This is a genomic window from Lysinibacillus sp. ZYM-1 (genome assembly GCF_001308875.1).
Taxonomy (GTDB): domain Bacteria; phylum Bacillota; class Bacilli; order Bacillales_A; family Planococcaceae; genus Lysinibacillus.
This window is the reverse complement of record NZ_KQ465132.1, coordinates 1-54,946: the sequence shown is the minus strand read 5'-3', so window position 1 is coordinate 54,946 and position 54,946 is coordinate 1. Positions and strand designations below refer to the sequence as shown.

The 54,946-nt window shown below is 37.6% G+C and carries 56 protein-coding genes, 3 tRNA genes and 1 rRNA gene; 5 read left to right on the top strand and 55 right to left on the bottom strand.

Annotated features, from left to right (window positions below):
- Positions 1-653: 653 nt before the first annotated feature.
- The 18 genes from AO843_RS18525 to AO843_RS18440 form a co-directional block, all read right to left on the bottom strand.
- Entirely contained in the window at positions 654-935 is a 282-nt protein-coding gene (locus AO843_RS18525; RefSeq protein WP_054612567.1) for a hypothetical protein, read from the bottom strand.
- Between the two features lie 198 nt (positions 936-1,133).
- On the bottom strand, positions 1,134-2,636 hold the full coding sequence (lysS, locus tag AO843_RS18520; protein ID WP_197278957.1) for a lysine--tRNA ligase: 1,503 nt from the start codon (positions 2,634-2,636) through the stop codon (positions 1,134-1,136).
- Positions 2,637-2,810: 174 nt separating this feature from the next.
- Entirely contained in the window at positions 2,811-3,851 is a 1,041-nt protein-coding gene (gene dusB, locus AO843_RS18515; RefSeq protein WP_054612565.1) for a tRNA dihydrouridine synthase DusB, read from the bottom strand.
- Between the two features lie 87 nt (positions 3,852-3,938).
- Complete coding sequence (folK, locus tag AO843_RS18510; protein WP_054612564.1) at positions 3,939-4,451, bottom strand: 2-amino-4-hydroxy-6-hydroxymethyldihydropteridine diphosphokinase; 513 nt, start codon at positions 4,449-4,451, stop codon at positions 3,939-3,941.
- Entirely contained in the window at positions 4,451-4,816 is a 366-nt protein-coding gene (gene folB / locus AO843_RS18505) for a dihydroneopterin aldolase (protein ID WP_054612563.1), read from the bottom strand. The genes folK and folB overlap by 1 nt, the downstream gene beginning before the upstream one ends.
- Positions 4,816-5,670 (bottom strand): dihydropteroate synthase, encoded by an 855-nt coding sequence (gene folP / locus AO843_RS18500; RefSeq protein ID WP_054612562.1) that lies wholly within the window; start codon positions 5,668-5,670, stop codon positions 4,816-4,818. The genes folB and folP overlap by 1 nt, the downstream gene beginning before the upstream one ends.
- Before the next feature lie 13 nt (positions 5,671-5,683).
- A complete protein-coding gene (gene pabC, locus AO843_RS18495) occupies positions 5,684-6,523 on the bottom strand; it encodes an aminodeoxychorismate lyase (RefSeq protein ID WP_054612561.1) in 840 nt (279 codons plus the stop codon).
- Positions 6,524-7,105, bottom strand: a complete 582-nt coding sequence (gene pabA / locus AO843_RS18490) for an aminodeoxychorismate/anthranilate synthase component II (protein ID WP_054612560.1) — start codon at positions 7,103-7,105, stop codon at positions 6,524-6,526.
- Complete coding sequence (pabB, locus tag AO843_RS18485) at positions 7,102-8,511, bottom strand: aminodeoxychorismate synthase, component I (RefSeq protein WP_054612559.1); 1,410 nt, start codon at positions 8,509-8,511, stop codon at positions 7,102-7,104. Before pabB ends, pabA begins: the two co-directional genes overlap by 4 nt.
- 147 nt (positions 8,512-8,658) lie before the next feature.
- Positions 8,659-9,588 (bottom strand): cysteine synthase A, encoded by a 930-nt coding sequence (gene cysK / locus AO843_RS18480; protein ID WP_054612558.1) that lies wholly within the window; start codon positions 9,586-9,588, stop codon positions 8,659-8,661.
- Between the two features lie 271 nt (positions 9,589-9,859).
- On the bottom strand, positions 9,860-10,831 hold the full coding sequence (locus tag AO843_RS18475) for a peptidyl-prolyl cis-trans isomerase (RefSeq protein WP_054612557.1): 972 nt from the start codon (positions 10,829-10,831) through the stop codon (positions 9,860-9,862).
- Positions 10,815-11,696 carry an Hsp33 family molecular chaperone HslO gene (hslO, locus tag AO843_RS18470; RefSeq protein ID WP_054612556.1) on the bottom strand — a complete coding sequence of 294 codons (882 nt, stop codon included), beginning with the start codon at positions 11,694-11,696 and terminating at the stop codon, positions 10,815-10,817. The genes AO843_RS18475 and hslO overlap by 17 nt, the downstream gene beginning before the upstream one ends.
- Before the next feature lie 21 nt (positions 11,697-11,717).
- Positions 11,718-12,485 carry a type III pantothenate kinase gene (locus tag AO843_RS18465; RefSeq protein ID WP_054612555.1) on the bottom strand — a complete coding sequence of 256 codons (768 nt, stop codon included), beginning with the start codon at positions 12,483-12,485 and terminating at the stop codon, positions 11,718-11,720.
- Positions 12,486-12,662: 177 nt separating this feature from the next.
- Positions 12,663-13,496, bottom strand: a complete 834-nt coding sequence (locus tag AO843_RS18460) for an aldo/keto reductase (protein ID WP_054612554.1) — start codon at positions 13,494-13,496, stop codon at positions 12,663-12,665.
- A gap of 164 nt (positions 13,497-13,660) precedes the next feature.
- A complete protein-coding gene (gene ftsH / locus AO843_RS18455; RefSeq protein WP_054612553.1) occupies positions 13,661-15,688 on the bottom strand; it encodes an ATP-dependent zinc metalloprotease FtsH in 2,028 nt (675 codons plus the stop codon).
- A 281-nt stretch (positions 15,689-15,969) separates the two neighbouring features.
- Positions 15,970-16,512 carry a hypoxanthine phosphoribosyltransferase gene (gene hpt, locus AO843_RS18450; protein WP_054612552.1) on the bottom strand — a complete coding sequence of 181 codons (543 nt, stop codon included), beginning with the start codon at positions 16,510-16,512 and terminating at the stop codon, positions 15,970-15,972.
- A 67-nt stretch (positions 16,513-16,579) separates the two neighbouring features.
- Entirely contained in the window at positions 16,580-17,986 is a 1,407-nt protein-coding gene (tilS, locus tag AO843_RS18445; protein WP_054612551.1) for a tRNA lysidine(34) synthetase TilS, read from the bottom strand.
- A gap of 37 nt (positions 17,987-18,023) precedes the next feature.
- Complete coding sequence (locus AO843_RS18440; RefSeq protein ID WP_054612550.1) at positions 18,024-20,408, bottom strand: SpoIIE family protein phosphatase; 2,385 nt, start codon at positions 20,406-20,408, stop codon at positions 18,024-18,026.
- Between the two features lie 448 nt (positions 20,409-20,856).
- On the opposite strand from AO843_RS18440, the gene AO843_RS18435 reads away from it, so the two are divergent.
- From AO843_RS18435 to AO843_RS18420, 4 genes are all read left to right on the top strand, one after another.
- Positions 20,857-20,931: transfer RNA gene (locus tag AO843_RS18435), tRNA-Gly, on the top strand.
- A 10-nt stretch (positions 20,932-20,941) separates the two neighbouring features.
- Positions 20,942-21,018, top strand: a tRNA-Met gene (locus tag AO843_RS18430).
- A gap of 5 nt (positions 21,019-21,023) precedes the next feature.
- Positions 21,024-21,095, top strand: a tRNA-Glu gene (locus AO843_RS18425).
- Between the two features lie 154 nt (positions 21,096-21,249).
- The gene (locus tag AO843_RS18420) at positions 21,250-21,501 is read left to right on the top strand and encodes a hypothetical protein (RefSeq protein WP_054612549.1); all 252 of its coding nucleotides are present in this window, start codon (positions 21,250-21,252) and stop codon (positions 21,499-21,501) included.
- A gap of 88 nt (positions 21,502-21,589) precedes the next feature.
- Here the strand turns inward: AO843_RS18420 and AO843_RS18415 are convergent, their stop codons facing one another.
- The 25 genes from AO843_RS18415 to metG form a co-directional block, all read right to left on the bottom strand.
- On the bottom strand, positions 21,590-22,036 hold the full coding sequence (locus tag AO843_RS18415) for a S1 domain-containing RNA-binding protein (protein ID WP_054612548.1): 447 nt from the start codon (positions 22,034-22,036) through the stop codon (positions 21,590-21,592).
- Positions 22,037-22,169: 133 nt separating this feature from the next.
- Entirely contained in the window at positions 22,170-22,574 is a 405-nt protein-coding gene (locus tag AO843_RS18410) for an FtsB family cell division protein (protein ID WP_054612547.1), read from the bottom strand.
- Positions 22,575-22,593: 19 nt separating this feature from the next.
- Entirely contained in the window at positions 22,594-23,085 is a 492-nt protein-coding gene (yabQ, locus tag AO843_RS18405) for a spore cortex biosynthesis protein YabQ (protein ID WP_054612546.1), read from the bottom strand.
- On the bottom strand, positions 23,082-23,381 hold the full coding sequence (yabP, locus tag AO843_RS18400; protein WP_004229167.1) for a sporulation protein YabP: 300 nt from the start codon (positions 23,379-23,381) through the stop codon (positions 23,082-23,084). The genes yabQ and yabP overlap by 4 nt, the downstream gene beginning before the upstream one ends.
- A gap of 140 nt (positions 23,382-23,521) precedes the next feature.
- Positions 23,522-23,812, bottom strand: coding sequence for an RNA-binding S4 domain-containing protein (locus AO843_RS18395; RefSeq protein WP_054612545.1), 291 nt, complete (start codon positions 23,810-23,812; stop codon positions 23,522-23,524).
- Positions 23,809-25,278 carry a bifunctional methyltransferase/pyrophosphohydrolase YabN gene (mazG, locus tag AO843_RS18390; RefSeq protein WP_054612544.1) on the bottom strand — a complete coding sequence of 490 codons (1,470 nt, stop codon included), beginning with the start codon at positions 25,276-25,278 and terminating at the stop codon, positions 23,809-23,811. The genes AO843_RS18395 and mazG overlap by 4 nt, the downstream gene beginning before the upstream one ends.
- 9 nt (positions 25,279-25,287) lie before the next feature.
- Positions 25,288-26,910: a putative polysaccharide biosynthesis protein gene (locus AO843_RS18385; protein WP_054612543.1), complete on the bottom strand. Its 1,623-nt coding sequence runs from the start codon at positions 26,908-26,910 to the stop codon at positions 25,288-25,290.
- Positions 26,911-27,069: 159 nt separating this feature from the next.
- Positions 27,070-27,606, bottom strand: a complete 537-nt coding sequence (gene spoVT, locus AO843_RS18380; RefSeq protein WP_054612542.1) for a stage V sporulation protein T — start codon at positions 27,604-27,606, stop codon at positions 27,070-27,072.
- Positions 27,607-27,864: 258 nt separating this feature from the next.
- A complete protein-coding gene (gene mfd, locus AO843_RS18375; RefSeq protein WP_054612541.1) occupies positions 27,865-31,374 on the bottom strand; it encodes a transcription-repair coupling factor in 3,510 nt (1,169 codons plus the stop codon).
- Positions 31,375-31,512: 138 nt separating this feature from the next.
- Positions 31,513-31,740, bottom strand: a complete 228-nt coding sequence (locus tag AO843_RS18370) for an anti-sigma-F factor Fin (protein ID WP_008180264.1) — start codon at positions 31,738-31,740, stop codon at positions 31,513-31,515.
- A 194-nt stretch (positions 31,741-31,934) separates the two neighbouring features.
- Positions 31,935-32,495 (bottom strand): aminoacyl-tRNA hydrolase, encoded by a 561-nt coding sequence (pth, locus tag AO843_RS18365; protein ID WP_054612540.1) that lies wholly within the window; start codon positions 32,493-32,495, stop codon positions 31,935-31,937.
- Between the two features lie 159 nt (positions 32,496-32,654).
- Positions 32,655-33,242 (bottom strand): 50S ribosomal protein L25/general stress protein Ctc, encoded by a 588-nt coding sequence (locus tag AO843_RS18360; RefSeq protein ID WP_054612539.1) that lies wholly within the window; start codon positions 33,240-33,242, stop codon positions 32,655-32,657.
- 266 nt (positions 33,243-33,508) lie between these two features.
- Entirely contained in the window at positions 33,509-34,468 is a 960-nt protein-coding gene (locus AO843_RS18355) for a ribose-phosphate diphosphokinase (protein ID WP_054612538.1), read from the bottom strand.
- Positions 34,469-34,492: 24 nt separating this feature from the next.
- Positions 34,493-35,863, bottom strand: a complete 1,371-nt coding sequence (gene glmU, locus AO843_RS18350) for a bifunctional UDP-N-acetylglucosamine diphosphorylase/glucosamine-1-phosphate N-acetyltransferase GlmU (RefSeq protein WP_054612537.1) — start codon at positions 35,861-35,863, stop codon at positions 34,493-34,495.
- Positions 35,864-36,133: 270 nt separating this feature from the next.
- A complete protein-coding gene (gene spoVG / locus AO843_RS18345; RefSeq protein WP_054612536.1) occupies positions 36,134-36,436 on the bottom strand; it encodes a septation regulator SpoVG in 303 nt (100 codons plus the stop codon).
- Positions 36,437-36,657: 221 nt separating this feature from the next.
- Complete coding sequence (locus AO843_RS18340) at positions 36,658-37,032, bottom strand: RidA family protein (RefSeq protein WP_054612535.1); 375 nt, start codon at positions 37,030-37,032, stop codon at positions 36,658-36,660.
- Complete coding sequence (gene purR, locus AO843_RS18335; RefSeq protein WP_054612534.1) at positions 37,029-37,862, bottom strand: pur operon repressor; 834 nt, start codon at positions 37,860-37,862, stop codon at positions 37,029-37,031. Before purR ends, AO843_RS18340 begins: the two co-directional genes overlap by 4 nt.
- A gap of 56 nt (positions 37,863-37,918) precedes the next feature.
- Positions 37,919-38,785 (bottom strand): 4-(cytidine 5'-diphospho)-2-C-methyl-D-erythritol kinase, encoded by an 867-nt coding sequence (gene ispE, locus AO843_RS18330; protein ID WP_054612533.1) that lies wholly within the window; start codon positions 38,783-38,785, stop codon positions 37,919-37,921.
- 220 nt (positions 38,786-39,005) lie between these two features.
- The gene (locus AO843_RS18325) at positions 39,006-39,185 is read right to left on the bottom strand and encodes a small, acid-soluble spore protein, alpha/beta type (RefSeq protein ID WP_004229193.1); all 180 of its coding nucleotides are present in this window, start codon (positions 39,183-39,185) and stop codon (positions 39,006-39,008) included.
- A 114-nt stretch (positions 39,186-39,299) separates the two neighbouring features.
- A complete protein-coding gene (gene veg, locus AO843_RS18320; protein ID WP_004229199.1) occupies positions 39,300-39,560 on the bottom strand; it encodes a biofilm formation stimulator Veg in 261 nt (86 codons plus the stop codon).
- 156 nt (positions 39,561-39,716) lie between these two features.
- Positions 39,717-40,598 carry a 16S rRNA (adenine(1518)-N(6)/adenine(1519)-N(6))-dimethyltransferase RsmA gene (rsmA, locus tag AO843_RS18315; RefSeq protein ID WP_054612532.1) on the bottom strand — a complete coding sequence of 294 codons (882 nt, stop codon included), beginning with the start codon at positions 40,596-40,598 and terminating at the stop codon, positions 39,717-39,719.
- Complete coding sequence (rnmV, locus tag AO843_RS18310) at positions 40,591-41,157, bottom strand: ribonuclease M5 (protein ID WP_054612531.1); 567 nt, start codon at positions 41,155-41,157, stop codon at positions 40,591-40,593. The genes rsmA and rnmV overlap by 8 nt, the downstream gene beginning before the upstream one ends.
- A 215-nt stretch (positions 41,158-41,372) precedes the next feature.
- Complete coding sequence (locus tag AO843_RS18305) at positions 41,373-42,584, bottom strand: G5 and 3D domain-containing protein (protein WP_054612530.1); 1,212 nt, start codon at positions 42,582-42,584, stop codon at positions 41,373-41,375.
- Positions 42,585-42,719: 135 nt separating this feature from the next.
- On the bottom strand, positions 42,720-43,490 hold the full coding sequence (locus AO843_RS18300) for a TatD family hydrolase (protein WP_054612529.1): 771 nt from the start codon (positions 43,488-43,490) through the stop codon (positions 42,720-42,722).
- 253 nt (positions 43,491-43,743) lie between these two features.
- Positions 43,744-45,720: a methionine--tRNA ligase gene (gene metG, locus AO843_RS18295; RefSeq protein WP_054612528.1), complete on the bottom strand. Its 1,977-nt coding sequence runs from the start codon at positions 45,718-45,720 to the stop codon at positions 43,744-43,746.
- Positions 45,721-46,069: 349 nt separating this feature from the next.
- Between metG and AO843_RS18290 the strand changes: the two genes are divergently transcribed.
- Entirely contained in the window at positions 46,070-46,348 is a 279-nt protein-coding gene (locus AO843_RS18290) for an AbrB/MazE/SpoVT family DNA-binding domain-containing protein (RefSeq protein WP_004229214.1), read from the top strand.
- Positions 46,349-46,532: 184 nt separating this feature from the next.
- On the opposite strand, the gene rsmI is transcribed toward AO843_RS18290, so the two are convergent.
- From rsmI to rrf, 12 genes are all read right to left on the bottom strand, one after another.
- A complete protein-coding gene (gene rsmI, locus AO843_RS18285) occupies positions 46,533-47,408 on the bottom strand; it encodes a 16S rRNA (cytidine(1402)-2'-O)-methyltransferase (protein ID WP_054612527.1) in 876 nt (291 codons plus the stop codon).
- Positions 47,405-47,668, bottom strand: a complete 264-nt coding sequence (locus AO843_RS18280; protein WP_054612526.1) for a GIY-YIG nuclease family protein — start codon at positions 47,666-47,668, stop codon at positions 47,405-47,407. The genes rsmI and AO843_RS18280 overlap by 4 nt, the downstream gene beginning before the upstream one ends.
- Positions 47,652-48,401, bottom strand: a complete 750-nt coding sequence (locus AO843_RS18275; protein ID WP_054612525.1) for a tRNA1(Val) (adenine(37)-N6)-methyltransferase — start codon at positions 48,399-48,401, stop codon at positions 47,652-47,654. The genes AO843_RS18280 and AO843_RS18275 overlap by 17 nt, the downstream gene beginning before the upstream one ends.
- Positions 48,402-48,464: 63 nt before the next feature.
- Positions 48,465-48,821 carry a DNA replication initiation control protein YabA gene (yabA, locus tag AO843_RS18270; protein ID WP_054612524.1) on the bottom strand — a complete coding sequence of 119 codons (357 nt, stop codon included), beginning with the start codon at positions 48,819-48,821 and terminating at the stop codon, positions 48,465-48,467.
- Between the two features lie 27 nt (positions 48,822-48,848).
- Positions 48,849-49,664: a PSP1 domain-containing protein gene (locus AO843_RS18265; RefSeq protein ID WP_054612523.1), complete on the bottom strand. Its 816-nt coding sequence runs from the start codon at positions 49,662-49,664 to the stop codon at positions 48,849-48,851.
- A complete protein-coding gene (gene holB, locus AO843_RS18260) occupies positions 49,657-50,661 on the bottom strand; it encodes a DNA polymerase III subunit delta' (protein WP_054612522.1) in 1,005 nt (334 codons plus the stop codon). The genes AO843_RS18265 and holB overlap by 8 nt, the downstream gene beginning before the upstream one ends.
- A 303-nt stretch (positions 50,662-50,964) precedes the next feature.
- Entirely contained in the window at positions 50,965-51,405 is a 441-nt protein-coding gene (locus AO843_RS18255; protein ID WP_054612521.1) for a YaaR family protein, read from the bottom strand.
- Positions 51,406-51,538: 133 nt separating this feature from the next.
- Positions 51,539-51,868 (bottom strand): cyclic-di-AMP receptor, encoded by a 330-nt coding sequence (locus AO843_RS18250; protein ID WP_004229230.1) that lies wholly within the window; start codon positions 51,866-51,868, stop codon positions 51,539-51,541.
- Between the two features lie 162 nt (positions 51,869-52,030).
- The gene (gene tmk, locus AO843_RS18245; protein ID WP_054612520.1) at positions 52,031-52,660 is read right to left on the bottom strand and encodes a dTMP kinase; all 630 of its coding nucleotides are present in this window, start codon (positions 52,658-52,660) and stop codon (positions 52,031-52,033) included.
- Positions 52,661-52,677: 17 nt separating this feature from the next.
- Positions 52,678-54,111, bottom strand: coding sequence for an aminotransferase class I/II-fold pyridoxal phosphate-dependent enzyme (locus AO843_RS18240; protein WP_054612519.1), 1,434 nt, complete (start codon positions 54,109-54,111; stop codon positions 52,678-52,680).
- A 186-nt stretch (positions 54,112-54,297) separates the two neighbouring features.
- Positions 54,298-54,738 carry a hypothetical protein gene (locus AO843_RS18235; RefSeq protein ID WP_054612518.1) on the bottom strand — a complete coding sequence of 147 codons (441 nt, stop codon included), beginning with the start codon at positions 54,736-54,738 and terminating at the stop codon, positions 54,298-54,300.
- A gap of 113 nt (positions 54,739-54,851) precedes the next feature.
- Positions 54,852-54,946: ribosomal RNA gene (gene rrf, locus AO843_RS18230) — 5S ribosomal RNA — on the bottom strand; the annotation flags it as partial.

Below are 54,946 nucleotides of genomic sequence, written 5' to 3'. Positions count from 1 at the left end.
AGCCAGGATCAAACTCTCCATAAAAGAAATTTGATAAGCTCAAATTGTTTTGCTGGCATCAATTTTGATGTCCAAAATTTTGTTTCGTTCACTAGCAAGACTAGTTACTAAAAACTATATTGATTACGTTTTGCTTGTTCAGTTTTCAAGGTTCATTTAGTTAACTGTTTTTTTAACAGCAACTCTTAAATTATAACACAATCAATTTTCGTTGTCAACAACTTTTTTGAAAAGTTTTTTAATTTACAAGAGACAACTTTTAAATTCTATCATAATCAATTTTCAATGTCAACATCTTTTTTAGATTATCTAATCATTACTGAGATGTTGTTTCTTGCGTCGTCTTAACGACAAGTAATAATTTATCATGTTCATAGAAACTTCGCAAGGTTTTTTTAAATAAAAATCGGTTTTATTTAAAAATCACGTATCAGTAAGCTAATTTATACATTTACGAGAATGCAGATTTAACATTATTCTCTTTCCTAACTGAATGATTTGTTTTACTATACATCGCTTTCTTTTAAATCTCAACTATTTTTAGAACTAAAATCAGTAAAACATATAAGCAGGAGTTAAAGTGCCTCTGCTGCATTCTTCTCCTGCTTATTCAAGCAAAGTCCCTCATCATTCTTTACTCAAGTTTTACGCTACTATTTTAAACCGTCATCTTGAGGATCAACTATACTTAAGCACCATAAGAAATTATCCCAAGCAGAATACCAACCACTGAAAATTTCAGAAGAATCATCCCAACGAACATCGAACTTCTTATGCCCATCTATTTCTACTAAATATAAAGTAAGGTTCTCGTCTTTTTTAGCAACCACTAATTTCATTCCATGCTCAAGTTCTTCTTCTGTAAATGGAACATCCGATACAGAACGTAATTGCGCCTGTTCAAATACTTGTTTGTTAATAATTTTGTAATTCATTTTATGCCCCCAATAAAAATACTTCTTTAATATCTACTATATTTGTAAAACATAGAACTATAAAAGTATAACCCAAATATAATCAACGTTTAAACAACTTAATTTTTTTAGTACAAAAAAGAGGAGAATTGCCTTATCCTGCGAATTCTCCTCTTTATTCATTCTATTCTTTTATTGCTACTTAAAAAGAGGCTACTACTATTTTGTAATATGACGCATTGTCGGGAATAATAATACATCACGAATGGATGGTGAATTTGTTAATAGCATGATTAATCGGTCAATACCGATACCTAGTCCACCTGTTGGAGGCATACCATATTCTAATGCTTCAATGAAGTCATTGTCCATTTCATGTGCCTCATCGTTACCAGCTGCTTTCTCGGCTAATTGTGCTTCAAAGCGTTGACGCTGATCAATTGGGTCATTTAATTCTGTAAAGGCATTAGCATGCTCACGACGAACGATAAATAGCTCAAAGCGATCTGTGAAACGCTCGTCCTCTGGATTTTTCTTCGCAAGAGGCGAGATTTCTACTGGGTGTCCGTACACAAATGTAGGCTGTACAAGTGTCTCTTCTATTTTTTGTTCAAAGAATTCATTGATAATATGACCTACTTCATGAACATCTTTAACTTCTACACCATGTTCTTTAGCAAGGGCTTGAGCTTGTTCTTTTGTCATTGGCTGCCAGAAGTCTACACCAGTTGCTTCTTTTACGGCATCCACCATGTGAACTCGCTTCCAACCTACAGCAAGGTTAATTTCATCTTCTCCATACTGAACTGTAGTTGTGCCAAGAACTTCTTGAGCAACATGCGCTATAAGATTTTCAGTTAGAGACATGATATCTTGATAGTCAGCGTAAGCTTCATATAGCTCGATCATTGTAAATTCAGGGTTGTGACGTGTAGAGATCCCTTCGTTACGGAATACACGACCGATTTCATAAACTTTTTCTAAACCACCTACAATTAAGCGTTTTAAATGCAATTCAATTGCGATTCGCATATATAATTCCATATCAAGCGCATTGTGATGTGTAATAAATGGACGAGCAGCTGCACCACCTGCAATTGTATGAAGCATTGGTGTTTCTACTTCTAAATAACCAGCGTTATCAAGATAGTTGCGGATAGCACGGATAATTTTAGAACGTGCTATAAATGTTAATTTGCTATCTTCATTCGTCATTAGATCTAAATAGCGTTGACGATAGCGTTGCTCAACATCCTGTAATCCATGGAATTTCTCTGGCATAGGACGTAGCGCTTTTGTAAGGAATGAAAATTCCTCAGCCTTTACTGAGAGCTCCCCAACTTGTGTACGGAATACATTTCCTCGGACACCTACGATATCTCCTAAATCTGCTTGCTTAAATAATTCATACGCTTCTTCACCTACATGGTCTTGACGAACGTAGATTTGAATTTGGCCACCTAAATCTTGAATATGAGCAAAGCCAGCTTTTCCTTTACCGCGTTTTGTCATAATACGACCCGCAATAATAACCTCTTGAAGATTCTCTTCTAGCTGCTCTTTTGTTTGTTCTGCAAATTGTTCACGTACTTCTGTTGACAAATGTGTACGCTCAAAACGGCTTCCAAATGGATCTTGCCCGTTCTCTAATATAGTCGTCATTTTTTGGCGTCTCACCAAAAGCTGATCATTTAATTCTTCTATGTTTGACACTTGTTTCACTCCTTAAGTAAATTGCGTTTACGTCCATAATATTTCTATTGTACACAATTTTAAAGCTGTAATCATCTGTTTCAGTTTAATTTCAATACAAGATAAGATAATTAATAATTCTAAAAATTAAAGCTTATAAAAAGCGTCTCTGGCTAAACTAGAGACGCCCTTAACTTCTTTGTCCTATATAATTAACTCTTTTGCCTCCGGAATAATAAGGTTGGACTCACACTCTTCATATTCCTGTACAAGGCCATTTAATAGCGCACGGAGCTCTGCAGCAGTTTCCGTTTGGTTAATAGCATTACGTGCTTTACCATTACCACGAATTCCCTTCAAATACCATGATGCATGTTTACGCATTTCACGCACCGCAATACCTTCCCCTTTTAATTGGAGAAGACGTTCAAAGTGAAGTAGACATACATCCATTTTCTCGCGCACACTTGGTTCTTCTTTTAACTCACCAGTTTCTAAATATTGAACTGTACGATAAATCATCCATGGGTTACCCAATGCAGCACGACCAATCATCACTGCATCTACACCTGTAGTTTCGAGCATACGTTTAGCGTCCTGTGGTGTTTCTACATCACCATTACCAAGAACAGGGATCTTTACATTTTCCTTTACCTGACGAATGATATCCCAATTCGCTTTACCTTCGTACATTTGTACACGAGTACGTCCATGAACCGCTACTGCTGATGCTCCTGCACGCTCAACAGCTTGGGCATTTTCAATAGCAAAGATATGCTCATCATCCCAACCAATACGCATTTTAACGCTGATAGGTTTTTTCACAGCATCGACAACAGCTGCCACCATTTCATATACTTTATTTGGATCTAATAACAAACGCGCTCCCGCTTCACATTTAATAATTTTATTAACAGGGCAACCCATGTTGATATCGATAATATCAGCGGTTGTATTTTCATCCACATACTTAGCCGCTTCTACTAATGTTTCTTTATCTCCACCAAAAATTTGCAATGATAGGGGATTTTCACGTTCATCAATATAAAGCATACCTAATGTTTTTTCATTTTTTTGGACAATGCCCTTATCACTAATCATTTCAGCATATACAAGTCCTGCTCCGAACTCCTTAACCGTTAATCGGAAAGCAGAGTTACAAATTCCTGCCATTGGAGCTAATACAACACGGTTGTCCATGACAATATCGCCAATTTGAAAGGGCTTCTCTGTTGTTTGACTCAACGTTGTCTTCCTCCTATATAGGCATTCACCTATTTATCCATATCTATTGTTAATGCAATACATTTAAAATTATTATAAAAGGCCTACCTAACTCACTGTAAGAGGTTCGTTAAACAGCTTCCACAAGCTTACACCTTCACTCTCACAATCCATCTGTTTCAATAAGTTATGAGCTTGTTGTAGCTGATCTCCGAATGGTGTTGGTGTAATCTCAACTAGTGGTACTAAGACGAATGCTCGCTCATACATTCTTGGATGAGGTACAATTAGGTTATCTGTTTCAATATTTTCATGATTGTATACCAAAATGTCAAGGTCAATGATTCGCGGACCCCAGCGAAATTCTCGTACACGCCCTAATTCCTGTTCAACCGATTGGCAAATCTCCAACATATTAGCAGATGAGGCATCTGTTTTTAGATGAACAGCAATATTCAAAAAATCTGCCTGGTCTGTATACCCTACTGCCGCTGTTTCATAAACAGATGAAATACGAACAACTTCAATGTTCTCCTCTTCTTTTAAAAGAGCAACAGCTTGTTGAAGGTTCTCATATCGCTCCCCCATATTTGTACCTATAGATAAGTAGACATCCTTCATTAGAAATCACCTCTCGTTACTTCAACAGAAACCTCTTTGTAATAGCCATGAATTGGTGGGTCTGGTTTAATCAGTTCTACACGAACACCTTTTACTTTTTCAGGGTAGGTTGTTAATATGACGTTTGCTATTTTCACAACAAGGGCCTCAATAAGCTTAAAAGGTTCTCCTTCCACAATGTCACGACATAACGCATATACCTCAGCATAATTCACTGTATAAGTTAGATCATCTGTTTCTCCAGCCATTGTCATATCTACAGCAAGCGAAACATTTGCTCGAAAACGTTGACCAAGAGTTGTTTCTGCAGCTAGTACCCCATGGTAACCGTAAAACTGCATGTCCTTTAAATGAATATAATCCATTATGCCTCCTCCTTATACAATCGTTTCCCTACCAACACATCAGCCATATGCGTTGCACGTGCCATTTCTTTTACATCATGAACGCGTATCATATGACAGCCCTTTTCGATTCCATAAACTACTGTTGCCCCCGTCCCTTCAAGACGTTCCTCAACAGGTAGATTCAAAACATTACCAATCATGGATTTACGCGATGTTGCTAAAAGCACAGGGTAGCCCATACCCACTAAATCCTTTAAGTGCTGCATCATAGCAATATTGTGCTCGGTATTTTTGGCAAAGCCGATACCAGGATCTAGGATAATATGATTATCAGGGACCCCAGCTTGATGTGCGATAGCAATACTTTTTTCTAAATCTGTCTTTGCTGTCGTCCAAAAATCAACACCATAATCCTTATTTTCACGATTGTGCATTAAAATAATAGGAACATGTAAATCAGCAGCAACCTGTGCAATCTCCGGTTCCGCTTTCGCTCCCCAAATATCATTTATGATATGCGCCCCTGCCTCGACGGCTGCTCGCGCTACATTTGCTTTATACGTATCAACGGAAATAATGGCATTTACTTCTTTCAATATTGCTTTAATAACAGGTACAATACGCGCAATTTCATCTTCATCTGAAATACGCTCGTAACCAGGACGTGTAGATTCTCCGCCTACATCAATTATTTTAGCCCCATCTGCCACCATTTTTTTTGCTTGAACTACTGCAGCTTCAACATTGTTGAATTTTCCTCCATCTGAGAAGGAGTCGGGTGTAACATTTAGAATACCCATTACAAAGGTTTCTTTTGTAAAGTCTAATGTAATACCATTAATCGTTAATGGTTTCTTATATTTTTTAAGCATACAAACGCTCCTTCTATCCTTGCTCCACTTCTTGAACAAATGCATCATGTAAACACGAATAAACAGGCCCTTTATTACCCAATAATTGCTGGTTCTCTAAATTAATGATTGGTACAAGCTCCTGCACAGAATTGGTAATAAAGCATTCCGTACTTTGTCGTAAGTCTTCCTTCGTATAAAAGCCTTCTCTTACTTCAATACCAAGAGCAACAGCTTTCTTAATAACCCAAGCTCGAATAACTCCTGGTAAAATACCTGTTTCCAAAGAAGGCGTATATAGTATATCATTTTTTACCCAAAAAACATTTGAGGTCACACCTTCTGCAACATAGCCAGTTTCCGTTAAAAAGAAACCTTCTTGCTGTGCCAATGATGGCAACTCGAAGCGACCAAGCACATTGTTGCCATAATGATGTGATTTAACCCTCAATCCTTGTTCAGGTGAATTCCGTGGTGTAGTAAGCCATTGAGCTGTCTTTTCAGTACCACGAGGTGTGTCCTGTAATTCTTTACGAAAGATAATGACATTGGGTTGTGCATATTCTGTCGGTTGCAAACCAATATTATGTTCTCCTGCTGAAACATTAAGACGGAAATAGCCATCCTGACCACCCGCCTGTTCATTTAATTGTTGCACAATCTCAAGTAAAACATTTTCGGGATAAGTGAAATGAATGCGATATTGTGATAAAGCTTGCTGTAACCTTTCCATATGCGCGTTCCATTCAAATACCTGACCTTCATATGTTCGGAACGTTTCAAAGAAACCCAAACCATATAAAAAACCATGGTCAAAGGGGGAAATCCGTAAATCCTGTGCGGCAGTATAGCTTCCGTTCATCCAGCACTGCATTTATTTCACTCCTTCTACGTACATTTCTATAAATTGACGTAGGAGTTTTTTACCTTGCTCAGTCATAATAGATTCTGGATGATATTGTACGCCCTCTATTGGATAATCTTTGTGACGAAGCCCCATAATTTCTTCCTCTTCTGTCCAAGCGGTTACTTCTAGGCACGTCGGTAGTGTCTCTTTTTCTACAATAAGAGAGTGATAGCGAGTAGCTTGGAACGGATTTGGCATAGCTTGATGTAAACCAACTTCAGCATGGAACACAGGTGATGTCTTTCCATGCATAAGGCGCTCCGCTCGTACTACCTGGCCACCAAATACTTGTGCAATAGCCTGATGTCCAAGACACACACCCAAAATCGGAATATTTCCCGCGAAATATCGGATAATGTTCAGACTTTCACCCGCCTCATTTGGACTACACGGCCCCGGAGAAATAACAATCATATCAGGTGCTAGTTGCTCTATTTCTTCTACTGTTAATACATCATTTCGCTTTACTACCACTTCATGACCAAATTCACCCAAATATTGTACGATGTTATAAATAAACGAATCATAGTTATCGATCATTAAAATCATTTTGCTCGCTCCTCCGCCATTGCCTTTGCCTGCCACATTGCCTTCGCTTTATTTAAAGATTCCTGATATTCTCTTTCTGGAACAGAGTCAATGACAATACCTGCTCCTGCCTGAATATGTGCAACCCCATCTTTTATAAATGCTGTACGAATCACAATATTGAACTCCATGTCTCCGGTATAGCCGAGCCAGCCAATGGAACCCGTGTATAAACCTCGTCGTACAGGCTCTAATTCTTCAATAATCTCCATCGTACGTATCTTCGGTGCACCAGTAATAGTACCTCCTGGGAACATGGCACGGATAACGTCTGCATTTGTTTTGCCTTCCGCTATTTCTCCCCGCACATTAGAAACAATATGCATGACATGTGAATAGCGTTCAATGACCATAAACTCATCCACTTCTACTGTTCCATAAGTTGATACTCGACCTAAATCATTACGTTCTAAATCTACTAACATCACATGCTCTGCACGTTCTTTCTCATTATCAATTAATTCTTGAGCTAACGCTAAATCTTCCGCTTCAGATTTCCCTCTTGGTCGAGTTCCTGCAATTGGTCTCGTCGATAACTCTTGACCTTGACGTTTGACTAAAAGCTCAGGTGATCCAGAAACAACAGCAAAATCGGGCGCTTCAATATAAGCCATGTAAGGTGACGGATTAAAGGCTCGTAATGCCTCATATACATCCATCGCTGTCGCATTTAATTTTTTGGATTGACGAACAGACAAATTCACCTGAAACACATCACCTTGTGCAATATAAGTTTGAATTTTTCTCACTGCCGCCTCAAAATCAGTTCCTGCAAATGAAACAAGCAATTCATTCTCATCATTGACAACTTCTATAGCATTTGTTTTTTCAAATTTGCGCATAGCTAGCGCATCCTGGGCTGCAACCTGCCAATTGGTAGCCCACTCTTCTAAGTCAACAGCACAATCTTCTAACTTCATTAGCGTGACTGTATTGTTTTTTACATCGTGTACTGCCCAGCAATCAAACAGATAAAAATAAATATCTGGTACTTGTAGATCATCCTTAGCTATATTGGGAAGTACTTCAATTTTACGCGCATAATCATATGTCACAAATCCAACAGCGCCTCCCTGAAAAACCGGAAGTTCCACATTATAAGAAATTTGATATTCTGCCACGAGTTCTTCCAGTAATGTAAGAGATTCACCAGGTAAAACTTCACTCCTGCCGTTTCTCCAATTTACTAAAAGTCCATCTTCTACTGATTGTGCAGTTGCTAATGGATTCCAAGCAGCTATTGTAAAATGACCTCCACGTCCACTTTCTAAAAAGACATGCGAATGTTGTGTCTCTGTTTGCTTTTTATAACTATAAAAAAATGAATCTGCATCCATCGTTACTGTTTTCGTAAGAATTGTCTTCAAGTTAGTTTTCCCCTTTAAATCATATGATGTGATTCCATCTTAACTTGAATATTACATAGATGCGAATATTTTTATAAGGCCTATGAGTTTCTAAGCGCACTAAAAAAGACCCCTTAACATGAAGGAGTCTTTTTTTATAAACTTAAATTAATCTTCAAATTGATATAGAGGTGTTGATAGGTAACGTTCACCATTTGAAGGCACAATCGCAAGGACATTTGAACCCTTACCTAAACGTTTTGCGGCTTCAATCGCAGCGTAGATTGCAGCGCCAGATGAAATACCACATAAAATCCCTTCTTCACGCGCTACTTTACGAGCTACCTCAAAAGCTACCTCGTTTTCAACAGGGAATACAGAAGAATAGATATCCGTATCTAAAACAGTTGGCACAAATCCAGCTCCTATTCCTTGAATTTTATGTGGACCTGGTTGACCACCAGAAAGAACTGGAGAATCTTTTGGCTCTACAGCGATAATTTCTATATTTGGATATTTTTCTTTTAATACGGCACCTGCACCTGTAATAGTACCTCCTGTACCAACTCCAGCTACAAATGCATCTAGTGTTAAGCCATCAAAAGCTTCAACAATTTCAGGGCCTGTTGTTAGACGGTGAATAACAGCGTTTGCTGGGTTCGTGAATTGTTGTGGCAAGAAATAGCCATGCTCTGCAGATAGTTCTTCTGCTTTAGCAATAGCCCCCTTCATCCCAGCTGGACCAGGAGTTAACACAAGCTCTGCACCATAAGCACGAAGTAGGTTACGACGCTCTAAGCTCATTGTTTCTGGCATAACTAAAATGGCTTTATAGCCTTTAGCTGCTGCAATCATCGCAAGACCAATACCTGTATTACCAGATGTTGGCTCGATAATCGTACCACCTGGTAGTAACGTTCCATCTTTTTCAGCTGCTTCAATCATCGCTAAAGCTAATCGGTCTTTCACAGAGCTCCCCGGATTAAAATACTCTAATTTTACATAAACAGTACCTTCATTTTCACTTGTTGCATGATTTAATTTTACGATTGGTGTTTTACCAACTAATTCAGCTATAGAGTTCGCTAATCTACTCATTTAATAATCCACTCCCAATCCCTACTATTTTTATAGGTTTTACTTATTTTGTATTTTATCAATTTTACCATTCGATTGTCAATAAATAAAACTTGTATTTTCAGAATATTTATCTTCTGTAAATGGATATTTTACTAGTCAATCAAACATCGCACAAAGAGTAAAAAGAATCTGCATCATTTGGCGGGTAAGTCCATTCTGATGACATCAAATGCCTGCAAGTTTTTTAGACTCCTACTACCCGCAAAAATCTTGCAGACTCTTTCATTTATCACTTCTCTTTTTTAGACTCTCCATAATACCATGTAGCATTAAATTCAGACCAAAATGCTTCCGGTGTAACAGATTGTGGCAATTGCTCTAAAGCCAATTCTCGCTCGATATGTTCTTTCACATCGTCATATGTAAAGGATTGCCCCTCCAAAACCTCTTGCACCTGAACAATCCCATAATGACCATTATCTAACTTAAAGGCTTTACTTACTTCATTTGCCTTTATAGATTTCACAGCATTGATAATGGCAGGATCCACATTTTCCTGATTTTCAATAAGGAAACCAACATCTCCTCCTAAGCTTGCAGAAGCACTGTCTAAGGAAATTTCACGGGCCAGCACTGAAAAATCAGAGCCATTTTTTAATTCACCCAATGCCTCATCAGCAGCTTTCTTGGAGTCCACCTCAATAAAATTGGTACGATAGCTTGTTTTTGTATTGTAAAGTCCCTGATTTTCCTCATAGTACTTTTCAATACTTTCTTCACTTATCACTACGTCTTTTGTAAGTACCTTATCTAAGATAAGTTGTGAACGAATTTTTTGGCGTAGTTGCTCTGCTGAGAGATTTTGCATAGCTGTATCAAATTTATCTTGAGCAGAACGCATTAAGGCTAATTCTAGATCAATTTCTTGATCAGTAACTTTAATTTTATATGTCTTTGCCGCCTTTTCCATTACAGATTCATTAACTAAATTTTGCAATGTTTCTTTGCCATATCGTTCTTCCATTGCAATCATCCACTCTTGTCGCGTGATAACATCCCCGTCAATGGCAGCGACTTGTTCGTCGCTACCAATTTCCTGACCTTTATTTGGGATTAACCAAGCAATAAACCATAAAATATTGCTTAATAATAATACTGTAATGACAGCCAAAGCTGGTTTTGTCTTTAAACGACGTTGTAATAAAGGGGTTTGGTTTGGTGTTGAAGTGGCAGAAGGTCGTCTATTACGATTGGAGCTCATCAATAAACCCTTCTAACTCTTCTTTTGAAAAATGGTATCTCTCTAGGCAGAAATGACATTGTGCTTCTGCACTACCATCCTCTTTAATCATTTCTTTAATTTCTGCTATTCCTAGACCTAAAATTGCTGCACCAAACCGCTCTTTTGAACATTGACATTTAAATTCAACTGGCATGGAATCTAGAATTTTCAGATGACCATTTCCTAATACAGCCTCTAAAATTTGCTCAGGTGTATAACCTTTTTCAATCATTTTTGAAACGGGCTCTATTGTAGCAAGATGTTGTTCGATTTCATTGATTGTCTCTTCATCACAGCCTGGCATTAATTGCAGAATGAATCCTCCAGCTGCAAGAATTGTGTTGTCCGGGTTTACCAAAACACCTAAACCAACTGATGAAGGCACTTGCTCAGATGTAGCAAAATAATAAGTAAAATCTTCAGCAATTTCACCTGAGACAATCGGTGTTTGACCAGAGAACATATCTCTTAAACCAATGTCCTTGACGATTGTTAACGCTCCTTCTGTTCCAACCCCCGCTCGCACATCTAGCTTACCATGCTCGTTTAAGTCGAAATGAACATGAGGATTTGTGACAAATCCTCGTACTTCTCCATACGCATTACTATCGATCACCATTGGACCGATTGGACCATTACCCTCAATTTTAATGGTGATTTTCTCCTCACCTTTTAACATAGCTCCCATCATTACAGCGGCTGTCATTGAACGTCCTAAAGCTGCTGATACAACCGGCCATGTATCGTGACGACGTTGCGCTTCTGCAACTGTGGCTGTGGTACGTGCTGCAAACACACGAACCTGCCCATTAAATCCTAAACCTCTAACTAAATAATCCTTCATAAACGAAATGTCCCTCATTTCCTATTGGTTACGTTTATATAACTTATATAAACCCTTTAAAGTTAAATACGGATCCACAACATCAATAATTTGCGTTTCCCCTGCAATTAGATTTGCTAATCCTCCAGTAGCAATAACTAATGGCTCCTCTTTACTTTGTGCCTTCATTCGATTAACAATGCCTTCAACTTGTCCAACAAAGCCATAAAAAATTCCGGCCTGCATGGCAGAAACAGTTGTTTTCCCTACAATATGTGTAGGTCTCAATATTTCAATACGTGGCAATCTTGCAGCCTGTGTATAAAGTGCCTCTGTAGAAATCGTTATACCTGGCGCAATAGCACCACCCATGTAATCGCCTTTTTCGTTTAAATAGCAATAGGTTGTCGCTGTACCAAAATCAACTATAATGCAAGGTGCCTTATATAAGTCTAAAGCTGCTATAGCGTTGACAATACGGTCAGAACCAACTTCACGAGGATTTTCGTATTTAATATTTAAACCTGTTTTCACACCTGGACCCACTACTAGCGGTTTTTTTCGAAAATACTTCTGACACATTGCCTCTAATGAAAACATAATTGGTGGCACAACCGAGGATATAATAATGCCCGTAATTTGTTCAAATGAAATGCCTGCGTGATTAAAAAACGAAAGAACTTGCATAGCATATTCATCTTCGGTTTTATAAAGGTCTGTCACCATACGCCAATGGAAGGCTAACTGATCGTTGTCATCATAGACACCTAACACAATATTAGAATTCCCTGCATCTAAAACTAAAATCAAGGTTGACACCTCCCATATCGTCATTGTAACTTTCTCAAACGTACTGTTACAACTTACACCATCAATCTCAATTGAATTTAAAACACTTTAGAAAATGATACCATACTTTTTATACTAGGAAATAGTATTCAAACCTTCATAAAAAAAGAGCCTCCAAAATTAGGAAGCCCTTAAAAATTATTTAAAATTAAACTTTTCAGGATCTGGACCACAACGTAATCCATCATTTAAAGCATCCAATTGAGTCATTTCATCATCTGATAATACAAAGTCAAAAACATCAAGATTCTCAACCATACGTGTTGCTGTCATCGTTTTTGGAATAGTTACAACATTGTGCTGTACATCATAGCGTAACACGATCTGTGCGGGTGTTTTACCATATTTAGAAGCTAGCTCTTGAATCAATACTTCCTCCAATAATGCACCGTTCATTAAAGGAGACCACGCCTCCACCTGTATACCCTTATCATTACAATAGGCACGAACTTCCTCTTGTGTTAAATGTGGATGGAATTCAATTTGATTAATAACAGGAACAACTGTAGCTTCTTTCATAAGACTTTCTAAATGATGTACGTGGAAGTTACTAACACCAATTGAACGCACACGACCATCTTGATAAATTTTTTCAAGTGCTTTATAAACACCCAAATAATTTTGGTCAGTACCTGGCCAATGCACTAAATACAAATCCAAATAATCTAATCCTATTTTCTCTAAACTGCTATCATAAGCGGCAAGTGTTTCTTCATAGGAAAGTCCATCGTTCCATACTTTAGATGTTATAAATAGTTCTTCACGAGTTACCAAACCTTCCTCAATGGCTGCTCGTATCCCTCGTCCAACACTTTCTTCATTACGATATACTTGCGCTGTATCAATGCTACGATAACCTTTAGCGATAGCTGTTTTTACCGCTTCAGCTAGATCTTCTCCTTCTGGAACACGAAATACACCGTAACCAACCAAAGGCATTTTAAGTCCATTATTCAAAGTTACATTTCCCATGTTAAACACTCCAATCTGTTTTTACTAACACATACAACTTCTCCGCATCTAAGCTCAGAGTTGTATGCAGCTGACTTACCTAAATATATCCTAATGCTTATTAGCAAGAAAAGGCAAAGAAAAAGACTGTTTACCAAACATCTAGTAAACAGTCTTTCCAAGTTTTAATCACGCTTTTCATCGATACCCTTAGGAGCATCATTTGGTTCTTTACTTTCTTTTGCCAGATCCAAAGTTGTTGGGTTTGGCTCTTTACTAAGTAGCTCTTTCTCAACAACGGGTTCACCAATAGTATCTAATGTTGGCTTCGCTTCAATCTTCGGAGTAATCTCCTCAGCTTTCTCTACAGCCTCTGGTTCTGGTAAAACACCATGATCACGTAAATGCTCGATTTCCTGTGCATTTAATGTTTCTTTTTCCATTAAAGTACCGGCAATCAAATCAAGCAGATGACGTTTTTCCGTAAGGATACGCTTCGTACGCTCATATTGTGTATCAATAATTTTTTGCATTTCTTTATCAATTTCATAGGCTACTGAGTCAGAATAGTTTTGATCAGAATTAAAATCACGACCAAGGAATACATTACCACCCTGACTTGAACCGAATTGCATAGCACCAAGGTTTTCACTCATTCCGTATTCGGTAACCATAGCACGCGCAATACTTGTAACCTTTTGGAAGTCGTTATGTGCCCCAGTAGAAACTTCACCAAGAACAATTTCTTCAGCTACACGACCACCAAGAAGACCTGCAATACGATCTAAAAGCTCTTGCTTTGTTGTAAAGAAGCGTTCTTCCTTCGGTAACATAATCGCATATCCACCCGCTTGACCACGTGGAACAATTGTAACTTTGTGTACTGTATCCGCTTCATCAAGCTCAAGACCTACTACTACGTGACCAGCTTCATGGAAGGAAACAAGTTTTTTCTCTTTAGCTGAATATACTCGACTTGCTTTTGCTGGCCCAGCAATTACTCGGTCAGAGGCTTCATCGATATCCACCATATTGATTGTGCGTTTACTTTTACGAGCTGCAACAAGTGCTGCTTCGTTTAGTAAGTTTTCTAGATCTGCACCTGAGAAACCTGGTGTACGTTGAGCAACTGCTGCTAAATCAACTGTATCTGCTAAAGGCTTATTGCGTGCGTGTACTTTAAGAATAGCTTCACGCCCTTTTACATCAGGATGACCTACTGTAATTTGACGGTCAAAACGACCTGGACGTAATAACGCTTTATCTAAAATATCTGGGCGGTTTGTTGCAGCGATGATAATAATACCTTCGTTTGCTCCGAAACCATCCATTTCAACTAACAATTGGTTGAGTGTTTGTTCACGCTCATCATGTCCACCGCCAAGACCTGCGCCACGTTGACGACCAACCGCATCAATTTCATCAATAAAGATAATACATGGTGCGTTTTTCTTAGCATTTTCAAATAAATCTCGGACACGTGATGCACCGACACCGACAAACATTTCTACGAAGTCAGAACCTGAAATAGAGAAGAATGGAACGCCTGCTTCACCTGCTACTGCACGTGCAAGTAATGTTTTACCAGTACCTGGAGGACCGACAAGCAAGATACCTTTTGGAATACGTGCACCAATTTCAGTAAATTTGCGATGGTCTTTTAAGAAATCTACGACCTCGACAAGCTCTGCCTTTTCTTCATCAGCACCTGCAACATCTGTAAAACGTACTTTTTTCTTTTGGTCATCATAAAGTTTAGCTTTACTTTTACCAAAGCTCATCACTTTATTACCGCCACCTTGAGATTGGCTCATTAGGAAGAAGAATAAGAAAATGATGATAATGAAAGGAATAATTCCTGTAAAGAATTGAATCCATCCACTTGTCTCTGGTGCTGCTAAATAACTAATATTACTATTTTTATCCTTAGCAGCCTCATCGATACGGTCCATTAAAGATTGGTTATCACGAGGGATATTCGTTGTAAAGCTTTGACCCTTTTCATAACCTTTCAGTGTACCTTCAACGACGTAAACTGATTTATCAGGTTGAATTGTAGCACTTGTTATTTCTTTTTTATCTAGAGCTTGTTGAAACTCATGATAAGATAATTCTTTCGTTGGTGAATTACCACTATTGAAAGTACCAAAAATACCGATAATCACTAGGAAAATCAGTAGATAGAATATGGTATATCGAAATATTCGATTCATCTCCAGCCTCCTCATTACAAACAGAAAAATTATAAGTAAAATCTTAACATATCATGATTTCATCATACAACGAAAAGCCCTACTTAAAAAATGTTTCGTTCATTTTTTCTATTATCAAAACAGTTTTTAGGCCATCTTTATACATCCCAGCGTAATTGTACCTGTTCCTTGGGCTCGAAATAGCTGAACATTGTGTCAAGATTTTGAATTATGTTAAACATAACAAAAAATACGTGACTTGCGCTGGAGGCCAAAACTTTTAAAGCTGGTGGTGTTGTATCTTAGAATGAATAAACTTCAGGTTTCAAGATACCAATATAAGGTAAGTTACGATATTTTTCAGCGTAATCTAAACCATATCCAACCACAAAGCCGTCTGGAACTTCAAAACCAACATAATCTGCAGATAGGTTAACTTTTCGACCTGATGGTTTATCAAGCAGTGTAACGATTTTAATGGATTTTGCTTTACGATATTTAAATAAATCTACTAGATAGCTTAACGTTAAACCGCTATCAATAATATCCTCGATAATTAATACGTCACGCCCCTCAACGCTTGTATTTAAATCCTTTAAAATTTTTACTTCTCCTGATGAAACAGTCGCATTACCATAGCTAGAAACATCCATGAAATCTAACTCAATGAAAGAATCAAAACGTTTCATGAGGTCTGTCATAAATGGCATTGCTCCTTTAAGAACACCAACAGCTAATGGGAATGCATCTTTGTATTCCGCTGTTAATTGTGCACCTAGATCTGCAATTCTTTCTTGCAATTGTTCTTCTGTAATCATAACTTTTTCGATGTCTTTTTGTAACATATCGATTCCTCCTCGTGATGTATCAACAAATCTTCAACCTATTACGGTGAATTTTTTTACAAAGACCTTAGTCTACGATGAGCACTGTATCATCGTTTGGTTGAGGAGTGGTTGAAAAAAATATTCCCACACGCACACCAATTACCGCTACCACCTCATCAGACTGAGAAATCAGTAGCGGCCAGCTATTCCGCTCATTCAAAGGAATCTTTTCATCTATAAAAAGGCGAGATAAGCGTTTTGGCTGATCCATTCCTTTTAACAGCATTCTGTCTCCATCCTTGCGTGCTCGAATATAGAGCGGTAGGTGGAGTTTGCTAGCGTTAAAATAAAAAAGTTGTGCAGTATCCGTCATCAATTCTGACGATAAATCGTGCAACTTGACTACGCATAAGCGTTCACCATTTGTCAGTGTTGTCCACCCATTAGCAGTTGAAAGAATCATTTTCTCAGAAGAAGCGCATCCTTCTGTTGAACCATTCTTCTGAATCGTTAATTTTCCGTAACGGCGAACTGCAAGGAATTCCTCAGGCAAGTGAATTTCAGCATACCCTGCTGTCGTATCACAAAGCTTTAAAATTGAAGTCAATAAAGCATAACTTTGTATCGTATTTGAATCTTTGTAAAGATAGTTTAATAGTATTAAAATGAGCCTCCTTTGTAAAGCAAGTGGTACCAATTGAAAAGCCTCAATTTCCATGCTATATGTATTTTCGTTACTTCTTGTTATGGTTTTGGAAAATACATCTTGAGCTAATGACATTAAAAAGGTATTGTCTTCTTGCAATTGCGATGTAAAATGGGTCACTTGTTCGGTCACTCGCGGGTTTTCTGCCTCCAGTAAAGGCACCACATGATGTCTAAATCGATTTCGTACATAGCTATCTTTCGAATTGCTGGCATCCTCTCGATAATTTAAACCTTTTCTAAGTAAATATTCCCCTATTTCAGTCTTTGTAACCGTTAAAAACGGACGAATTAATGATTTTCCTTCAAAATGTCGCTGAGGGCGTATGCCTTGCATGCTATTCATTGTTGCATTTTTTGTCAGGGCCATTAATACTGACTCCAGTTGGTCATCCGCATGATGTGCAGTTACAAGCTTTTTAGCATTAGTTTTGTGCAAAACTTCTTTAAAATACCGATACCTTTCTCTACGACAAATTAGCTGTGTATTCCCATTTTCCTGTGCCATAATGGTTGGAATCGGAATCGCTGTGGCATGTAAGTTAACGCCATTTTCATCACAATACTTTTGTACAAATGCTCTATCTTCAGCAGAAGCCTCTCCTCTTAGCATATGGTCGACATGTACTGCCTCCACCCGAATGTTCCATTGCTCTTGTGTTTGAACAAAATAATGGAGTAAAGCCATAGAATCTACTCCACCCGAAACGGCGATGAGAAGATGGTCGTCTTGCTGTAATAATTGCTCTTTTTCAATAAATGCTTTGACCTTTAATTCAAATGACAAACGCTTCTCCTCCCCTTTTCGTTGATATGAAAGATGTTTAGCTCACAGAATATTGAGCTGGTCTAAATACAGCCCACGTCGGTACAACATGCGTCACCTCTAACATTAGTACAGTACAGTCATCTTCTATTTCAAAATAATCTTGGAATGACTGCATAATTGTTGTTAGCTTTTCTTGAATAGTATTATTTGTACTTGCTACTTGCTGTGCATAAGCTAAAAATGTCTCCTCCTGCTCATCCCAATCAGCAACACTAGAAAACAGGCCATCTGAATGCATTAAAATGACATCCCCTGCTTTCAGCTTTCTTTTTTCAGCTTCGACCCCTGAAATAGATAAGAACCCTACAGGTGCTGCATTACTTTCAACCTTTATTATTTCCTTCCCTCGTAAAATATAGGTCGACATTCCTCCAGCCTTCCATGACCATAAATCACCATGTTGTAAATCAACAAGTGCAAAATCAAGGGTTGCATACATGTCATCCTGTTGCTTTAATGACATAACATAATGCAACGTATGCATCGCTGTTTCAGGATTCATATTGTAATTGAGGCACTCTCGCATTAAATGTATTAATTTTCTACTTTCATGTTGCGCTTCTTTACTTTGCCCCATACCATCAGATAACAAAATGGCAAAAAGACCTGGATGCAATTGGAAAAGGGCGTGTGAATCGCCAGAGTACAATGTCGCATCTTTAGACATACTATATATATCATACTCTACTTCAAAGCTAATAGCTGATCTAAAGCATATTTGAATATGACGAAACGGTATTTCACAAGCCACAACTTTTTCAATTTCAAATGGCTCATTAAAAATTTCATAAAGAATCGGCAAAATCATACGTTCAGCTAATGTTGTATCTTTCTCCCAATCGACACGCGCTGGCGCTAAAGCACAAACAATCTTTCTTGCCCCTGGCTTATTGCTAAGCACATCAAGCTGAAAACATTCAATATGAGCATCCTTTAAGCGTTCAATGATGTCCTTTTCTACACTTACAAATGAAATTGTGTCCTCCTTCATCTCAGCAATTAATTGGTTTAAGTGATTACTCATATCACGAAGTTGCAATGCAATCATTTTTTTGCCATGGAAATATTGCCCGTTAATGCGTTCCCTATATAATTCCGTATCTAACTCCTCGAAAATCTTCGTAGATTTCACGCATTTATAGCGTATTTGTTCTTCTACACGATGCATAGCTGATTCCTTACCTACCCCCTTCACATGAAACCAATCTGTCATCAACTTGTCCATGCCATTATTTTGCGCTCCCCAGCAATGATCATAACGGAAACAGCTTAAACATGTATTCATTGGTGATACTTCCTTAGCTGCTTCAACTGGCGTGGTCATAAAACGATCAAACACAAGCTCCTTCATAAACTGCACGAAATGTTGAAAATGTTCTAATTTGTATGTTACGTGTTCGGTTAACCAATTTTGTCTAGCCAGTAAAACTTCCTCACGCTGTGGAAAGAGCTTGTCCCTCACCTTATCTGAGTACTTTCTAGGGATTGTTAGGAAAAGAACACTCCCAATGGCAATGGACGTGAAATATACGCTATCTAAAGGTAATGTCGCATCATAAAATAAAAAAAATACGCTAGGCAAAATACTCCCGATTGCAACCCCAAATCTGCCACCTTTAGCCCCCATACCTGCACATAGTCCTGTTAAGGTGGCAACAGATAACATACCCGTGAAGGAGAGCTTAGCAATACCAATCAACGTCCCTAACACTGCACCTATTACTGTTGCTAACGGTACACTTCCAACTAATGCTCCAAAACAAATAAAAAGCTGTAATAAAAATATAGGGAGTGAAAAATAGCTAATCACAACTGCTTGCATCCCTGTAAGCATGGCGGCAAATACCACTAACCCTGAACCAAGTTTCTCGTAAGTCCAATGACTCGTAAACCATTCATACGAATTGACGAAAAGCACTTGCATAAATAGAGTCATAATAAGAGCTAGCGCTGCCTCACAACCCACATAAAATTGTACAAGCACTGGTGGTAAGCCTTGATACATCACTCCTTGCCACATGATTTGTACCAACAGAACTGCTAAAGAAACGGCAATACTTTGAGGAAGTTGCCAGTAACGGAAACGCATAATACATTCATACATGATGATTTGTAATGCTAGAATAAGGACTTGTCCAAAGCCTAGGAAAAAGCAGCCCGCCAAACTTCCGAATAAAACAAATTTGGCATACTCCCTATACTTTGTTCGAATAATGGCCCAAAAAGGAACTGAGAACGGTACCGCCGCTTCAAATACAACGGATTGAGCCAAAAAAAAGGATGTTAGAAGAAATAGGGAGCCTATGAGTATCTGCTTCTTTTTCATTCCTAACTTTCGGTCATCTACATTTGCTGTATTATACCATTCAATACTTGTCATTTAATTTTCCCCTTTCCGCACTTTTGGCTATTATAAAGAAATATGCATGGAAAGATTGTCTGACGTTGACAGAAAAATATATAAACATTTCGACGAATAGATATACATAAATACGTGAATTGGCAACAATTTCTTTTGCAATTGTCTGTCATTGTAGTCTTGTATGAAATTATCTGTTCCTGACTATCAAACAGTTATAGTTTACTTTTTATTATGAAGCCCTTATTAGCAGGCGTTCCATCTACTATCAATCACTCTATTCACCCATTACGGCGATATAATTCTACTTAAGAACAAAAAATCCGCTAAAATCTCCTTATATAGCTGACTCTGTCTCATATTGTTTTAACAATTTTATTGTAAAACATATTTTTTGATATTTTTTTATTAATTTTCTTGACACTAGGGCGAATGGCTTGTATTATTTAACTTGTTGCTTAAGCGACATGCGGAAGTAGTTCAGTGGTAGAACACCACCTTGCCAAGGTGGGGGTCGCGAGTTCGAACCTCGTCTTCCGCTCCATTTTTAAATTGGCGGCCTAGCTCAGCTGGCTAGAGCGTACGGTTCATACCCGTAAGGTCGGGGGTTCGATCCCCTCGGCCGCCACCATAGTAGGCCCCTTGGTCAAGTGGTTAAGACACCGCCCTTTCACGGCGGTAACACGGGTTCGAATCCCGTAGGGGTCATCTCTAATAGGCGCCTCAGAATATAATTCTGAGGCGCCTATTTTTTTCTACAGTTTTATGAGAACTAGAAATACTCGTAAGCTTTGTCTATGTGACTAGGTATGAAATATGGCATACTAAATATAAGATTGTATTTTTAGGAGGTTTATTTTCCTTGGGCTCATTAACGAAGGCTGCTTTAATTTGTGGAAGTGGCTCGATGATTATTCTTATTTCAATACTTATTAATTTACCATTTGTTGTTCAAATAGTATTGCTACTTAGCGGGCTCGCTGTGAGCGTATATGGTGTCTTTTTACTAGTTAAAATGGTTATTCATCCAGTAGAAAAAGTATCCATTACTCCTCCTGACGAAAAAATGGCCACACCAATCAAAAAGAAAAAAGGACCTTCCTCAACTTTATAGGTCCATTAAAAAAAGGGATTAGCTTTTTATCAAAGCTAATCCCAACTCTATTTCATACACTTTTTCTACGATTAAAACAGTCAGCAAACTACCCTCTTCTAGCTCCGCGACCTCCGCGTTTCGACTCTGTTGCACGTTTAAGTGTTGCTAGACGTTCATCACTATCTTTTAAGAAGCGTGCCATTTTTTGCTCGAAATTTTCTTTTGGCTGGTGGCGATCATTGCGATCGTTAGAACGATTATCACGACGTGGACGTGCTGGACGTTCTGGACGTTCTGGACGCTCTGGTCTCTCAGCTTGAGGCTTTGCTTTACGGATTGAAAGACCTATCTTTCCGTCCGCTTCAACATTCATCACTTTTACTTCAACTTCATCTCCAACTTTTAGATGCTCATTGATATCTTTTACATAATTGTCAGCAACTTCACTAATGTGAACTAAGCCTGTTTTGCCATCTGGCAGCTCAACGAATGCTCCAAAATTTGTGATTCCTGTTACTTTACCTTGTACCTTGCTGCCTACTTCAATTGACATAAAAAAAATGCTCCTCCTTAAAAATTAAGCGACTCTTTTGAGCCATGTAATCAATTTAATCAAACTTTTACTGCAATAAGCTTCTCTTTTCATTATATATAACAATAAAAGAGTGTCAACAATACATAGCTTTTCAGTCGTCTTTTTTATCTTCCTTATCTGGAATTATAAAAATAATCTCGCCTTCTTCAGATAAATAATACTCTTTTCTTAATAGTTTTGCGATATATTCATCATCCTGTAATTGTTTGATTTTAAGATTTAAAGAATCTTGTTCCTCTTTCAATTCAGTGAGATGCTGTTTCGCTTCTTCCTTTGATTTCTCTTTTATTGCTAAGGTATCATGTTGATGTGATAGCACATTTAAGAGAAGGGCGATAATAATGACTGGTATAATCGCAAAAAAGACGATACGACGCATTTTACGTTTACGAGCTTGTTGTTTGCGATTTATAGCTTTATCCGTGTTACGGACATAGTCATTATCAAGCTTTGTGAAGTTTTGTTGTTCATCATTTGATGAATGACGTCTAGTCATGCCCGCACCTCCGAAAATTTTATTGTTGCTTTTTATTATACTTCAAATATCGTAACTTTTTTAAAAAAGTGTAGGACAAATACGAATATATTTTGACAAAAGGTCTTATAACAAACATCACTATATTTAATAATATTTGCAAAATATGTCGAATAACAGAGACAATGAGGCGTACGATGAACCAAAAGGGTCTCCATGTAATATTCACCAAAATTCTAGCTATGAAACGTAAAATAGTTTGAAAAAATGACTGATACAAAAAAATTCCGGCTATTTGCGCTAGCGGGTCGTATGCCCGCCAAGCGCCGTCTTTTAGCCAAAATAATAAATAATATGTCAATCCTCCAAGTAGAATCCATGTCATTAATTCAAAAACCATCATCCACTTTCGAAGGCTTGACCTTTTTGGAGTTGAAAAAACAATAAGCCTTACACTATCAATAATGAAACCAACTGCTATACCGCTCAAAACCATGACAATTAATTGAAAGAATTGTTCACTAACAATCATCCAAATAACTTATGAAGGAAACCTTTCGAGAAGCCACTTTCCTCCTCGTCGTACTGTAAGGTTTTTACAGTTCCTTCAAGCGTCAATAATCCTTTATCAACATCTAAATGAACGATATGCAGTTCCTCTCCACGGATTAACAAATGCCCTTGGGACGTCTTAATGAAAAACTCTTCCTGATCAAAGCGTTCAATTGATTTTACAGAAGTCATGTCCATTCTTTTACGATTACGAATCGTTAAAATATGCTCTCCAGATGGAATTGTGTAACGATTACTTTCTTGATGTAGCGTCATTTTTTTCCTCCTTTAGTCGTCCTAGCTTCTGTTCACTTTATGCGGACAACCTTCAAAGCATGACAACTTTATTTATGTTGCGTACTACTTTCATCCATAAATGAAAGGCGGGACAACATTAGAAGGATTAAAAAATTTATTTATTCCTCATCATCAATAAATTCAGGCTCAATTTTTTCTAGTCGTTCTTCTTTTAAAATGGTGAACATTTTGGCTGCATCTTCTTTTTTCACCGTCTCACGTAATTCTTCTACGCGAGCTGTTACTACTTTTTGACCGAAACGGATAGCAAGTTCATCCCCAGCTTTTACTGTACTACTGGCTTTCGCTACCTTCTCATTAATGGTGATACGCCCTTGATCTGCCACCTCTTTAGCTAAAGTGCGGCGTTTTATTAAACGTGAAACTTTTAAAAACTTATCTAATCTCATATTTCTTTCTCCTTTTCTAGTTGCTTGGCTTCATTCCAAAACTCATCTAATTGTTCTAATGTAAAGTCGGTAAATGATTTTCCACTTGCCTTTACTTGAACTTCCACATAGCCGAAACGTCTCGCAAACTTCTCATTCGCATGCAACATCGCCTCTTCGGGAGATAGCTTATAGAAACGTGCTAAGTTCACTAATGTAAATAAGACATCTCCAAATTCATCAAGTCTGGATGTACTTGAGCCATTCGTCACCTCATGGCGAAATTCCTGCCACTCCTCAGCAAATTTATCCCACGCTCCCTCTGCGTCTGGCCAGTCAAAACCTACTTTGGCAGCTCTTTTTTGGTAGTTAAAGGCTGTCTGTAGCGCCGAGGATGCTCTGTACTCATCGTCTAATAAAGGTTTATCGTTAGTGCCCTTTTCTTCAGCCTTAATAGCCTCCCAATTAGCTACAACATCATCTGCATCTTCCACTGCTACATCCCCAAATACATGTGGATGGCGACGAATCATTTTTTCACTAATAGAAGCTAATACATCTTCAAGTGTAAAATAGCCTTGATCTTCTCCGATTTGTGCATGTAAAAACACTTGTAAGAGCACATCACCAAGTTCCTCAATCATCGCAAAATCATCTTCAGCATCTACAGCAGCTAAGTATTCATGAGCTTCTTCGAGTAAATATTTTTTCAAGGACTCATGTGTTTGCTTTTGATCCCATGGACAGCCATTTGGACCCCTTAAAGTTGCAATAATCTGGCGGAATGTTGTCCAATCTCTTAAAGCCCCTTCCTGTGAATTTACAGGTGGCACATAGACAGTTGTTAAATTATTAACTTCTACACTTTGATCGAGTTCATAGAGTGGTACAGTAACAATTCTTTCTTGTGAAGACCCTGCAGCAGTAACTACCGTCACTGGGTACTCATCATCATACTTCTCCATCAAAGTCAGTTTTACTTCTGAGGCACTAAATGTATCGTACACTTGGGCGATTAAGATATGTTGACGCATATTGATGTCATGCATGGAAAAGCTGGTACCATCCAGTAATTGAAAACCTTCAATCGGATCAACTCTCAATGCACCAAATATAGGATCCAAGAAACTTTGGCCCCCTTCAATGACAAGATTGAAAGTTCCCTCATCCGCTGCCTTTACAAGTAATTGCACCGTCTGTTCTGCAACTAATGGGTGACCTGGCACCGCGTACATAATATCCTCATTAGCCGTAGCTATAATAAGCGATTCTGCAATTTCTTCATATACTGGCTGAAATGTATTGTGTTTTTCATATACTTTGTCAAAGCTTTCGAACGTTATACCTTCTGCTGCTAATTCCTCTAGCACTGGGTGATCCACCGTACGAACAAATAATTTCTTAGCAGCCTTCAATTTTCTATAAACACCCATTTGCAGCTGATTAAAATCCCCTGCACCTAGGCCAATAATAGTTAAAGTATTCAATCATTCCACCTACTTCTTTGAATTTAACCATAGTTGGTAAACGGCCATTCTACGTCCGAATGGCAATAAATACCACTCTTTTTCCAATAACACGCGTTTCTTCGCAATAATTGTAAGCAAAACAAACGCCCCTAAACCTACAGCCGTAAATCCTGCTATCACAGCCACTGAACGTGATGACAGTAAATGGCTTAAAAAAGCCGATACAAGCTGTAGCCATACCAATACGACCACCGCCATACTTATTGATGCCATCCCCACTTTTTTATAAAAATCTGAGGATGCTAATTGAATACCAGTCAATGTTTTTAAATAAACAATTAGCAAAAATGCTGTTAATAATAATCCAATATCATTCGCAATGGCCGCCCCCAATACACCAAGCCAGCCAATCAACCGTACATTTAGTATAATTTTTACCACAAATCCTATCATTAAGAATAACGCTGGCCTTTTTAATTTTCCATAACCTTGTAAAATCGCTGTAAATGTAAGAATAATCGACAACGGCACGATTTGGAATACATACACAATCAATACTTCTGATAATGCATTGGTTTTAAAAAGCATTTCATTTAAATAAGGCATAACAAGCATTAGCCCCAGTGAAGCAGCCCACCCAAATAGGACTGAAGCTTTGTACGTTAATTGAATAAATGGAATGGCACTTCGCCCTTCTTGTTTTTTTGATAAATGAGCAACAAGTGGGACAATAGCAAGGGATAATGAGGATGCGATAACAACACCTAGTTGTACAAGAGGCTGTCCACGATCATAAATACCCTTAGTTTCCTTTGCTACTGTAGGAGCCATACCATTGTCTATTAAAAACGAATATATAGTAAAGGAATCAACTAACTGATAACCAAGTAGCAAAAGACCACTCATACTTACACTTAAGCTCAGCCATGTAACTTCTTTAATAATGGGGAAACTTTTGGCCTGGTGTAGACGCAGATGTACACGAAATAGCCCAAAGCGTTTAGAAAAAATATAGACCAGTAATAAAAATGCGGTAATTTCCCCTATTACTGTACCAATAATGGCCATTTTCCCTGCATCATATAATGATTTGGTGGTAGTCATAATGATAAATGTCCCTACTAAAATAACGGTTACCCTGATCGCCTGTTCAAGGACTTGAGCATAAGCAATAGGCTCCATTATTCCTCTAGATTGGAAGCCACCTTTCAAAATCGCCAGCACTGGCATAACCAATACTACAAGAGAGCCTGTACGTATCAACGGTGCCAATTGAACATCACCCATCAACTGGGCTATTTTTTCAGCACCTCCGAATAGGACAGCAAAAAACAACAAGGATAGCACCGTTAAATAACGGAAAACTACACGCATAATAGTGCTTCGTCTTTCATTACGTTCTATTGTATCAACTATGCAATCATTATCTGCAAGCATTTTCGAAACGGCAACAGCAAATCCACTGGATGTCCAAACAACGAAAATCGAAATTACTGGATATACCTGTTGATAGATATAAAATCCTTCATCACCAACTAGATTTTGAAAAGGTACACGGTAAAAAGCACTAAGCACTTTTACAATAAGGGCAGCGATTGTTAATAAGGCCGCTCCCTTCATGTAGCTTTTCATCCCAAAACGTTGTGACATAAATTGCCCTCTTTCCTTCTTAACAATGCCAATAGTATAGCATATCTCAAAAGTTTGACGCGCCAGGCATCACTACTGTTCCTAATTTGACCAATATTTATGTACGCAAAAAAAGTTATTACCTGGCCTAAAAGGTCATCGCAATAACTTTTACATGCATCAACTATTCATTTGTTTTGCTAAGAAGTTTGCAGCTGTTTCCACTACTTTTACTTCTACCTCACCAACAAAATGCACTTTAGATAATACTATAATGCAACCAATTGGATCACCGTTCACCATAATAGGTGTGGCACAATATGATTTTACTTGCTCATATTGTCCAGGAACAATCTCGATGGATGTCTCCATTTTTTCAATTTTTGTAGAGCGCTCTTCCATAAAGCTTTCTGCAAAGGATGTAATACGACGATTAATATATTCCTTTTTACCAATCCCCGCTACTGCAATGACTTCATCACGGTCAGTGACAAATGCTGGTGTTCCTAATGTTTCATATAATGTTTCAACATATTCTCTTGCAAATTCCCCTAAATCGTTAATCGGAGAATATTTTTTTAATATGACTTCACCTTCACGGTCCGTATAAATTTCAAGAGGGTCGCCTTCACGAATACGTAGCGTCCTACGAATTTCTTTTGGAATAACTACACGCCCTAAATCATCAATACGACGAACAATTCCTGTTGCCTTCATTCTTATGCCTCGCTTTCGCTACAATGAAATTTTTTATTCAACTATAGTATGGTTTTTATTTAAGCAATCTATGCAAAAACTGAAGAAAAAGGATTTCACAACCATCAATTTTTTTCAAAAAACTTGTATTACATCAATCAACTCCTTATTAGATTACCCAAGGAATAAGTTTCTATAATTAATTCATAATAAAAAATGTATTGATAAATAAAAAAGGCTGTCCTATCTTTTCTAAAAAGATAAGACTAGCCCTTATAATTATTGCTTCTTTGCTTTATCAATAATTTGCATCAGTTCTTCCAAAATATCGAAGGGTTGATATTTTCCACACTTCCGCTCATCTATCGTTAATTTCAATTGCATGCCATCCATACCAAAGCCAACAGCACGTTCAAATTTCATCGACTCTTCAATAATTTTACTACCATCGACATTTGCTGTTCCTTGTTCAGACAGCAATATTGTCATAAGTTTTTGCTTCTCCTTAACAGACACTACTCCCGCACCTAGTCCCCATACTTTCATTCGTGCTACACGAAGTAAACGCTCTGTCTCAATTGGAAGGTCACCAAATCGATCTTCTAACTCCTCCATGATTTCGCCATACTCCTCCACCTGATCCATCGCTTTAATGCGTTTGTACATTTGAATTTTTTGGTATCCATCAGGGATATAGACGTCAGGAATATACGCATCGACACTCAATAAAATTTCAATTTCAGGTTTTTCTTCTTTTTTCACACCTGTTTGACGCTCCTCAATTGCCTCCTGAAGCATCTGTGAATATAAATCAAAACCAACTGAATCAATAAAGCCATGCTGTTGCGCTCCAAGTAAGTTCCCAGCCCCTCGAATAGATAAATCTCGCATGGCGATTTTAAAGCCTGATCCCAGCTCTGTAAACTCTTTAATGGCTTGCAGTCTTTGCTCTGCTACATCTGTCAATACTTTGTCGCGCTGATACATAAAATATGCATAGGCTACCCTGTTTGAACGTCCAACACGTCCACGCAATTGATAGAGTTGGGCTAAGCCCATTCGATCAGCATCGTGGACAATTAAAGTATTTACATTTGGAATATCTACACCGGTCTCAATAATGGTCGTTGTCACCAGTACATCATAGTCACCTTCTAAAAAGGATAGGATGACTGATTCTAATTCAGACTCTGTCATTTTCCCATGTGCATATCCTATTCGTGCCTCTGGGACGAGCACTTGAATTTCCTCAACCTTTCTAGCCATATCTTCTACTCGGTTATATAAATAAAACACTTGTCCGCCACGTGCCATCTCTCTTTCAATTGCCTCTCGTACTAACGCTCCGCTATGTTCCATCACGTAAGTTTGAACCGGGAATCGATTGGCTGGAGGCGTTTCAATAACAGACAAATCTCGGACGCCTACCATTGACATATGGAGTGTCCTTGGAATTGGCGTTGCTGTTAAAGTTAACACATCGACGTTTGTTTTTAATTGCTTAATTTTTTCCTTATGCGTCACTCCAAATCGTTGTTCTTCATCAACAATTAATAAACCAAGATCTTGGAATATTAAATCCTTGGATAAAATTCGGTGTGTTCCTATAACAATATCGACTTGCCCTTCTTTTAATCCTTTTAATGTTGCAGTTTGTTCTTTCTTTGACCGGAACCGGGATAATACTCCCACATTTATAGCAAAGTCCTGAAAGCGCTCACGAATTGTTTCATAATGTTGCTGAGCCAAGATGGTTGTAGGTACAAGGAAGGCCACCTGTTTACCGTCTTGGATAGCTTTAAATGCAGCGCGAATAGCCACTTCTGTTTTACCATAGCCTACGTCACCACAAACTAGGCGATCCATAGGGCGTTCACGTTCCATATCCCGTTTTACTTCAACAATAGAACGTAGTTGATCCTCTGTTTCTTCATAGGCGAACATTGCCTCAAAATTACGCTGGTCATCATTATCAGGTGTAAAAGCATGCCCTTTTTCAGCTTCCCGCTTCGCGTAAAGCTTAATTAAATCATCGGCAATATCCTGTACAGCAGATGATACTTTGGCTTTAGCTTTTTTCCACTCTGCACCACCTAATTTATGTAGCTTTGGTTCTCGATCCTCTGACGCCACATATTTCTGAATTAAGTCTATTTGCTCTACAGGTACATATAATTTATCGTCTGCACGATATCGAATATGCAAGTAATCTTTATGCGTTCCATTTACCTCTAAAGTTTCTACACCAATGTATTTCCCAATCCCATGGTGGACGTGGACAACATAATCACCTGGTTTAATTTCCGTATAGCTTTTAATACGCTCAGCATTTGTCATTTTTTGTGTACGTGCTTTTTTCTTTGCCTGCTGCTTAAACAATTCATCTTCTGTTACTATTGCTAAACGCTGGAGCGGTAATTCGAAACCACTCGACAATGCTCCACCGACGATATAAATACCAGGTTCTGTGGGCTCACCTATAGCTGTATGGATATCGTACTCTTCCAGCATTTGCTGAACACGTTTCACACGCTCTTTATCCCTTGCTACGATTAGAACTGTAAACTTGCCAAGTAACCAGCGTTCAACCTCACTTTGTAACAAGGACATTTGTCCATGAAATTGCTGCATTGGTTTGCAAGAAAAATTAGTTGTCTTATTGAACGTTATGCCTGAAAATGTTCGTGAAAATAATGAAAAAGAAAGCTTTTGTTGTGACAACATTGCCACTATTTCCTTTAATGTGAAGGCTGGTTTGACATCATGAACCATTTTGCCTTCTTCAATTAATGATAAAAACCATTCATCTTCTTCGCGTTCCCAAGCATCCATAACTTCCTGAATACGTCCAAGCTCATCAAAAAGGACAATACCATCTTGCGCAAAATAATCGCCCAAGTAGGCTGTTTTATCATATAATAATGAACCATATTTATTTACATAATCAGGAAGATTCCCTTGTTGTAACAATTCAATATCATATTGTATATGCTGATACAGAAGTTCCTTTGTCTCCTGCTTTTTTACCTTCTTTAGGCTTGCTGCTAATGCCTTTTCTAAACGGTCTGCCAAATTCTGTCTTTCCAATTTAGTAAGAATGACTTCCGAAGCAGGAAGTATTCGAATTTTTTGTAATTTATCAATAGAACGCTGGTCATCTGCCGAAAATGTTCTTATAGAATCTACTTCCGTATCAAATAGTTCAATACGAATAGGTGATTCTAAATATGGTGGATAAATATCAAGTATGCCTCCACGTAAGGCAAATTCTCCAGGTGTAGTCACCATGGAATTACGCACATAGCCCATTTCAACTAATGTTTGTAGCCATGCATCTACTTCAATTTCATCGCCTACAGTTGTTTGTAAAAAGTAGTGTAGCCAATGTTCCTTCGGCTGCATGATCTTCCTTAAACCTGCAACAGGGATTACGTAAACCGCCTTCTCGCCTCTAGCTAGACAATCAAGTGTTGCGATACGCTCTGCTCGTAACTCTGGAGAGGCCACCGAAAGATCTGCTGCTATAAATTCATCCGCTGGGTAATAATGAACATTTTCTTCACCTAAAAGTCCAGTAAGTTCATCCACCATTTTTTGAGCCTGGAGTAGATTAGGAGAAACAATGTAAATCGGCTTCTTTACATATTCAAATAACGCATCGACCATAACGGGACGTGCGCTTCCTGTTAAACCTGTAATAAGCTGTGATGCAGTTTGACCGCTCTGAATCTCCTGTAAAAATGATGTGATATGTTTATCCTGCGACACAAGCTGTCGTAAAACTTCCACAGTCAAAAGCTCCTTTCAGCATAAAATTCTATTTGTCATTTCTATTATTCTAGTGCTAGTTTACCTATTTTTATTAGCCATTTTACGAAATGGAAAAAGCCTTGAACACACATGAAGTGCGTCAAAGCATCCTTCCAATTATTGAATCCATTTATTGAGTGCGTGATAATCTGGATATTGTCTCAGCGAATCCTCACATTGCTCACAAATGCAGTGCACAGTCGTGTGTCCATGTTGATCTTTCTCAACATAATCATCGGCTTCTCCCAATTCGAAAATATGTAGTTTTCGAATAGTATCATCTGCATCAAATGGTAGTGTCCCTATTTCTACTTCACAATGCCGACATCGATAGCGAACTGACATCTCCAAATCATCCTCCTTTAAGCAACTTACTACTTAAAGTATAGACATTTATAAAACGGATTATGCACTATCTCATGACTTCAGCATTTAAAAATTAGAGCATTAGATTTTGCTTGTAGGTAAGAATAATCCATACAAGACATGAGCTTATCTTAGATCATCGTATCCAAAACTTTTACCAAATTCATCATTTTTTACTTGTTAAAGTGATTCATCACATCAAGAAATGGCTTTGAAAGAGATGCTTCTACAGCATTTACAGACTTTTCAATAGCTTCTTTCATATAAACCTGATCTTCCTTTGAAAATTTTGCTAATACATAGTCTGCAACCTTCATGCCTGCAGGTGGACGGCTAATGCCTACTCGGATTCGATTAAATTCCTGAGTACCTAAATGTTGAATTAAGGATTTTATGCCATTATGGCCACCCGCACTTCCTTTTTGTCGCAAACGTAATTTTCCTGTTTCTAAATCTAAGTCATCATATATAACAATTAGATCTTTAACATCAATATCGAAGTAGTCCATTAAAGGACCCACGCATTCCCCTGATAAATTCATATATGTTAAAGGCTTAACAAGTAGAACCTTTCCTTCAGGTCGATGAACAGTTGTATACATGCCATTAAATTTCGAATTTGTTAAAGGTGTCCCCCATTTTTCTGCTAATGCATCAATCACATCAAAGCCAATATTATGTCTCGTATGCTCATAAGGCTTACCTGGGTTTCCTAAACCAACGATAATTTTCATAAGTACCTCTCTTCTTTCAAATCTAATAGTCATTATTTTACCATACCACACGGCTAGAAAGCATTTTGTATAATTCCTAAATCCAATCAATATTCACAAAAAAGGCTAGCAAGAAAGTTTTTGCTTTCTTACTAGCCTGACAAGTTATTTATTTTACACTTACTTTTCTTCTACACTATCTGTAACTTCTTCCTCTACAGATACAGGAGCTACAATAGTTACTAATAGATAATCATCTTCACTGATGATTTCAACTGGAGTTTGATCTCGAATTTCAGCCACTGTCAGAGATTCTCCTACTTTCAGAGATGAGATATCCACTTCAATGGAGTCAGGTAACTCAGTTGGTTTTACCTTGATTTTTAATTCTAAGTTAGGCTGCATTAAAATACCGCCTTCACTCACTCCAATTGACTGACCAACTAATTTAATCGGTACATCAGCCTCTAGTTCCTCCGCCATATTAATAGCTAAAAAATCTACATGATTAACTTCATCTTTTAATGAGCATTGCTGTATTTCTGATACAACAACATTAACGTTTTTCCCCTCTAAATCTAGTGAAAACACACTATTTTGCCCATTTTTTTGAATGGATTTCTTAAATTCTTTTGCAGAAATAGAAATTGGGGTTGAATCTAACTTATAGCCGTAAATAACCGCAGGAATGGCTCCCCCTTTTCTAAGTTGGGTTAATGTCGAACGATGCCCAGTTTCGCGCTTTGTAACACTTAATACTGTACTCATACTTCTTTATTCCCCTTCCAAGAAAATTATTTACGCCTTATCAACAATGCTGCCACTCAACACTTTTGTGACCATCTTGTTAAAGGCTATGATAATATTTACCTCTATTTTAAAAGTAGTGTAAATATTATGAAGACACATTTACTATTATACCCCTTTATTAGGAGATTCACACATAATATACTCTTCCCATTGATTAAATAAAGATAAAAAAGGACAAATCCATCCAAAAGGATAGATTTGCCCTTTTTATAACATATTTATAATTAATCGAATAGAGTACTTACTGATTTGTTTTCATAAACGCGAGAAATTGCATCCGCCATTAATTTAGCTACAGAAAGCTCAGTAATTTTCGGTGATTTTTTCTCGTCCGCAAGTTGAATTGTATTTGTCACTACTAATTCTTTAATAGCAGAGTTTTCGATACGATCGATCGCCGGACCAGACAATACAGGGTGTGAACAGCAAGCATACACTTCTTTTGCACCCGCTGCACGCAATGCATCAGCGCCTATTGTAATCGTACCTGCAGTGTCAATAATATCATCAATCAAGATTGCCACTTTACCATCAACATTACCAACAATATTCATAACTTCCGCTACATTTGGTTTTGGACGTCGCTTGTCAATAATTGCAATTGGTGCTTTTAAACGTTCAGCCATTTTACGAGCACGTGTTACCCCACCGTGGTCTGGTGAAACAACAACGATTTCCTCTTGTGGTATACCCTTAGATTTGAAGTAATCTGATAATAATGGTACTGCCATTAGGTGGTCGATTAAGATATCGAAGAAACCTTGAATTTGAGGTGCGTGTAAATCTAAGACAATAACACGTGTTGCACCAGCTGTTTCAAGTAAGTTTGCCACTAATTTAGCTGTAATTGGCTCGCGTGCTTTTGCTTTACGATCCTGGCGTGCATAACCATAATAAGGCATTACGACGTTTACTGTTCGAGCAGATGCACGTTTAACTGCATCTACCATAATTAAAAGCTCCATTAAATGTTCGTTTACTGGTGCAGAAGTTGACTGCACGATAAACACATCACAACCACGAATACTTTCTTCAATGCTAATTTGAATCTCTCCATCGCTGAAGTGCTTAACAGAAGATTTCCCTAATTCAACACCCATTTCTTGCGCAATTTCTTGAGCTAGTGGGTTATTTGAATTAAGTGAAAATATTTTTAATTGTGAGTTTGCATAATGATACGGCATGATGGCCTCCTGTTTAGTTGATAATTATTTTGAATTTAATTTGCTTACATAATTAGGTTTGTTTTCTTGTCTTGCACGTGCAATTGCAAGTGCATCTTCAGGTACTTCTTTTGTAATTGTAGAACCTGCTGCAATAAATGAACCTTTTCCAACTTTCACTGGCGCTACTAAGTTAGTATTACATCCTACAAATACATCATCTTCAATAATTGTTTTGAACTTATTTTTCCCATCATAGTTAACTGTAATGGAACCGCAACCAATGTTGACGTTACTGCCAATTTCGGCATCACCAATATAGCTTAAATGTGATACTTTTGTGTCATTACCTAGCTTGCTTTTCTTCACTTCTACAAAGTTACCAATTTTCACATGACTACCAATGTCTGAAAGTGGTCGAATATGAGCAAATGGTCCAATTGCTGTATCTTCCGCAATAGCGCTTTCACGTACAACGGAAGAATGCACAGTTGTACGATCGCCAATACGGCTATCGGCAATTTGAGCATTTGGGCCAATATTGCAATCTTCTCCGATCACAGTGGCTCCTTCTATCATACAACCTGGTTGAATGACAGTATCACTTCCAATTACAGCGTCTGCGCTAATATATGTCGTTTCAGGGTGGATAATTGTCACACCATTACGCATATGTTTTTCATTAATTCTAGCACGCATTAATGCCTCTGCCTGTGCCAAAGCAACACGGTCATTGACACCTAGCGTCTCTTCAAAATCATCTGTAACATACGCTTCTACGATATCGCCTTGTTTTTGTAGAATTTCAATAACATCCGGTAAATAGTATTCACCTTGGGCATTGTCATTCTTCACTAATTTCAATGTTTCGAATAACAACTTGTTATCAAAGCAATATGTGCCCGTGTTTATTTCTTTTACTAATTGCTGTTCTACTGAAGCATCCTTTTGTTCTACAATTTGCTCTACTTGCCCGTTCTCGCCACGTAAAATACGACCATAGCCAGTTGGATTTTCCGCAATCGCAGTTAAAATTGTTGCTTTAGCATTCTTTGCTTGGTGATGTTCGAATAGAGCCTGCATAGTTTCAGGACGAATTAGTGGTGTATCTCCACACACAACTATTGTTGTGCCTTCTTCATTACCTAAAATTCCCTCAGCTTGTTGAACAGCATGTGCTGTCCCTAACTGTTCAGCTTGTAGAACATACTCACTTTTATCTCCAAGCTGTTGTTGCACTTTTTCTGCACCATGTCCAACAACCGTTACAATGCGATTCACATCTAACGTTTGAATATGATCCACCACATGTTGTACCATAGGTTTCCCACATACTGGATGGAGCACTTTATATAATTTGGACTTCATACGTGTACCTTGACCTGCAGCCAAAATGACAGCAAAAATATTGCTCATCTGTAAGTCCTCCAATACGCTCATTTTCTCTTATGACTATATAGCAAAATTCATCTATTTTCAAGGCATGTAGAGTTGACAAAAAGATGAATTCCAAAATCCACTGCACCTTATGCTCGAATGGCATGAAGTATATCCTGAAACTGCTGTTTTTCTCTTTTTATCAAAATAAAAAGAACTCTTCAAATTTGAAGAGTTCTTAAAATCTTTTACCATTAAAAGCATTTTAGATTGTAACAACTTCTTGAATAGTTAGTTATTACCTTTAAATTACACACCAATTCCCTCTAATTCTTCTTCCTTACCCGCTACCTCTAATTCACTAGAGTTATGATACTCGTTTAAGATAATCTCCTGAATTTTATTACGAGTGTCAGAATTAATTGGATGTGCGATATCTCTAAACTCTCCATCTGGCGTTCGTTTACTTGGCATTGCTACAAACAACCCAGTATTTCCATCAATTACACGAATATCGTGAACTACGAACTCATTGTCAAGTGTAATGGAAGCAATCGCACGCATGCGACCATCCGTCTGTACCCGACGTAATCTCACATCAGTAACTTCCATTTTCTCACCACCTCTCTCTTGGATGCCGAAATAAAAATAGTATATTCTCGATTACCGAATATTTTCCTTTTTATAGTCTATCAAATTTTCTAAAAAATTTGAATACTTATTAGAATAATATTTTTTCTTATATACGGAAATTTTGACAATTCTTTGTCAACGTAAAAAAAAGCCCACTAAACAGAACAAACGCTCCTGTTAGTAGGCCTTTCCAATTTATTTTATTTAACAATAGCGATAACTTCGATTTCTACTTTTACATCCTTTGGAAGACGTGCTACTTCTACAGCTGAACGAGCTGGCTTATGCTCGCCAAAGTGACTTGCATATACATCATTCATTGCCACAAAGTCGTTCATGTCCTTCATAAATACTGTAGTCTTTACAACATTTTCTAATGATGTCCCCGCTGCCTCTAATACAGCTTTTAAATTTGCGAATACCTGATTTGTTTGTACAGTAATATCGCCTTCCACTAATTCACCTGCAGCTGTTAATGGAATTTGTCCAGAACTATAAAACATACCGTTCACAATAATCCCCTGTGAATATGGTCCGATTGCTGCTGGTGCATTTGTTGTTGCTACTACTTTCATTTGTCATGTCCCCTTTTTGAAAAATAGTTACCTTCACTTAATGCAATTGTTCGATCTTTTTCATTGACTTCATGAAGCTTTACAAGTGAATAGTAATCATCTACTAAAGTTTCGTCTGCATGTTCAGCCTCAACTAGCACTGCAATGCCTGCTAATTGACAATCAAACTCTTCTAATAGATTTTTCATACCATTCATGGTACCACCGACTTTCATAAAATCATCGGTGATTAAGACACGTTGTCCACTTTTCATGCTTCTTTTTGATAATACCATTGTCTGAATTCTTCTGGAAGAACCAGACACATAGTTAATGCTAACTGTAGAACCTTCTGTTACTTTACTATCTCTTCTTACAACAACTACTGGAACATTTAGATGTCTTGCAATGGCGTGTGCAATAGATATCCCCTTTGTAGCCACCGTCATAATGACATCGATCTGTTGATCTGCAAAAGCAGAAGCAAAAACCTTTCCTACCCGATTAATTAAATTTGGGTTCCCCAGTAAATCTGTCATAAATAAGTAACCGCCCGGCAATAAGCGATCTGAATGCTCTAGCTCTGCTTTTAAATCCTGAATAACTAAACGTACTTCTGCCTCGGACATTTTAGGAATATATTTTACTCCTCCTGCAGCGCCCGGCACTGTCATCAATAACCCGATTCCTTTTTCTTCGAAAGTTTCTTTTACAATCGTTAAATCCTCACTAATGGATGACTTCGCAGATTGATATAGTTCTGAAAAATAAGTTAGCGGGATCAGCTGATGTGGATGTTCTAGTAAATAGTACGTCATATCAACTAGTCGTTCACTGCGTTTCCATTTCATGCGACCCTCTCCTAAACACGAATATTTATAGGTAAAATTAACACAAATTTGCGTTTCTAAGCAAGCGTATTTCGCTCACCTAATATTCTTACTGCATAAACTTCCTCACAAAATCCACGTAATCCATTATAAATGCGACTGACACGAGCTTCACTATCCACTAGCCCAAATACAGTCGGACCGCTCCCGCTCATTAATGTTGCGTCTGCTCCAAAGCGCTTCATTTGTTCCTTTAACATGACTACTTCTGGATGTAGCTTAAATGTTACAGTTTCCAAAACATTTCCTAATGAAGAACATAACAACTCATAATCCTTTGTTTCAATAGCCTGTATCATTTGCTTTGTATTTGGATGTTGCAGACCTTCAACTTTAAGACCTCCATACACTTCAGCTGTAGATACACCGATTTTAGGCTTTGCTAAAACAACCCAGCAGTTTGGCGGGGCAGGAATTTCCTTTATTATTTCTCCACGCCCTGTGGCAAGGGCAGTGCCACCATAGACACAAAACGATACATCTGATCCGATTTTAGCACCAAGTTCAGCCAATTCATCTATGGATAACCCTAAATTCCAAAGTTCATTAAGACCCTTTAATGTAGCAGCTGCATCGCTACTGCCACCAGCTAGCCCTGCAGCAATAGGGATTTCTTTTTCAATAGTAATGGATACACCTTGTCTAATGCCGTATGTATCTTTAATGAGACGCGCTGCCTGATAAGCAAAGTTACGATGATCATTCGGTACAAAATTATCAGTTGAAAATATTTGAATAACACCGTCTTCTCGAGATTCAAGACTGATACGATCAGCTAAATCCACTGTTGTCATAACCATCTCTACTTCGTGAAAATTATCTGGTCTTTTATAAAGTACATCTAATGTTAAATTGATTTTTGCAGGCGCCTTTACATAAAGCATCTTTCTTCCTCCCTTATAGCTACACGTATAAACAGTTCCATTTTCGCGCAAGATTATTCATTTTATTTTACCATATTGGGATTACGAAAATGGAAAAAAAGAACCGTATACTCTGTTCTGAGTAACGGTTCTCCCTCGTCAGCTGTATTTGTTGTGTCAGTAAGGATTTTCATCCTTACTGAATGAAACTTAATAAGTTGTCTATTTTATTAGAAATAGCCTACTTACGCTCTTGCTCACTACTTGCTCGTTCAGCCATTTCAATGGCACGTTTGACCATATTACCAGCATCTCGAGCTTTTATGCCGCCCCAGCCTTCCTTTTGCACAACATCATAAAATCCAAGCTCTTTCGCGATCTCTTCTTTTAATCGAGGTGACATGATACCTTTTCTAGGCATGTAAACTCCTCCTTTAACAACTGACCACATTAGTATGCCCGTGAAAATGCAAAACACTCATGTAGTTTTTAACTTACATGAGTGTTTCAAAAATATAGAAATAAGTACTAGAAACTATTTTGCGACAGCAGCCTTTGCTTCGTCTAAAAATGTAATCTCTACTGCTTCAGTTAAAATATCTGTGTAACTATACGATACGCGCTTACACGTATTGTCTTCTTGATCGAGTTCAACTACAAAGATGGCGCGATATGTCTCACGTAATATCCCTGCACACTCAACCGTTTTCTTGCGACCACCGTTTGCTTTTAATTGCAAACGTTTACCCAAATGACAATCCAACGACTTTTTAATGTCCGCTAAAGTTTTTGGCATTTTCGCTTACACCTCACTAATAATTATTATAAGCGAATCGCCCAAAAATGTCAACAAAATATAATATTTTATCAGCACAATATAAATTTTGTCAACTCATTTTTTATAAAAAACATATATTTTTTTACATCCAAGAAAAAATGTTAACAAAAATTTTTACTTTGCAAACACAGGATGTAGCGCATCCGCTAATTTTCCAAACTCTTGAATAGTTAATGTTTCTCCTCGACGGGTCGGTTCGATATTAGCTGCCGTTAAGGCTTCTAGAATTAAGTCCTTTTGTGCTTTACCGTTCGGCAAACCAGACTGTAGGTTATTATAAATGGTTTTTCTACGCTGTACGAAAGATGCACGCGTCACAACAAATAGAAAATCCTCATCAATGACTTTTACTGGTGGTTCACCATGCTTGATAAGGCGAATTACTGCGGAGTCAACGTTAGGCTGTGGCATGAAAACCGTTTTAGGGACAGTCATAGCAATGTCCGCCTTCACGTAATACTGAATGGCAATCGATAATGAACCATATTCCTTCGTTCCGGGTTTAGCCGTTATACGATCTGCCACTTCTTTTTGCATCATAACAACGAAACCACGAATCGGTAGTCGATCATTCAATAATTTCATTAAAATCGGTGTAGTCACATAGTACGGTAAATTGGCCACCACCATAATATCTTCAATTCCTGGCATTTCATCTGCAATCACTTTCGCTACATCAGCCTTTAGTATATCAGAGTGGACAATAGACACATTATTATATGGGCTAAGGGTATCCTCAAGTACAGGTAATAATCGTTGGTCAATTTCAAAGGAAACAACCTTTTTAGCACTTCTCGCTAAATGCTCTGTTAATGCCCCAATACCTGGACCAACTTCAATTGCCCCACTATTTTCTGTTAAGTTCGCATGACTAACTATATTTCTTAAAATGTTTGGATCAATTAAAAAGTTTTGTCCTAAGCTTTTTTTAAATGAGAATCCGTATTTTTTTAAAATTTCTTGCGTTCGAATCGGTGTTGCAATATCCTTATGCATTATTTTCCTCCTGATCTAACTGTGCGACCGCCGCACCAAATTGCTTTTCTGTAATTTGAAACATTTTCAATCTTTTATGGAGCTGCTTACCGTTTGTAGCACCTATATTCAATAATTCTCCTAGACGATCACGACGTTGCTTTGCCTGCGTATGTCCTATTAATCGAGCTGTCATTAAATCCTCTAGTGTTATATCATCTTCGTTTGGTGCATCATGATTAGGGGTATAGACAAGACGTAGCGCTTCACGAATATCATCATCTGCTGCATGCTCAATCCCTAATCCTTTGCCATTCTTCGCGATTGTCTTTGCTTTCGGTAAAAAAGCATGCTTGACCCCTTGAACACGCTCCTCGATAATGGCACGTATTCGACGCCCAGGATAATCAGGGTCTGTAAATACAATAACTCCTCGCTTTTCCTGTGCATGCTGGATCCGTTTCAGCGTCTCTTCAGATATTGCGGACCCGTTTGTTTCTATAGTATCTGCTTGTACAGCTCGCTTAATAGCTGTCGTATCATCTTTTCCTTCTACCACAATAATTTCTTTTATTTGCAAAAAGGCTCCTCTTTTCTACCTTATCTTCTGACCATTTTACAACTGCAAGATACCGTTTGTACAGAAATACAAAGCTTCCACGTAGTTATAATTACACTATCACTCGTCCCCGGAGTAAATAATATTTGTAAAGGAAAAACAAAAAAGCTTTCCCGCCAGTCAAAACAGGAAAGCTCTATTAGTGAAAAAGCATTTTGATTAATTTTACATTTTTTTTAATTTAATACTTTAATACGCACTTTCTTACGTCCCCAGTTACGTGCTTGGGCATCTGTTTGTACAAGTATGTCGATCTTATTACCCTTAATTGAGCCGCCAGTATCTCCAGCAATAGCTGTACCATACCCTTCAACCCAAACTTTTGATCCCAGCTTAATAACAGAAGGGTCAACCGCGATCACCTTCAACCCAGAATTTGAACGTAGGTTTATACCAGTTGCTGATGTACCTGAACATCCATTGCAATATGCTGTATAAGCTGTTGCCGTTACATAGAACTCTTTACCGCTAGCTGGCTCTGCTGAACCTCGCGATACAGTTGCTGTGCTTGCAACTATAGTTTTAGTTCCAACTGCAACGACTTGTTTTTTAGGTTCTTTTAAAACTGCCTCAGACTGTAGATTTTTTGCTACAACCTTACCATTTTCTTTGACAACCTCATACTTACGAGAAACTGAGCCCTTCTCGCCTGCTGCCACAACCTTTTCTTTCCCTTTTTGCAATGAAGCATCCTGCTTCTTTTCAACTGCGAAATCTAAAGAGTCTTCCACTACATCGATAACCTTTTCTACGCGAACTACTGTGATTTTACTCGCCGGAGTAATAACGTCCTCCAGGTTATTTTCGACACGATCGAATTCATTTAATTGAATTCCTTGTTGTTTTAAAAAGTTAGCGACCGTAGTCGAAGTGGACCATACTTGTCTTTTGTTTACGCCATCGACAAGCGCTAATTGAAACGCTTTTTGAATATCGATTTTGTTTTCTGCACCTAGTTCAGTATCTAGACCTTGTGCTAAAGAGTCGTGTTCAGATACTTCAATATTTGCTTCCTTCAAAATGTCTTTCACTAGTGTTTCAGTTGTCCATACTTTTGACTGATTTCCATCAACTGAAATTGTTACTTCTTTTGCCTGTTCCCATTGAATTGCTAATCCATTAACAATTTTGGTGCTCAGAGAGGGTGAGATTTTGTCATGCGCTGCTACATCTATATTTTGATCTTGTAATAATTGTTCTACAGTTTTGGCATGTGTGGATACTTCGATTGTTTCTCCATTTGCTTCAAGCTTAACGGCCTTTTTCGTACCTTGATAAAGCACGAAAGAGATTACAGATACAAACAGGACAAGTGAAATAATTCTTATCACTGTTTGCTTACTCCTCAATGATCCTAAGAACAAGTTTTTCATGGAATTATTTGACATGAAAAAACGCCTCCTTAATACAAGGTTGGATTATACGGACTAGTTTTGGCACTGTCAACCCGAAAGTATTTCTCAGAAAATTGACTTCTTCGTTTTTGCCAACCATAAACCCAGTATTGGAGGCACCTTAGCTAGTTAGCTGTCAATCCCAAAAAATTTTTTCGCATTGTCGGTAGTTGCTTGTGCAATTTCCTCGATTTTCAACCCTTTCAAACGCGCAATTTCTTCCGCAACTAATGGCACAAAAGCTGGTTCATTGCGCTTTCCACGATGAGGATGTGGCGCTAAATAAGGGGCATCTGTTTCTATCATCAAGTGCTCTAGAGAGATTTCAGTAGCCACTTCTTTTGGCAGACGTGCATTTTTGAACGTCACTGGCCCACCAAGACTAATCATAAAATTCATAGCAATACATTCACGTGCTGTTTCTACACTACCGCTAAAGCAGTGCATAACACCTCCTACAGATGCTGCATTTTCCTCACGTAAAATTTTTACAACATCTCCTGTTGCATCCCTGTTATGAATAATGATCGGTAAAGCTAGCTTTTGCGCTAATTGAATTTGCTTGCGAAAAAGTGCTTGTTGAACATCTCTTGGGGATTTATCCCAATAATAGTCCAAACCGGTTTCACCAATGCCAACTATTTTTGGATGTGATGCTAATTCTTCAATCCATTCTAAATCTTCCTGAGTGCAATCAATTGCGTCTACGGGATGCCAACCAATAACACCGTAAACAAAATCGTATTGCTCTATCAGCTGCATAGTTCTTTCAATGGTTTTACGATCAAAACCTATGACCACCATTTTTTCTACCTTAGCTTCTAGTGCTCTATTGATTACCTCTTGAAGGTCTTCCTCGTATTGATCTGCGTTTAAATGTACATGTGTATCAATAAACATTTTCATTCTCCTAACATAGATTTTATTAAAATTTATTATTTCATATTTTTCGTAAGCATTACAAATTTGTTACAAACTATTCTGTATTGTGACATTCCACTTAATCGACAAAGCTTAATGTAGTTCTATATAACTAAAAATCCATTATTTTTACAGCGAATAAATTATTTCAAAATAATAATCAAACCAATTTCCATGTCAGATTTGAAAAGCCTGCTGAATAATTTCTATTCAGCAGGCCATTCTTCGTGTGTTACTTTACTTTTGCACCATTTTCAAGTTTTGAGTCTACAGATGCTAATTTTAAAATCCCATCTTTTTCACCAGCTAGAATCATTCCTTGTGATAATTCACCACGTAATTTAACTGGTTTTAAGTTTGCTACGACTATCACTTTTTGACCAATTAATTCATTCGGCGAATAGAATTTCGCAATACCCGAAACCACTTGGCGTTGCTCGTATCCTAGATCGACCTGAAGCTTTAATAACTTATCAGCTTTTGGGACAGTTTCACATGCAGTTACAGTCCCAACACGCAAATCAATTTTCATGAAATCATCAATAGTAATTTCAGGAATTTCTGGATTTCCATCACTCTTTGTATCCTTTTTAGCTTCTTCATCTTGTGGTGTTTTCACAGAGCCACGCATTTCTTCACGAATATAAGCAATTTCAACTTCACTTTCCAAACGAGGGAAAATAGGTATCCCTTTTTCTACCACTTTAATGTTTGCTGGAATAGTATTGCCGAATGTTTCAATTGTATCCCATGCTAAGAATTTGTCATCCAATCCTAGTTGTTCCATCATACGTTTCGGTGTTGTTGTCATAAATGGTTGTAACATGACAGCTATTTGGCGTAAACTTTCTGCCAAATTTCGCATAACTGCCCCTAATTTTGGTTTATCATCCTCTTCTTTTGCTAATACCCATGGTTGCGTTTCATCTATATACTTATTCGTGCGTGACACTAGTGTCCATAAGTCTGCAAGTACCACACTAAATTGCATTTTTTCCATACTTCCTTCATATTTAATACGTACAGACTCAGCATGCTCTTTTAGTGCTGCATCAAATTCTGTCGATTGAAGGTTTTCTGTAGGAATAATGCCATCGAAATATTTATTAATCATTGAAACAGTACGGTTTAATAAATTACCTAAATCATTTGCAAGATCAAAGTTTGTTCGTTCAATAAATGACTCTGGTGAAAATACACCATCAGAACCAAAAGGTAATTCACGTAAAAGGAAATAACGTGTCGCATCTAGACCATAACGCTCGATTAACATTTCCGGATAAATTACATTACCTTTAGATTTAGACATTTTCCCGTCTTTCATCATAATAAAACCATGTGCAAAAACTTTTTTTGGTAATGGTAAATCTAAAGCCATTAAGAAAATTGGCCAATAAATTGTATGGAAGCGAACAATATCTTTCCCTACTACATGTACATCTGCTGGCCAGTATTTGTTGAACAGCGTTTCATCATCTGAAAGATATCCTAGCGCTGTAATATAATTCGTTAATGCATCTACCCATACATAGATAACATGTTTAGGATCGCCAGGTACTTTAATTCCCCAGTCAAAGGATGTTCTCGATACTGATAAATCTTCTAACCCCGGTTTAATAAAGTTATTGATCATTTCATTTTTTCGTGACTCAGGTTCAATGAATTCAAGATTTTCTTCATAATAAGCTAATAAACGATCAGCGTATTTCTTCATATTAAAGAAGTACGATTCCTCTTTTACTTTGTGCACGGGGCGACCACAGTCTGGACAGTTCCCATCAACTAATTGAGTCTCTGTGAAGAATGATTCACACGGTGTACAATACCAGCCTTCATACTCACCTTTATATATATCACCATTATCAAGAAACTTTTTGAAAATCTTTTCGACAGCGTTTGTATGTCGTGCTTGCGTTGTTTGTATAAAGTCGTCGTAAGAAATATCCATTAACGCCCAAAGCTTTTTCGCAGCATCTGCAATTTCATTTACATAATCTTGAGGATGTTTACCCGCTTCTGCTGCTTTCTCTTGAATCTTTTGTCCGTGCTCGTCCATACCTGTTAAAAAACGTACGTCATAACCACGTAAACGTTTATAGCGTGCTATCGTATCTGACGCAACAGTTGTATAGGCCGTACCAATATGAAATTTCCCACTTGGATAGTAAATGGGTGTTGTTATATAGAATGTTTTCTTTTGTTCACTCACAAGACTGCCTCCATTGTTTTACAATATACTTTCTATTCTATCGAAGTCCGAAATTCGTTTCAATGAAAGTTTATCATTCGCGAAAATTGTCGAATAATATATTCAATCCATTTAATGACTTAAATAAGAACCTTTTTTACTATTATCAAAAATATTTATTAAAAACCTTTTAAAAAAATTAAAATAACAGCATTCATCTCAAAAATTTTTTTTAGAAACCATAATATTAGTGCATTAATTAATTGACGTTTATGGCATTACTTGGTATGATAACTATCAGACAAAGAAATAATGTCGAAATTTGACGAAATACAAATATAACTTTTTATAAATTAGGAGGAAAACTATTATGAAATCAACAGGAATTGTTCGTAAAGTCGATGAGTTAGGTCGTGTAGTAATACCTATCGAATTACGCCGTACACTAGGTATTGCTGAAAAGGACGCTTTAGAAATCTATGTGGATGATGATAAAATCATCTTAAAAAAATATATGCCTAATATGACATGTGCTGTTACTGGCGAAGTTTCAGATGATAACTTCCGTCTAGTTGGTGGCAAATTAATTTTAAGTCCAGAAGGCGCTGAAATGTTAGTAAAAGAAATTCAATCAAACTTAAAAAAATAATGTTTATACACCTAAATCAAGACAGTGATTTAGGTGTTTTTAATGGACTTGTATATTATCAATATACCCAAATTCCAAATCTCTTATAATGTCCATGTCAGACCTTTCGCTTTAAGATTACTAACATTTACAATTGTTATCAATTCCAAAATAAAGAGCTACCTATTAAGGTAACTCTTTACTGTCATTGATTATGATATTCGTTATAGACATCTCGTTTCGCTAGTTGTCGTTGTTTGGCTACTTCTTTAATCGCTTCTTTAGAAGTTATATCAGTTTGTTGAATGATATAATCAACATGTTCGATAATAGACAATGCATGCCAATAGGCTTCTTCAGGATCTTCCTCTTCGACATGATGATTTCCCTCAAGGACTATACAAAATTCCCCTCGTATTTCTTCTGTTTGCGACCATTCAACAGCTTCAGCTATCGTGCCCCGCAAAAATTCTTCAAATTTCTTTGTCAGCTCTCGCGCTAAGACGATACGACGATTTCCGAGAATAGCTTCCATATCTTTTAATGTATCCTTTAAACGATGAGGTGCTTCATATAACAAAATCGTTTCTTGTCGTTTTTTTAACTGTTCTAATTGCTGGCGACGTTCTTTTTTTCCACGATTTAAAAATCCATAAAAGAAAAATGGCTGGGGCGTCAATCCAGAGGCAATTAATGCGGATATTGCTGCATTCGGACCTGGTACGGGCACAACCGGAAAGTTTTGAGCAATTGCTTTTTCCACTATATCTGCGCCGGGATCAGATATACAAGGTAAACCTGCATCACTCACTAATGCTATTGTTTTCCCTTCCTGTAGTAAAGTTAATAATTTTTCTCCACCTACTGCGATATTATGTTCATGATAACTCGTTAAAGGTGTTTCAATTTCAAAGTAGTTGCATAACTTCTTTGTATTTCTAGTATCTTCTGCTGCGATAATATCGGCCTCTTTTAAAATGCGAAGCGCGCGCACACTAATATCCTCTAGATTTCCAATAGGTGTCCCTACAAGATATAAACATCCTGTCTGATCGTGTATTGTACTTTTTTGCGATTTCACGATTCACCCCTCCTTATATAACTCATTTTTTGTGTTCTTGTTAATTGCTTAAAAGCATATTCGGCACGCATTGCTTCTTGCTTTGTTTTAAACTCTTCCTGATAAATACACTTTACTGGCCCTCTAGCTCTTGTATATTTTGCCCCTTTACCAGCATTATGTACAGCCACACGTTTTTCTACATTATTTGTATAGCCTGCGTAAAATGATTGGTCAGCACACTCTAGTACATAGAAATAGTGACTACTGTCCTTTTCCATAAAGAATCTCTCTCACTTCTACTGTGTATTCGTTATTAGCATTATAGACATACAATGGTGGTAATATTTTTAAATCTGGCTTTCCATCCTTTATTCCTTCTATTAATAATGTATTGGCCTCTTTCCCTTCTTTCGGATAAATAAGTTGCATTCGTTTAGGCTCTATACGATTTGCGCGCATTGCAGTAACTATATCTAATAATCGTCCTGGACGATGTACAAATGCTGCCTTTCCACCTTGCTTTAATAATTTACTTGCTGATTGAATAGCTTCCTCTAATGTTAAATATAATTCATGTCGTGCAATCGCATGATGTTCACTTAGATTTTTATCACTTGCTTCATGTGCTAAAAAATATGGGGGATTGCAAGTAACGACATCATACTTTTCAATGCCCAGTTGTTTCGGTATTTCTTTTACATCTCCAAGAATCATTTGGATTTGGTTTTCTAATTGATTATAACGAATACTTCTATCTGCCATATCATATAGACGTGGCTGAAGCTCTACCCCTGTTATTTGTCCCTTTGTTCGAGCACTTAAAAAGAGAGGGATTACGCCATTTCCCGAACATAAATCCACAATATTTCCTTTATGATAGGGAATATTGACAAACTTTGAAAGCAACACCGCATCCAATGAGAATGAAAAGACAGAGGGACTTTGAATAATACGCAAATTCTCAGCCAACAAATAGTCTAGACGTTCATCACCCTTTAGCCATTTTTCCATGCTTATTCCTCCTATGCTACAAAAGAAAAGACTGATACCACCATAGTGGGAATCAGCCTTCTATTATACATTTTGTTTATTTAAAAATGATAGACAAAACAGACAATCTTCACCTTTACGGGAGCTTCCAAAATGAACATGACAAACATGGAAGCCTTCCTGGTACAGGCGAGCTAGGTTATCATAACCTTCTCCAATATCTAGTGGACTCTCTTTCTTTACTTCAGCAGCTTGTACGGAGTTTGTATTAGAAAGTAGTTCTTCTAGACGTGAGCGAAGATGATGATTTTCTGTTTCAAGTGCCTTATGCTCTTCCATCATTAACGCTACAAATTGTTTCAATGCACCAAATTGCTCCTGCATTGCTTCGAGCTGTTGTTCGAACTCCATAACGGTATCTAAGAAATTACGGTCCTTCACCCAAGCCACCTCGTTAAATTCTCTATCTTATATAAGATTTTTTTCGCATGCTAGCAGTTCTTCTAGTGTATACTCAACTGTGCGTTCCTGCTCGTGTAAATATACTTGAATAAGTCTTTCCAGCACATTTAAACCTACAACTTTACCGCGGCCATCTGGTGTCATTGCTACTTCACCTATATCTGGCATGCCCTCTTTTGCCTCTTCATATTCATCATTCTCATACTTTAAGCAACACATTAAACGTCCACAAAGACCTGATATTTTTGAAGGATTTAAAGATAAGTTTTGATCTTTAGCCATTTTAATAGAAACGGGCTCAAAATCTCCTAAAAATGTGGAGCAACATAGCATACGACCACAAGGGCCAATACCCCCTAATAACTTTGCCTCATCACGAACACCGATTTGACGAAGTTCTATTCTTGTTCTAAAAACAGAAGCCAAATCTTTTACAAGATCCCTGAAGTCAACTCGTCCTTCAGCTGTAAAATAAAAAATAATTTTATTACGATCAAATGTATACTCAACATCTACGAGCTTCATTTCTAGATTATGTTCTATAATTTTAGTACTAGCAAGTTCAAATGCTCGTTTAGACTCAGCAGCGTTTTCCTCTACTTGGATACGATCACGATCATCCGCTGGTCGAAGTACTTGTTTAAGTGGTAATACAACATCATTATCACCTACTACTTTTTGAGGGACAACCACTTTACCGTATTCGATGCCGCGAGCTGTCTCTACAATGACATATTGACTATCTTCTAGTAGAAATGATGCTGGATCAAAATAATATATTTTACCCGCCTTTTTAAAGCGGACTCCTACTACATTATACAAATGTATATCCCTCCTGCAGATTTAGCATTAACTGCTCCATCAATAACGTCCTATTCATGTTACGCTGTAAAGATGCACGCGCATGTAAAATAGATTCCATTTGTCTAGATAATTGCTCATAAGTGGAATATAACGCGACTTCTTTAAATAGTGGTAACATGTCTGGATAAGTACAAGCTGCTTCGGGATTAGCTTTTATTGACACTATATCACGGTAAGCAAATAGTAGTAAATCCAATGCTTGCTCCATCTCGCCTTTTTCTTTAAAGTGTGGTAACCACTCCTCGTGTACAATAAGCATGGCTTCATGTACATTTTGCCGAATGGCCTCTACTAATTTTAACACTGTTTTTCGAGCGAGTGCAAACTGCTCGTCACTTGCTAAAAATATCGCCATTTCGAGCTCGTTTGTCATCATACTTACTGTTGATGCCATCGAATGCGAAATATTATTTCCCTGTAAATGCTGTAATAAAACATGACGGGGCATTTTTTGAAATTTTATGTGTTGGCAACGCGAGCGGATTGTTGGTAGTATAGATTGCATTTGCTCTGTTAATAAAATTGCCGTTACCTCACCGTCTGGCTCCTCTAAAAACTTAAGTATCATGTTGGCAGAGGCTGTATTGAGACGATCTGCATGATGAAGCACATAAATTTTACGTCCCTCTTCTACGCCCATCATTTTCATCTCACCAATTAGTTCTCGCATTTGATCAATTTTAATAAATTGACCCTCAGGATAAATTTGATGAATATTTGGATGATTTCCCGAATCAACACGTCTGCAATTTCGACATGTTTCACATGGAACATTTTCATTTGGGTGCTCACAAAGCATCAATTTGACAAAAAAATTCATAATATCTGCTTTGCCTGTCCCTTTTTCACCATCAAAAATGTATGCATGTGCTAATCTATTTTTGTCAAAAATCGTTTGAAGTTGCTTCATTACGACTGGTTGTAGCGTGAATAGCTCTTCAACATTCTTGGCCATATATTTAAAATTCCTTCCTGTATCTATAACAAAAGCGGAACTGTTCCCAACCCTCAATTTTTATAGAAACATTGCAGTGGTTCAATTTTATTGGCGATTACATCTTGATGTAATTGCCACTGTCGCCTCACTTATAGGCAGATAAACACTTCAGTTCTTAAAATAAACAGATGCTCTTTACACAAGCGAAGTGACAGGTGTTTGAACGCCTTTTATTAGTATTCAATTTATCATGGGTATAAAATTGAATGAAGATAAAAATTTGAAAAAAGCCCGCGCCTATAGGAGAACGAGACACGGGTTTTACATATATAAGTTAATTAGTAAGCCTTTAATCTCACCGATTTTATCAAGGAGGTCAATCGCTTCTTTTTCTTCGTCTAAAATATCTTGAGCAAGCTCGACAAGACGTGTATCAATGGTATCAATGATTTTTAAACGTCTTCCTTCACCAAAACGATTCCAAGTATGTGATTGTTTTAACTCCATACCATGTTCTACTGTCTCTTGTAGAAATCGTTTAACAAGCATTTTAAACTTAGCAAGTTCTCGTAAATTACGTGATCTCGCAACGCGGTCACCCGCAGAAGATATATCCCCTAATAACCTTGTCAGTTGTTCTGTTTGCAGTTTGGTACCTTGCTTGACGACCATATCTCCAAATCGGTTATTTTGATTATTATTTTGTAGTGGCTCTTTGCGATTTGTATTTAACCCGACACGTATATCTTGATTAATCTTCAAGCTGGTTTCGCCCCCGCTATCTTTATCTATTTCTCCCTGGCAAATTGCTTTAGGAAAACAAATTAGGCTAGATCCCTAATCAAAATCCTGCTTTTAAAACAGTGAACCCTAATGTCTATTAGGAGGCTCCTTTTTAAAAATGATGGAATTGTTCAATCGGTAAAACAAAGACAGTAGCTCCTCCTACCTCTACCTCAACAGGATAAGGAATATAGGAGTCAGCATTTCCACCTAATGGGGAAACTGGTGCAACCATTTGCTCGCGCGCTCGACAATTATCCCGAATAATATCTAAAAGTTTGGGTATGAGAGAGTCTTCAGTTCCTATAAGAAACGTCGTATTTCCTGAACGTAAAAATCCTCCTGTGCTCGCTAATTTAGTTGCGCGAAACTGATTTTTCGTTAAAGCATTTGATAAGCGGCTGCTATCCTGATCTTGCACTACAGCTACGACTAACTTCATTCGCACTCACCCCTTTTATAAAATTCACCTAAATAGGTTTTAATACTATTCCTAAGCATTGGCATTTATAAACATTTAATACTTCCACTATTAATAATCCAATTGAAGATAAAATAATGGATAGTATCATTATATCACATTGTTGTAGACAACTTCATGCTTTTACTGTATTGCTTCCAATAATAATAACCACACATCTTCAACAACACTATCAATATTTTGGTCAGCATTTACAATACGTATACGTTCTGGATATCGCTCAACGAGTTGTAAATAGCCCTCACGCACCTTTTGATGAAACGTTAAACTTTCAACATCTAAACGATTTACTTCACGATCACCAGTAGCATAAATACGTGCTAATCCTACTTCTGGTGCAATATCAAATAATATCGTCATATCAGGTAATTTCTTCCCGATAGCGAACTCGTTTATAGAAAGCACCTCATCGACGCCTATACCTCTTGCATAACCTTGATAAGCTAAAGATGAATCAATAAAACGATCACATATTACCAACTTTCCAACATCTAAAGCAGGTTGAACTTTTTCAAAATAATGCTGACTTCTTGCCGCAGCATATAACAACGCTTCTGTTCGCTCATCCATCGCTGTGTGTGCAGGATTTAAAATAATCGTTCTTATCTTCTCCGCAATTTCGATTCCACCAGGTTCTCTTGTTGCTAGAACATCAATATTTTTTTCTGCTAATCGCTCTGCTATCTTTTGAATGACTGTTGTTTTCCCTGCTCCCTCAGGACCTTCAAATGTTATAAATAAATTGCTATTCATGCTGTTATTGCCTCCAACTATTTAATGACCTGAATCATTTTTTCTGTTAATCGATGATTTCCTTGGAATGTTGCACCTGCTGCAAGTAGTTCTTCTAACTGACTTAACTTTGCCACAGTTATTCTTTCTCCCGGCACAAGCAATGGAATACCAGGCGGATAAGGAATAATCATACTTGCTGATATTCGTCCCATTGTACGCATATATGGTAACCATTCTTTATTTAATGATGCAATCTCATTAAAGGTATAAATAGGCTCTGTAATTTGTACAAAATTATAGGCTGCTTGAGAAGCTGTTATGCTATCGGTTTTAGCTGTATCTAATAGCATTGTTATGGCTTCCTTTATCCGGACTCTTATTTCAGCAAATGGATAGGTATGTCCTTGCTTGAGTAATGGTAATATGAATAAAACTTGATTCATATCAGCTAGCTCCGCATAGACATGCTTTGCCTCTAACGCCTCTTGTATTTGAAAACCACTATAACCACTGACACGTAAAAGCAATTTGAGGGGGTCATCCACTTCAATTACTTCCAATGAACCAATCGAACGTAACGCTTCAATCCATTGATTCCTTTTTTCTATTATATATGCCCCATCACTCTCCATATATGTCTGTACATAATAGCGAGCATCATCTAGTGAAGCTAATAACACATAGGATGGGCTACTAGATTGTAGCATACGTAAATAGTAATGTATTTTATCAGCGTCTATTAATTCCGATCTGACATGCATAAAGGATGCCATCGTCATAGCAGGTAGTGTTTTATGCGCAGATTGTACAACAACATCTGCCCCAAGAGACAAAGCAGACGATTGAAATAAAGTACATGCATGAAAGTGAGCGCCATGTGCTTCATCCACCAATACAGGGATCCCCTTTTCATGACAATAAGCAATTTGTTGCTGTATTTCATTAGAGGTTACCCCATAATATGTAGGATATGTTAAAACAACTGCTTTCGCCTCTGAATATTTTTCTACTGCTTCTTTTAGATCCGTATAAGTTACATGTGTCGCTGTTAACGTTCGTTCATCCCACATAGGCGACACGAAAATAGGCTTGGCTCCAACAAGTTCAATAGCATGAAAAATAGATTTATGCGCATTTCGCTGAACAATAATGGTATCGCCTTTGTTACAAGTAGCATAAATCATTGCTAAATTTCCAACAGTTGAACCACCTACTAAAAAGAAACTTTTCATTGCCCCATATGTATCGGCTAATAAATTTTCTGCTTCCAAAATCATTTCCTCTGGATAATGCAAATCATCTAGTCCCGATAATTCCGTTACATCATAACGCATAACATCCTTAAATGCTTGCGGAAGGTGGGACAGTTCACCATGCTTATGACCTGGGACATGAAAAGAAATATTTTGTTGTTGTCGAAAACGTTCTAATCCCTCTATAATCGGCTTTTTCTTTTGCAAAACAAACACCCATTTTCGTTATATTCTCACTTAATTATACGAGATTCTAACGTGATAAAAAAGCTATCCTTCGACAAGGTACACCATAATTACAGGTAAAACTAAAAAGTTTCAATAAAATGCCTTACTATCATAAAAACCGACCATTGCCACCCTCTGCAATAATCGGTTTTCCCCCCTTTATAAAATAACCAACTATTCTTTTGCTACTTTCATGGCCATTTGAATAACTAATTGCTCCACCAATTGTGGTACAAATTTTTCTAATACAGGATTCATCATTCCCGCTAAAAAGCCACTAGCCTTCATTGTTAAACTACCGATAATTTGGAATGATTCATCTTGATGTTGTTTTATTTCGAATGAGCCATCACCATTTATCGGATCAGATAAGCCAACTAAATCAAATAATACTTGATGAGGTTCTGATGTTTTCAAACGAAGTTCCACTTTCACAGCCTTTTGAATTATGCCAAAGTCACCTTGGAAGACCCAAATCATATCCTTTTCATTCAGTAATTCATGATGCAAATAACCAGGTATTAAAACAGCCCACTCTTCTTTATTGTGAATAAAATTCTCCAACTTTTCTTTCTGTATGTATATTACATCACTAGAATAAAGTCCTGTTGCCAATGCATTTCGCCCTCCCCTTGTATAATCTTTACAATTAGATTTTAACATTTTTAGGCTTTGCAAAAACAGACAAAAATAAAAAACCACTGTAATAAATCTCAGTGGTTTCAATTGCCTAGCGATGTCCTACTCTCACAGGGGGAAGCCCCCAACTACCATCGGCGCTAAAGAGCTTAACTTCCGTGTTCGGTATGGGAACGGGTGTGAC

Excerpts from the sequence above, each read along its gene's own strand:
- AO843_RS18525 (WP_054612567.1), bottom strand. The coding sequence starts at position 935 with ATGAATTACAAAATTATTAACAAACAAGTATTTGAACAGGCGCAATTA.
- folK (WP_054612564.1), bottom strand. The coding sequence starts at position 4,451 with ATGAAGGATGTCTACTTATCTATAGGTACAAATATGGGGGAGCGATAT.
- folB (WP_054612563.1), bottom strand. The coding sequence starts at position 4,816 with ATGGATTATATTCATTTAAAGGACATGCAGTTTTACGGTTACCATGGG.
- folP (WP_054612562.1), bottom strand. The coding sequence starts at position 5,670 with ATGCTTAAAAAATATAAGAAACCATTAACGATTAATGGTATTACATTA.
- pabC (WP_054612561.1), bottom strand. The coding sequence starts at position 6,523 with ATGCAGTGCTGGATGAACGGAAGCTATACTGCCGCACAGGATTTACGG.
- pabA (WP_054612560.1), bottom strand. The coding sequence starts at position 7,105 with ATGATTTTAATGATCGATAACTATGATTCGTTTATTTATAACATCGTA.
- cysK (WP_054612558.1), bottom strand. The coding sequence starts at position 9,588 with ATGAGTAGATTAGCGAACTCTATAGCTGAATTAGTTGGTAAAACACCA.
- AO843_RS18475 (WP_054612557.1), bottom strand. The coding sequence starts at position 10,831 with ATGAGCTCCAATCGTAATAGACGACCTTCTGCCACTTCAACACCAAAC.
- hslO (WP_054612556.1), bottom strand. The coding sequence starts at position 11,696 with ATGAAGGATTATTTAGTTAGAGGTTTAGGATTTAATGGGCAGGTTCGT.
- AO843_RS18460 (WP_054612554.1), bottom strand. The coding sequence starts at position 13,496 with ATGGGAAATGTAACTTTGAATAATGGACTTAAAATGCCTTTGGTTGGT.
- ftsH (WP_054612553.1), bottom strand. The coding sequence starts at position 15,688 with ATGAATCGAATATTTCGATATACCATATTCTATCTACTGATTTTCCTA.
- hpt (WP_054612552.1), bottom strand. The coding sequence starts at position 16,512 with ATGTTACAAAAAGACATCGAAAAAGTTATGATTACAGAAGAACAATTG.
- AO843_RS18440 (WP_054612550.1), bottom strand. The coding sequence starts at position 20,408 with ATGACAAGTATTGAATGGTATAATACAGCAAATGTAGATGACCGAAAG.
- AO843_RS18415 (WP_054612548.1), bottom strand. The coding sequence starts at position 22,036 with ATGTCAATTGAAGTAGGCAGCAAGGTACAAGGTAAAGTAACAGGAATC.
- AO843_RS18410 (WP_054612547.1), bottom strand. The coding sequence starts at position 22,574 with ATGACTAGACGTCATTCATCAAATGATGAACAACAAAACTTCACAAAG.
- yabQ (WP_054612546.1), bottom strand. The coding sequence starts at position 23,085 with ATGATTGTTAGTGAACAATTCTTTCAATTAATTGTCATGGTTTTGAGC.
- yabP (WP_004229167.1), bottom strand. The coding sequence starts at position 23,381 with ATGACGCTACATCAAGAAAGTAATCGTTACACAATTCCATCTGGAGAG.
- AO843_RS18395 (WP_054612545.1), bottom strand. The coding sequence starts at position 23,812 with ATGAGATTAGATAAGTTTTTAAAAGTTTCACGTTTAATAAAACGCCGC.
- AO843_RS18385 (WP_054612543.1), bottom strand. The coding sequence starts at position 26,910 with ATGTCACAACGTTTTGGGATGAAAAGCTACATGAAGGGAGCGGCCTTA.
- spoVT (WP_054612542.1), bottom strand. The coding sequence starts at position 27,606 with ATGAAGGCAACAGGAATTGTTCGTCGTATTGATGATTTAGGGCGTGTA.
- AO843_RS18370 (WP_008180264.1), bottom strand. The coding sequence starts at position 31,740 with ATGTCAGTTCGCTATCGATGTCGGCATTGTGAAGTAGAAATAGGGACA.
- pth (WP_054612540.1), bottom strand. The coding sequence starts at position 32,495 with ATGAAAATTATCGTTGGTTTAGGAAACCCAGGTAAGCCTTATGAGCAT.
- AO843_RS18360 (WP_054612539.1), bottom strand. The coding sequence starts at position 33,242 with ATGAGTACAGTATTAAGTGTTACAAAGCGCGAAACTGGGCATCGTTCG.
- AO843_RS18355 (WP_054612538.1), bottom strand. The coding sequence starts at position 34,468 with ATGCCGTATCATTATGCAAACTCACAATTAAAAATATTTTCACTTAAT.
- glmU (WP_054612537.1), bottom strand. The coding sequence starts at position 35,863 with ATGAGCAATATTTTTGCTGTCATTTTGGCTGCAGGTCAAGGTACACGT.
- spoVG (WP_054612536.1), bottom strand. The coding sequence starts at position 36,436 with ATGGAAGTTACTGATGTGAGATTACGTCGGGTACAGACGGATGGTCGC.
- AO843_RS18340 (WP_054612535.1), bottom strand. The coding sequence starts at position 37,032 with ATGAAAGTAGTAGCAACAACAAATGCACCAGCAGCAATCGGACCATAT.
- purR (WP_054612534.1), bottom strand. The coding sequence starts at position 37,862 with ATGAAATGGAAACGCAGTGAACGACTAGTTGATATGACGTACTATTTA.
- ispE (WP_054612533.1), bottom strand. The coding sequence starts at position 38,785 with ATGCTTTATGTAAAGGCGCCTGCAAAAATCAATTTAACATTAGATGTA.
- AO843_RS18325 (WP_004229193.1), bottom strand. The coding sequence starts at position 39,185 with ATGCCTAGAAAAGGTATCATGTCACCTCGATTAAAAGAAGAGATCGCG.
- veg (WP_004229199.1), bottom strand. The coding sequence starts at position 39,560 with ATGCCAAAAACTTTAGCGGACATTAAAAAGTCGTTGGATTGTCATTTG.
- rsmA (WP_054612532.1), bottom strand. The coding sequence starts at position 40,598 with ATGCATAAGGATATTGCAACACCGATTCGAACGCAAGAAATTTTAAAA.
- AO843_RS18305 (WP_054612530.1), bottom strand. The coding sequence starts at position 42,584 with ATGTCAAATAATTCCATGAAAAACTTGTTCTTAGGATCATTGAGGAGT.
- AO843_RS18300 (WP_054612529.1), bottom strand. The coding sequence starts at position 43,490 with ATGTTTATTGATACACATGTACATTTAAACGCAGATCAATACGAGGAA.
- AO843_RS18290 (WP_004229214.1), top strand. The coding sequence starts at position 46,070 with ATGAAATCAACAGGAATTGTTCGTAAAGTCGATGAGTTAGGTCGTGTA.
- AO843_RS18280 (WP_054612526.1), bottom strand. The coding sequence starts at position 47,668 with ATGGAAAAGGACAGTAGTCACTATTTCTATGTACTAGAGTGTGCTGAC.
- AO843_RS18275 (WP_054612525.1), bottom strand. The coding sequence starts at position 48,401 with ATGGAAAAATGGCTAAAGGGTGATGAACGTCTAGACTATTTGTTGGCT.
- holB (WP_054612522.1), bottom strand. The coding sequence starts at position 50,661 with ATGGCCAAGAATGTTGAAGAGCTATTCACGCTACAACCAGTCGTAATG.
- AO843_RS18250 (WP_004229230.1), bottom strand. The coding sequence starts at position 51,868 with ATGAAGTTAGTCGTAGCTGTAGTGCAAGATCAGGATAGCAGCCGCTTA.
- tmk (WP_054612520.1), bottom strand. The coding sequence starts at position 52,660 with ATGAATAGCAATTTATTTATAACATTTGAAGGTCCTGAGGGAGCAGGG.